Origin of the sequence: Estrella lausannensis, from assembly GCF_900000175.1 — a bacterium.
In the GTDB taxonomy this organism is placed as follows: Bacteria; Chlamydiota; Chlamydiia; order Chlamydiales; family Criblamydiaceae; genus Estrella; species Estrella lausannensis.
In genome coordinates this window covers 1-56,777 of the sequence record NZ_CWGJ01000010.1, presented here as the reverse complement: position 1 = coordinate 56,777, position 56,777 = coordinate 1, and the positions used below count along the sequence as shown (strand labels likewise).

Annotated in this window: 55 protein-coding genes (1 of these 55 running past the window's edge); 31 read left to right on the top strand and 24 right to left on the bottom strand. The window is 48.8% G+C overall.

The genetic code is table 11. The features are described 5' to 3' along the window. From ELAC_RS03070 to ELAC_RS03045, 6 genes are all read left to right on the top strand, one after another. Nucleotides 1-235 carry the final stretch of a hypothetical protein gene (locus ELAC_RS03070; protein WP_098037818.1) on the top strand. The gene continues 368 nt to the left of window position 1, outside the view, so 235 of the gene's 603 nt are visible here — the last part of the coding sequence; the start codon falls outside the window, past its left edge; it ends in the stop codon at nt 233-235. Between the two features lie 225 nt (nt 236-460). Next, on the top strand, nt 461-886 hold the full coding sequence (locus tag ELAC_RS03065) for a YidH family protein (RefSeq protein ID WP_098037817.1): 426 nt from the start codon (nt 461-463) through the stop codon (nt 884-886). A gap of 406 nt (nt 887-1,292) precedes the next feature. Next, complete coding sequence (locus ELAC_RS11595) at nt 1,293-1,856, top strand: hypothetical protein (RefSeq protein WP_143406422.1); 564 nt, start codon at nt 1,293-1,295, stop codon at nt 1,854-1,856. A gap of 551 nt (nt 1,857-2,407) precedes the next feature. After that, entirely contained in the window at nt 2,408-3,154 is a 747-nt protein-coding gene (locus tag ELAC_RS03060; protein ID WP_204250525.1) for an LOG family protein, read from the top strand. Further along, complete coding sequence (locus tag ELAC_RS03055; protein ID WP_098037815.1) at nt 3,144-4,529, top strand: MBL fold metallo-hydrolase RNA specificity domain-containing protein; 1,386 nt, start codon at nt 3,144-3,146, stop codon at nt 4,527-4,529. The genes ELAC_RS03060 and ELAC_RS03055 overlap by 11 nt, the downstream gene beginning before the upstream one ends. A gap of 331 nt (nt 4,530-4,860) precedes the next feature. Next, on the top strand, nt 4,861-5,388 hold the full coding sequence (locus tag ELAC_RS03045; protein WP_098037813.1) for a ku family containing domain-containing protein: 528 nt from the start codon (nt 4,861-4,863) through the stop codon (nt 5,386-5,388). A gap of 130 nt (nt 5,389-5,518) precedes the next feature. Here ELAC_RS03045 and ELAC_RS03040 read toward each other — a convergent pair whose 3' ends face one another. The 6 genes from ELAC_RS03040 to ELAC_RS03015 are packed head-to-tail and all read right to left on the bottom strand — an operon-like array spanning nt 5,519 to nt 12,136. Further along, complete coding sequence (locus tag ELAC_RS03040; RefSeq protein WP_098037812.1) at nt 5,519-7,006, bottom strand: BatD family protein; 1,488 nt, start codon at nt 7,004-7,006, stop codon at nt 5,519-5,521. Further along, nucleotides 7,000-8,742 carry a vWA domain-containing protein gene (locus ELAC_RS03035; protein ID WP_098037811.1) on the bottom strand — a complete coding sequence of 581 codons (1,743 nt, stop codon included), beginning with the start codon at nt 8,740-8,742 and terminating at the stop codon, nt 7,000-7,002. Before ELAC_RS03035 ends, ELAC_RS03040 begins: the two co-directional genes overlap by 7 nt. Further along, on the bottom strand, nt 8,732-9,748 hold the full coding sequence (locus tag ELAC_RS03030; RefSeq protein ID WP_098037810.1) for a vWA domain-containing protein: 1,017 nt from the start codon (nt 9,746-9,748) through the stop codon (nt 8,732-8,734). Before ELAC_RS03030 ends, ELAC_RS03035 begins: the two co-directional genes overlap by 11 nt. A gap of 1 nt (nt 9,749) precedes the next feature. Next, complete coding sequence (locus tag ELAC_RS03025; protein ID WP_098037809.1) at nt 9,750-10,220, bottom strand: DUF4381 domain-containing protein; 471 nt, start codon at nt 10,218-10,220, stop codon at nt 9,750-9,752. Further along, complete coding sequence (locus ELAC_RS03020; protein WP_098037808.1) at nt 10,217-11,128, bottom strand: DUF58 domain-containing protein; 912 nt, start codon at nt 11,126-11,128, stop codon at nt 10,217-10,219. Before ELAC_RS03020 ends, ELAC_RS03025 begins: the two co-directional genes overlap by 4 nt. Before the next feature lie 9 nt (nt 11,129-11,137). After that, the gene (locus ELAC_RS03015; protein ID WP_098037807.1) at nt 11,138-12,136 is read right to left on the bottom strand and encodes an AAA family ATPase; all 999 of its coding nucleotides are present in this window, start codon (nt 12,134-12,136) and stop codon (nt 11,138-11,140) included. Between the two features lie 271 nt (nt 12,137-12,407). Between ELAC_RS03015 and ELAC_RS03010 the strand changes: the two genes are divergently transcribed. Continuing rightward, nucleotides 12,408-12,788 carry a DoxX family protein gene (locus ELAC_RS03010; protein ID WP_098037806.1) on the top strand — a complete coding sequence of 127 codons (381 nt, stop codon included), beginning with the start codon at nt 12,408-12,410 and terminating at the stop codon, nt 12,786-12,788. Between the two features lie 20 nt (nt 12,789-12,808). Here ELAC_RS03010 and ELAC_RS03005 read toward each other — a convergent pair whose 3' ends face one another. Continuing rightward, nucleotides 12,809-13,240 carry a DUF2177 family protein gene (locus ELAC_RS03005; protein ID WP_098037805.1) on the bottom strand — a complete coding sequence of 144 codons (432 nt, stop codon included), beginning with the start codon at nt 13,238-13,240 and terminating at the stop codon, nt 12,809-12,811. Between the two features lie 202 nt (nt 13,241-13,442). On the opposite strand from ELAC_RS03005, the gene ELAC_RS03000 reads away from it, so the two are divergent. The 5 genes from ELAC_RS03000 to ELAC_RS02980 all read left to right on the top strand — a co-directional run bounded on the left by ELAC_RS03000 (nt 13,443) and on the right by ELAC_RS02980 (nt 18,376). After that, a complete protein-coding gene (locus tag ELAC_RS03000; protein WP_098037804.1) occupies nt 13,443-13,772 on the top strand; it encodes a BON domain-containing protein in 330 nt (109 codons plus the stop codon). Nucleotides 13,773-14,072: 300 nt separating this feature from the next. Further along, nucleotides 14,073-15,977, top strand: coding sequence for a RasGEF domain-containing protein (locus ELAC_RS02995; RefSeq protein ID WP_098037803.1), 1,905 nt, complete (start codon nt 14,073-14,075; stop codon nt 15,975-15,977). Between the two features lie 310 nt (nt 15,978-16,287). Then, complete coding sequence (locus tag ELAC_RS02990; protein WP_098037802.1) at nt 16,288-16,494, top strand: hypothetical protein; 207 nt, start codon at nt 16,288-16,290, stop codon at nt 16,492-16,494. Between the two features lie 311 nt (nt 16,495-16,805). After that, a complete protein-coding gene (locus ELAC_RS02985) occupies nt 16,806-17,759 on the top strand; it encodes a ring-cleaving dioxygenase (RefSeq protein WP_098037801.1) in 954 nt (317 codons plus the stop codon). Between the two features lie 2 nt (nt 17,760-17,761). Then, nucleotides 17,762-18,376: an alpha/beta hydrolase gene (locus ELAC_RS02980; RefSeq protein ID WP_098037800.1), complete on the top strand. Its 615-nt coding sequence runs from the start codon at nt 17,762-17,764 to the stop codon at nt 18,374-18,376. Between the two features lie 13 nt (nt 18,377-18,389). Here the strand turns inward: ELAC_RS02980 and ELAC_RS02975 are convergent, their stop codons facing one another. Both ELAC_RS02975 and ELAC_RS02970 read right to left on the bottom strand, forming a co-directional pair. Then, nucleotides 18,390-18,854: a hypothetical protein gene (locus ELAC_RS02975; RefSeq protein ID WP_098037799.1), complete on the bottom strand. Its 465-nt coding sequence runs from the start codon at nt 18,852-18,854 to the stop codon at nt 18,390-18,392. A gap of 55 nt (nt 18,855-18,909) precedes the next feature. Beyond that, a complete protein-coding gene (locus ELAC_RS02970; protein ID WP_158227793.1) occupies nt 18,910-20,295 on the bottom strand; it encodes a tetratricopeptide repeat protein in 1,386 nt (461 codons plus the stop codon). 281 nt (nt 20,296-20,576) lie between these two features. Here ELAC_RS02970 and ELAC_RS02965 point away from each other — a divergent pair, with 281 nt between their 5' ends. Next, nucleotides 20,577-22,118: a serine hydrolase domain-containing protein gene (locus ELAC_RS02965; RefSeq protein WP_098037797.1), complete on the top strand. Its 1,542-nt coding sequence runs from the start codon at nt 20,577-20,579 to the stop codon at nt 22,116-22,118. A 36-nt stretch (nt 22,119-22,154) separates the two neighbouring features. Here the strand turns inward: ELAC_RS02965 and ELAC_RS11820 are convergent, their stop codons facing one another. From ELAC_RS11820 to ELAC_RS02955, 3 genes are all read right to left on the bottom strand, one after another. Next, nucleotides 22,155-22,304 (bottom strand): hypothetical protein, encoded by a 150-nt coding sequence (locus tag ELAC_RS11820; protein ID WP_204250523.1) that lies wholly within the window; start codon nt 22,302-22,304, stop codon nt 22,155-22,157. 349 nt (nt 22,305-22,653) lie between these two features. Further along, nucleotides 22,654-23,898, bottom strand: coding sequence for an MFS transporter (locus tag ELAC_RS02960; protein WP_098037796.1), 1,245 nt, complete (start codon nt 23,896-23,898; stop codon nt 22,654-22,656). 279 nt (nt 23,899-24,177) lie between these two features. Further along, a complete protein-coding gene (locus tag ELAC_RS02955; protein ID WP_098037795.1) occupies nt 24,178-25,098 on the bottom strand; it encodes a hypothetical protein in 921 nt (306 codons plus the stop codon). A gap of 147 nt (nt 25,099-25,245) precedes the next feature. Here ELAC_RS02955 and ELAC_RS02950 point away from each other — a divergent pair, with 147 nt between their 5' ends. Next, nucleotides 25,246-26,124: a LysR family transcriptional regulator gene (locus ELAC_RS02950; protein ID WP_098037794.1), complete on the top strand. Its 879-nt coding sequence runs from the start codon at nt 25,246-25,248 to the stop codon at nt 26,122-26,124. Here the strand turns inward: ELAC_RS02950 and ELAC_RS02945 are convergent. Together ELAC_RS02945 and ELAC_RS02940 are read right to left on the bottom strand one after the other, a co-directional pair. Then, entirely contained in the window at nt 26,111-28,414 is a 2,304-nt protein-coding gene (locus tag ELAC_RS02945) for a hypothetical protein (protein ID WP_098037793.1), read from the bottom strand. The two genes, ELAC_RS02950 and ELAC_RS02945, sit on opposite strands and share 14 nt — an antisense overlap. A 232-nt stretch (nt 28,415-28,646) precedes the next feature. Then, the gene (locus ELAC_RS02940; protein ID WP_098037792.1) at nt 28,647-29,387 is read right to left on the bottom strand and encodes a class I SAM-dependent methyltransferase; all 741 of its coding nucleotides are present in this window, start codon (nt 29,385-29,387) and stop codon (nt 28,647-28,649) included. 276 nt (nt 29,388-29,663) lie between these two features. On the opposite strand from ELAC_RS02940, the gene ELAC_RS02935 reads away from it, so the two are divergent. Continuing rightward, nucleotides 29,664-31,127, top strand: a complete 1,464-nt coding sequence (locus ELAC_RS02935; RefSeq protein WP_098037791.1) for a DUF2779 domain-containing protein — start codon at nt 29,664-29,666, stop codon at nt 31,125-31,127. Between the two features lie 45 nt (nt 31,128-31,172). Here ELAC_RS02935 and ELAC_RS02930 read toward each other — a convergent pair whose 3' ends face one another. The 3 genes from ELAC_RS02930 to ELAC_RS11970 form a co-directional block, all read right to left on the bottom strand. After that, complete coding sequence (locus ELAC_RS02930) at nt 31,173-32,372, bottom strand: amino acid permease (protein ID WP_098037790.1); 1,200 nt, start codon at nt 32,370-32,372, stop codon at nt 31,173-31,175. Nucleotides 32,373-32,725: 353 nt separating this feature from the next. Further along, nucleotides 32,726-33,541: an MFS transporter gene (locus tag ELAC_RS02925; RefSeq protein ID WP_098037789.1), complete on the bottom strand. Its 816-nt coding sequence runs from the start codon at nt 33,539-33,541 to the stop codon at nt 32,726-32,728. Continuing rightward, nucleotides 33,438-33,968 (bottom strand): MFS transporter, encoded by a 531-nt coding sequence (locus ELAC_RS11970; protein ID WP_098037825.1) that lies wholly within the window; start codon nt 33,966-33,968, stop codon nt 33,438-33,440. The genes ELAC_RS02925 and ELAC_RS11970 overlap by 104 nt, the downstream gene beginning before the upstream one ends. A 259-nt stretch (nt 33,969-34,227) precedes the next feature. On the opposite strand from ELAC_RS11970, the gene ELAC_RS02915 reads away from it, so the two are divergent. The 6 genes from ELAC_RS02915 to ELAC_RS02890 all read left to right on the top strand — a co-directional run bounded on the left by ELAC_RS02915 (nt 34,228) and on the right by ELAC_RS02890 (nt 39,464). Next, entirely contained in the window at nt 34,228-34,788 is a 561-nt protein-coding gene (locus ELAC_RS02915; protein WP_098037788.1) for a hypothetical protein, read from the top strand. A gap of 127 nt (nt 34,789-34,915) precedes the next feature. Continuing rightward, nucleotides 34,916-35,467, top strand: a complete 552-nt coding sequence (locus tag ELAC_RS02910) for an OsmC family protein (protein WP_098037787.1) — start codon at nt 34,916-34,918, stop codon at nt 35,465-35,467. A 169-nt stretch (nt 35,468-35,636) separates the two neighbouring features. After that, nucleotides 35,637-36,815, top strand: coding sequence for a zinc metalloprotease (locus ELAC_RS02905; RefSeq protein ID WP_098037786.1), 1,179 nt, complete (start codon nt 35,637-35,639; stop codon nt 36,813-36,815). Nucleotides 36,816-37,191: 376 nt separating this feature from the next. Next, nucleotides 37,192-38,037: a hypothetical protein gene (locus tag ELAC_RS02900; RefSeq protein WP_098037785.1), complete on the top strand. Its 846-nt coding sequence runs from the start codon at nt 37,192-37,194 to the stop codon at nt 38,035-38,037. Further along, nucleotides 37,976-38,398: a hypothetical protein gene (locus tag ELAC_RS02895; RefSeq protein ID WP_143406421.1), complete on the top strand. Its 423-nt coding sequence runs from the start codon at nt 37,976-37,978 to the stop codon at nt 38,396-38,398. The genes ELAC_RS02900 and ELAC_RS02895 overlap by 62 nt, the downstream gene beginning before the upstream one ends. 187 nt (nt 38,399-38,585) lie before the next feature. Continuing rightward, a complete protein-coding gene (locus tag ELAC_RS02890; protein ID WP_143406420.1) occupies nt 38,586-39,464 on the top strand; it encodes a hypothetical protein in 879 nt (292 codons plus the stop codon). 94 nt (nt 39,465-39,558) lie between these two features. Here ELAC_RS02890 and ELAC_RS02885 read toward each other — a convergent pair whose 3' ends face one another. Further along, the gene (locus tag ELAC_RS02885) at nt 39,559-40,992 is read right to left on the bottom strand and encodes a hypothetical protein (RefSeq protein ID WP_098037782.1); all 1,434 of its coding nucleotides are present in this window, start codon (nt 40,990-40,992) and stop codon (nt 39,559-39,561) included. Between the two features lie 247 nt (nt 40,993-41,239). Here ELAC_RS02885 and ELAC_RS02880 point away from each other — a divergent pair, with 247 nt between their 5' ends. From ELAC_RS02880 to ELAC_RS02870, 3 genes are all read left to right on the top strand, one after another. Further along, nucleotides 41,240-42,907, top strand: a complete 1,668-nt coding sequence (locus tag ELAC_RS02880; protein ID WP_098037781.1) for a cation:proton antiporter — start codon at nt 41,240-41,242, stop codon at nt 42,905-42,907. Between the two features lie 113 nt (nt 42,908-43,020). Next, entirely contained in the window at nt 43,021-43,794 is a 774-nt protein-coding gene (locus ELAC_RS02875) for a penicillin-binding transpeptidase domain-containing protein (RefSeq protein WP_098037780.1), read from the top strand. A gap of 115 nt (nt 43,795-43,909) precedes the next feature. Beyond that, the gene (locus tag ELAC_RS02870) at nt 43,910-44,689 is read left to right on the top strand and encodes a leucine-rich repeat domain-containing protein (RefSeq protein WP_098037779.1); all 780 of its coding nucleotides are present in this window, start codon (nt 43,910-43,912) and stop codon (nt 44,687-44,689) included. Between the two features lie 24 nt (nt 44,690-44,713). Here the strand turns inward: ELAC_RS02870 and ELAC_RS02865 are convergent, their stop codons facing one another. Continuing rightward, the gene (locus ELAC_RS02865) at nt 44,714-45,211 is read right to left on the bottom strand and encodes a DUF6622 family protein (RefSeq protein ID WP_098037778.1); all 498 of its coding nucleotides are present in this window, start codon (nt 45,209-45,211) and stop codon (nt 44,714-44,716) included. Next, complete coding sequence (locus ELAC_RS02860) at nt 45,205-45,738, bottom strand: PadR family transcriptional regulator (protein ID WP_098037777.1); 534 nt, start codon at nt 45,736-45,738, stop codon at nt 45,205-45,207. Before ELAC_RS02860 ends, ELAC_RS02865 begins: the two co-directional genes overlap by 7 nt. 186 nt (nt 45,739-45,924) lie before the next feature. Between ELAC_RS02860 and ELAC_RS02855 the strand changes: the two genes are divergently transcribed. The 6 genes from ELAC_RS02855 (at nt 45,925) to ELAC_RS02825 (ending at nt 52,114) form a co-directional block, all read left to right on the top strand. Next, a complete protein-coding gene (locus tag ELAC_RS02855; RefSeq protein WP_098037776.1) occupies nt 45,925-46,488 on the top strand; it encodes a hypothetical protein in 564 nt (187 codons plus the stop codon). A gap of 8 nt (nt 46,489-46,496) precedes the next feature. Beyond that, on the top strand, nt 46,497-47,843 hold the full coding sequence (locus ELAC_RS02850; RefSeq protein WP_098037775.1) for a flotillin family protein: 1,347 nt from the start codon (nt 46,497-46,499) through the stop codon (nt 47,841-47,843). A gap of 317 nt (nt 47,844-48,160) precedes the next feature. Next, nucleotides 48,161-48,781, top strand: a complete 621-nt coding sequence (locus tag ELAC_RS02840; RefSeq protein ID WP_204250522.1) for a methylated-DNA--[protein]-cysteine S-methyltransferase — start codon at nt 48,161-48,163, stop codon at nt 48,779-48,781. A 7-nt stretch (nt 48,782-48,788) separates the two neighbouring features. Then, entirely contained in the window at nt 48,789-49,376 is a 588-nt protein-coding gene (locus tag ELAC_RS02835; RefSeq protein ID WP_098037772.1) for a class I SAM-dependent methyltransferase, read from the top strand. A 3-nt stretch (nt 49,377-49,379) separates the two neighbouring features. Continuing rightward, the gene (locus tag ELAC_RS02830) at nt 49,380-51,425 is read left to right on the top strand and encodes a RecQ family ATP-dependent DNA helicase (protein WP_098037771.1); all 2,046 of its coding nucleotides are present in this window, start codon (nt 49,380-49,382) and stop codon (nt 51,423-51,425) included. Between the two features lie 17 nt (nt 51,426-51,442). After that, a complete protein-coding gene (locus tag ELAC_RS02825) occupies nt 51,443-52,114 on the top strand; it encodes a chloramphenicol phosphotransferase CPT family protein (protein ID WP_158227792.1) in 672 nt (223 codons plus the stop codon). A gap of 5 nt (nt 52,115-52,119) precedes the next feature. On the opposite strand, the gene ELAC_RS02820 is transcribed toward ELAC_RS02825, so the two are convergent. From ELAC_RS02820 to ELAC_RS02810, 3 genes are read right to left on the bottom strand one after another with little or no spacing between them, the layout of a single operon-like run. Beyond that, a complete protein-coding gene (locus ELAC_RS02820; RefSeq protein ID WP_098037769.1) occupies nt 52,120-53,187 on the bottom strand; it encodes an NAD(P)/FAD-dependent oxidoreductase in 1,068 nt (355 codons plus the stop codon). Next, nucleotides 53,184-53,873, bottom strand: coding sequence for a methyltransferase domain-containing protein (locus tag ELAC_RS02815; protein WP_098037768.1), 690 nt, complete (start codon nt 53,871-53,873; stop codon nt 53,184-53,186). Before ELAC_RS02815 ends, ELAC_RS02820 begins: the two co-directional genes overlap by 4 nt. 4 nt (nt 53,874-53,877) lie before the next feature. Beyond that, nucleotides 53,878-54,942: a type III polyketide synthase gene (locus tag ELAC_RS02810; protein ID WP_098037767.1), complete on the bottom strand. Its 1,065-nt coding sequence runs from the start codon at nt 54,940-54,942 to the stop codon at nt 53,878-53,880. A gap of 134 nt (nt 54,943-55,076) precedes the next feature. Between ELAC_RS02810 and ELAC_RS02805 the strand changes: the two genes are divergently transcribed. Next, nucleotides 55,077-56,087 carry a GNAT family N-acetyltransferase gene (locus tag ELAC_RS02805; protein WP_098037766.1) on the top strand — a complete coding sequence of 337 codons (1,011 nt, stop codon included), beginning with the start codon at nt 55,077-55,079 and terminating at the stop codon, nt 56,085-56,087. Nucleotides 56,088-56,583: 496 nt separating this feature from the next. Here ELAC_RS02805 and ELAC_RS11720 read toward each other — a convergent pair. Beyond that, nucleotides 56,584-56,777: hypothetical protein (locus tag ELAC_RS11720; protein ID WP_158227791.1), on the bottom strand; the 194-nt coding region annotated here is incomplete at its 5' end.

The following is a 56,777-nucleotide window of genomic DNA, read 5'->3' as shown; positions in this document are numbered from 1 at the left end:
AGCGGGTGACGCAAGTGTTAGACTCGAGTCCGTCGAACTATCCGCTCCTTGGGATATGGGCGAAGAGCCCAGGGTACTCCCCGCCGGCTGGTTAAAGCATCTGGCAGAGCAAAACATCTCGGTGCTCTATAGCGGCACCGAAGTCACCATACCTAGAGGAGACAACTACTTTACCTATGAAGGAAAAGTAGCTGTAGGCTGGCATGGCACGTACAACCCACCCGGTGGGATGTAGAGTAAATTTGATTACTCACCAAGCGGTGTAATAACGTTCCTAGTTATTACACCTCCGGCAACAAGCTAGTCATCCTTTCATGATCCTTTTGAAGCCCATCCGGGCTATTCAGGTGATATCCTCTTATCAAAAAAACACTATCTGTTTATTTATAAAAACATCGGTGTAAGTTATAGCCGAAAGTGTCCCCCAATTTTGGTCTTGGCAAAGAGATAAGGATTGCAAATGAGCAGTGAAGAAGATCGGTCGGTCAAGAGCTCCCACGCCAGAGATCATATGGCGAATGAAAGAACCTTTCTTGCGTGGATCAGGACAAGTATTGGTATCATGGCGTTTGGCTTTGTCGTCGAAAAATTCGGCCTGTTTATCAATCAGATGGGTCTGTTGCTTGGAAACTCCAACTCGCCAATCCTCCGAGACGCCTCCCACTCACTTCAAAGACACTCCTCCGCTTTCGGGATATGTCTTGTAGCTCTCGGTGTGCTGATATGCCTGCTCGCCTTTGTCAAATACAAAAAAGTTGAGAAGCAAATCGAGACCAATACATTCCAAGCCTCCATCCTGCTGGATATCATGATTACACTTTCAGTCTTTCTGATCGGAATTTTCCTAATTATCTATCTAAACAGTCACGTCTTAGCTTCTGAGTAGCGACGGCCAGGACGCCTTGTCAATGATCGAGCAGCTGCGTTCAATGGGCTTGTAGCCACATTGACAATACGGTCGATACTAGAGCCCTCCAGCTCGTTCCAACTTCTCCCAATTCAAAAAGAGCGTATTCCGTGATCGGCGAAATTCGACCCGTTGCTCAAAAGATTTACACAAAAGAGTTCGTCAAATCGAGAGCCGAGAAACAAGGCTTTTAAATACCTTTTCAAGTGAGATAGTTAGTAAACCACAATTTTAAACTTTCAAACAAAAACACTAATAACTAAAACACAACCACCATTAAATTTCTTGAAATGAAATAAAATTGTTTATATACCGGAAATTGAGAAGGAACTCACCAACTTTCACAGGAAAGAACGGAGTGTTCAACAATCAGAAGGGGGTCAATATGAGTAAAGGATTCGCATTTATTGTAGCCCTAGTCCTCGGTGTATTGTCACATAACGCAGCGTCGGCTGCTAACGCAAACAATGGTAACACGCAACCGATGAGAAACATCAATGAAGTGAGTGCCGGCAGCAACGGTTACTACGACCCTGGGGAGGTCGATCCCAATTGCGAATACAGATCGGGGCCCTGTGTGTGTTATTGTCCAGTCACTACTTTTAAACCTCGCTACTACACAGTGAAACGATGCGTTAAGGAGCCTTACTGCGAATACAAGCGCTGCTGCCGCTACGTGCCCAAATATACAGAAAAAAGATGCTGCAGAATGGTGCCGGAATATTACACTCAAACCTACTGCCAATATGTACCTGAGTACTACACCGTTCCAGTGGAAAAATGCAGGAACAAAGTTGTGTGTGAACAAAAATGCTGCTACGTGCCTTGCACTTACATGAAGAAAACATGTCTAGATTGTCCGCCTGCTGATTGTGCAGCCAAAGTCTGCGGAAGTGCCACTTCCGACAGCAACGGAGGCTGCTCTAACGGCATGTGCGCAAGCAGATAAAATGGCATTTCTATGAAATAGTCGTTGAAGCCTTGTCCTTGCGGGGACAGGGCTTTTTTTTTATAGATCTGGGAAGTAATTGAGCTATTGAAAAGTTGCAGTGCCAGGCGCTTTCGATGCCTAAAAGGATATTACCCGTAGGTATTATAAGATGAACAACTGATCGGAAGATCAATGCCCTTTCCACGCAAATCTCCGCAGCGCTCCCAAAAGCTAGCGCGATTTTAACTATCCTTTGGCACCTCTTTACCTGTCCTACATCGGATACACTTAAGTTTACCCGCGGAATCGATGGTTCTAAGGGGGAAAGGAGTCTCTTAACATTCCTGATTTCTCACGTGCGGACGCTTCGAATATCGATTGCCGCAGTCAGCTCTTGGTATTCCTATCGAAGATAACTTCATCGCTGCTCGCTAAATCATCACCTACTAGATCCCTGAAAAACGGATAGGGTTGAAAATTCTTGTCTGATCCTTGCACATAAACCATAAAGAATCGTAAAGAGTACTGATTGCGGTGATGTTAACCAATAACAAGAAAAGGTTCCAATCATGGCGGAAGAATCCAATACAACGGCAAACATCGTTAAACTGTCCGATGAAGAGGCTGTCAAAGAGATCGTCATCAACTCAATCTTTAACTTATGGAAAACTGTCAACAACTTAACTCGCCTGCGCCCCAGCCGGCGCGAGCGCTACCGCGTAACCATATTTGGCTCTGCAAGAGCACAACCGGAGAGTTTTGCTTACGCGCAAGTTAAACAGCTGGCTAAAAGCCTCGCCGAGATGGATTGTGACATCGTGACGGGAGGCGGGCCGGGACTTATGCAAGCTGCTAATGAAGGAGCGACAGAAGGTGGACATTCAAAAGGATCTCAATCGATTGGAATCCGTGTCGATCTGCCCTTTGAGCAAACCGTCAATCCTTTTGTAGAGACCGGCCATCAGCATGAAACATTTTTTTCCAGGCTGCACCATTTCGCAATCGCTTCTGACGCCTTTGTCATTGTCCCCGGAGGTGTTGGAACTACACTGGAAGCGATGATGGTTTGGCAGCTCATCCAAGTCGGCCATATCAGGAAGGACACTCCCCTAATCTTTTTGGGAAAAATGTGGGACGGCCTACTAGATTGGAGCCGCACCCAATTTCTACAATGGAAACTGACCAATCCCGAAGACACTGACATTCCTTATTGCGTCCACACTCCGGAAGAGGCGATCGCCCTTTTGCAAAAAGACCACAAGAACTGGCTTAAAGAGCAAAGTCCCCATACAAAGAGATCAAATCATGAAAATTAAGATTGTCGGCGCCGCAGGCGGTGAAGTGACCGGTTCGTCCTACCTGATCGAGACGGCAAATGCCAAAGTGATGGTTGATGCGGGAATGTTTCAGGGAGGCAGAAACACGGAAGAGAAAAACAGGCTGCCTGAAGGGACCGATCCCAAAATCTTAGATGCCCTGCTGCTCACCCATGCTCACCTTGACCATACAGGAAGAATCCCCCTACTCCTTAAAAACGGTTTTAAAAACACCATTTACGCCACCGATGCTACCATTGACCTCGCTGAAATTGTTCTTAAGGATTCCGCCAAAATTCAGGAACAGGATGCCGCCCGTAAAAATCGCTACCACCCCGAGAGACATGTTGAACCTCTCTATACACCCAATGACACTCTCTCATTCCGCTCTCAGTGTCAAACAGTTGAGCTGCACCAACATATTCCAGTCGCCGATGGCATCACCGCGCGCTTTTTTGAAGCGGGTCATATGCTGGGATCCACCAGCATTGAGCTGACCGTCCACGAAAAGGGAAAAACCCATGTGGTCGTCTTTTCCGGCGATTTAGGCCCCATCGATCAACCCATACTCCGTCCGTTCGAGCAGCTACCGCACGCTGACCTTGTTTTCATGGAGTCAACCTATGGAAACAGAGACCACCGTCCCTACAACGAGACGATAAAGGAATTTGAAGAGATCATTCTTAAAGCGGTTGAGAGCAAGGGAAAGATTCTCATCCCCGCTTTTGCGATCGGTCGCACTCAGCAGATTCTCTACCACCTGGCGATCCTTTTCGTCCAAAAGAAGGTGCGCCACTTCCCGGTCTTTGTCGACAGCCCGATGGCGATCCGAGCAGGAAAAGTTTTTGCTGAACATCCCGACCTCTTCGATGAGGAGGCCACCGACTGGAAGCGCCAGGGACTGCTGCCCCTAGACCGCAATTGGTTTCAATTTTGCGTCTCGATGGAAGAGTCCAAGCAACTTAACTCCATCGAAGGGCCCTGCGTTATTTTGGCGGGAGCGGGAATGTGCAATGCCGGCCGTATTCAGCATCATCTGAAGTTCAACTTGCCGCATCAGGAAACGCAAGTTCTCATCGTAGGGTACCAAGGTTCTGGGTCACTTGGCCGGCAGCTCGTCGATGGGGCAACGCAAGTAAAAATTCATGGAGAAACCATCCCTGTTCGTGCTCAGATTCACACTTTGAACGGATTTTCCGCCCATGCCGGTCAAAGCGATCTATTGAAGTGGTTTAGCTCGCTGGGACAAATGAAGCCAAAAGTTGTTCTCACCCACGGTGAAAATCTTCAAAGAGAAACACTCGCAGACCAGATCGAGAAAAAATATGGTTTAAAGCCCCTCTTGCCCGAACTCAACGAAACTGTCGAGATTTAGTCTCCGCATCCTTGATGCGATTTATAACGAAAGGCTCTCTTGAGACGCTTTCGTTATTTGGAAGAAGAGGGTGTTCTTCTTCATGGGAAAGGATCGGGTGTGCCATAAAAAGAGATTCTGCGTCCTCCAAACGATGCTTTTTTTTGTTTTGCGTCAAATTGTGCGGTCGATGGCAAAACACCGCTTACAGCAATGTCTGAACATATTCACAAGCCTCACCAAAGTACAATATCTAATGCAGCCTGCCCACATGAAAAAGAAAATCGTTTCAAAATATAATTTTATTACTATAAAGAGAATTGAGTGATACTAAATTTGAAGGAAGGACGTTATGCCAGAAAAAAAGAAAAAAACAAGCGCTAAGAGTACCAAGAGTCAGGGAAAGTCAACCACTGTGGTTGCCAGCGTAAAGAAGAAAGCGGGAGTAAAATCCGCTAAGCAAACAACTGCTGCCGGAGCTGCGAAAGCAAAGCGTGCCGGAGCCGCTTCAAAGCCACCTGTAAAAGCCAAAGCAGCCCCTAAGCGTGGACAGGCCCACAAACCCACAGCCAAAGCCGCTTCGACTACGCGTTCAAAAGCTGTAAAAAAAGGATCGTCATCGGCCGCTTCCCGTACAGCCCCTTCGCGTCAAGCTGCCAAAAAGAGCAGCCCCGCAGCGAGAGCGAAAGCGCCTAAAAAAGCTGCGCCAAAGAGCGCCAAGCAGCGCGCTCCTGTTGCTAAAAAGGCAGCTGTAGCAAAAGGTTCCGCTAAGCGCTCCCTCCCCGCGAAAAAGAAAGTAGCGACGCAAGGCGCAAAAAAGCGCGCACCGGTTGCGAAAAAAGGAACGAAAGCCGGGGTCAAAAGCAAATCCGCGCGCTAGAGAAAAAAACGCACCACCTACAGTTGTGCTATACAAATGTCTCAAAATTTTGAATTTTGAGACATTTGGCTATCTAGTTGCCACCCTGTATTAAGATAAGAAAAGGCACATGAGGGTTAATCCCCAAAACCTACGTGGGATTAAGGTCAGGCAACTTTTCTTTTTTCTCCTTTTTCTTAGCAGAATCTAGAGGCATTTTCGTCGCACTTCGGGCGGCGGGCTTAGGAGTGACACCATCGGTTAGGCTGTGGATTTTCCGTTGCAGGATGATTATCCAAAGCAAGGCTGCGGCAAGTAAAAAAGACAGGGCTGCAATCGTGCCATAGAGCCAAAGCGTTGATTCAGAGGAAGCGGGCGCTGCTTCATTAGAAACAGGCGCTGATGGCGGAGGCGCAACTTCTTGTGGTTGGGAGGCACCCGGCAAAATGGTCACCTCACGCGCTGGAATTTTCGAAGTTCTCTTCTCCTTCTTAACACTGTCCCACCATTCGATAGAAATCTCGGGTAAAGTCCAGGTTCCGGCCTGCTGCGGAATCAGAGTGTATTGCTCTTTACGGGAGCTGTGGATCCCTCCCCTGGACACTTTTTCTTGCTCTTCAGGTTTATCGGCATAAACTTTAAAAGAGGTGCTGAGGTTTTGCAGCTCCGCAAGGTTGGGGAGTTGACTCGCTTTGAGGCCATCAGCTTCAATCACCAGCCCCCTAGAAAAGGGTTCGGCGACCCGTAGTTGCTGATCTTTCGGCCACAGCTCTTGAAGGGTGAGCGCTTTTGCGGGCAGCCAGGGCGACATTCCATTGACAGGAGGCTGAATCTCCAGCTTAATTTCGTCAGAGGTCATCGTGAAGGGGCTAAGTCGATCCAAGCCTTGCATCAGGGCAAAGGGATCGAGCTCATCGTCAAAATAGGATGCGGAACGCGCCTTTCTTTTTTGCGGGATTGCCCCCTGTATCACCATAGGCGGAATCGTGAGAGACCCGGATTTCAGGGGTGTGATCAGGTAGTTATACTCCACGACATTTAGCGCCACCCCGCCGATAATCTTCTCCAGCAGTTTAGGTTTCTCTACAAGCTCCACCATCGCATCGTCGACTTGCAAGGAGTAGGATTGAATATTGTAGAGCGGCAGCTTCGAAGTCAGTATCACTTTATAGACAAAGGGCTCATTTTTATAGGGAGAGGCGTGACTGACTTCGTTGATGACATTCAATCCGAGGCTCTCCTCAAGAGACTTTGGCGACGCCCCTTTTGACACGTTGATGGTAATCGGCTGCGTCGAAAGAGGACCGTCAGGGGTGTCTACCGTAAAGGCCGGGATCTGCAGGGCACCTTCCGATTTGGGGGTTAAGGAAAACTTCCAGGTAACATTGGATGAGGCCTTCCCGTTGATGATCGTGGTGGTGGTTCCTTTTTGCGGAGAGCTGATCGAAAAGTGCTGTTTAAGAGCAGAGAGAGACGGTGTGTCATTTGCAGAAGTGTCTTTGAGAGTCAGGATCAAAGAAAAACTCTCATGGAGGCGCACATCACTTGTGCTGACGCTGGCGGTAAACTCACCTGCAAAAACAGCAGCTATCATGCTGAAGAAAAATGCTGAGGTGAGAAAAAAGGTCTTCTTTACCATGGGTCAACTTCCTCTTTAGTGCCATTTCTCTTGGATTCAAGATAAAACTTCGTCTTCAAAAATGACTTAGGATCGCTTTTTATCTGATTGAGCCAAAGATCCGCATCCAGATCTTCTTGGGATCTCGGCTGTGGTTTCGCGGCTGTTTGTAGCTGATGATCCGCCTTGGAAGGTTGTTCTTGCTTTTCTGGCCGATCAGCTTCTTTCTGCTCGTTAGGGTTCTTGGAGGATTCCTTCTCACTGGAGGGTTTTTGGGAGGGTTCGTTCTCATTCTCTTGAGGCGAAGAATCCTGCTCATCCTCTTTCTGTTGTTGATCCTCGGGATTCGATTTGTCTTCGTTTTGATTTTGTTGCTGTTGCTCTTCAAGCATCTTTTTGATGAGATCCAGATTCTCTTTGGCCAGCTTGTGGTCCGGCCATTTCTCAAGCACATCCTCATATGCCTTAATCGCCTCTTGCAGCTTATTTTGTTTAGCAAGCGCATTGCCCAAATTATACGCTGCCATCGAGGCTACTTCGGGGCGTGTAGACTGGCCAAACATCTCCTCGGCAGACTGATAATCGCCCATGCGGTAATAGGCAACTCCCCTTCTGTAGGGATCTTCAAAAGTATCCGCCGCTGTCTGGTAATCCCCCTTTTCATAAGCCTGAGAAGCTTTCTGTTCCTCGTTATAAAAAAAGCTTGGCAGGGATGCCTGAGCGGAAGAGGGTGCCGCGGTAAACAGCAGAAGAGAGAACAGGCAGCCTCTTCGAAACCAAAAAAGAAAAAGAGGGAGGACTGGCAAGAGAAAGAGATAGAACCGCTCATCCCAAAGCGTTCTTGTCTTTTGCACCTCTTTTTGGAGGTTGGCGCGTTTCTTTAAATCCTCGAAGATGAGAGCCGCCTCTTGCGAGTGATCAGCGTCAAAATAGCGGCCATTACCCATTTTGCTGATCTCACGGAACTTCTCCTTCTCCAGCTTCGACAAGATGGCTGCGCCGTCTTTTTTAAGAACAGCGCCCTGCCGGTTTTTAAGGGGCGCCCCTTCCGGAGAGCCGACCCCCATGGTATGAAGGACGATCCCTTTATCTGCCAAAGTTTTTGCTGTGTGAATGGCACTCGCATCGCCAAAACCGCCATCGCTGATCACGACAATGGCCTTGTTAGTGCCCGGCTCGTTTTCGAGCATGGTGCCGGCCATCTCAAGGGCCGGCGTCAGTTTACTTCCCTGCACGAAGACAAGATCGGTATCTAGCGAGGGAAGAAGATGACGGATCGTTTCTTTATCGTCGGTCATCGGCGCGATCATGTGCGGATCTGCAGCAAAGGCGATGAGACCGACCTTCACTCCCTTGGACATGCTCAGCAGGTCCTCGATTTTTTGCTTTGCTCTCCCCAGACGCGATGGCAAGACATCTTGCACATTCATCGACTCGGAAAGATCAAGAAGGATCGCAAGGCTTTGGTCGCGGCTAAAGGTATCAATCTCCCGAAAGCTCCAACGAGGGCCTGCCAGAGCAAGCACTAGCAAGCACCAGGCGATCGACCAGATTAAGACCTGTCTCCTGGATTTTTCCCTCTTCAGCCCTTTTTGCAGAAGAAGATAGGGAATCAGATGCTTGTCGATCAACTTCTCAAGCTGATGCAGAGGCTGCTGCCTTCGGTAGTAAAGAAAATAGAGACCGCCAACGAGCGGAATCGCTAGCAGCAGAGCGAGCCAAAGGGGGTGCGAGAAGTGCAGTTGACTAAGATCCATAGACCTCCCTCCTATGTAAGAGCTGAGACAGGGTGAGAGAGAGCAGAAGAAGAAGAGATAAGGCTAAGGGATATTGATAAAGAGGCTCACGGATCAGAAACGTCGTTTCATTCGCTTCGCTCTTTTCAAGCTCATTGATCTTGGCATAAATTTCAGACAGCATCTTCTTGTTTGTCGCTGAAAAATACTCGCCTCCCGTCTCTTTGGCAATTTCTTTAAGCAGCTCCTCATCCATCGCCACCTCTCCCATCGAGTATCCGCCAAGCTGATTAGGAAAAGGCACTAGTCCCTTGCTGCCGATGCCGACGGTGTAGACGCGGATACCATACTGCTTGGCCAGTTTGGCAGCTTCAAGAGGCGGTATGCTGCTGGCGTTATCCTCGCCATCGGTCAACAAGACGAGGACGCGCGATCCCTCCGGGCGCTCGCGAAGGGTTCTGACCCCTAGCCCGATTGCATCGCCGATCGCTGTCGCATTGCCCGCCATACCGGGAAAGGCGTCATTGAGCATCCGGCTTACCGAAGCGGCATCCAGGGTCAGCGGCACGTGCAGATAGGCGCTCTGTCCGAAGAGAATCAACCCCAATCGATCCCCCTGCCGCTCTTTAACAAAATTGCCCACAACCTCTTTCGTCACATCCAGGCGATTAATCGCCTTTACCGGCGTTGAAAAATCCAGCGCCTGCATGGAACCGGAGATGTCGACTGCCAACATGAGATCGTAGCCCTTATTTTTGGATTGGCGAAACTGGTCTACATTTTCCGGCTGCATCAGGGCAAGGATCAGCATAGCCCACGAGAGCGACAGCAGGATAAAAAAAAGGGATTTACTCTTTGGTGCCACGGCAGGCGAGGAAGGATAGACATTTCTCAGCCGCTGCAGGGCAGGAAAGCGGATCTCGGCGGCTTCATCCTCGGCTTCTTTAGGCGGCGCCGGAAAGAGCCAGCGGATCAGCAGCGGCAGCGGAAATAGGAGAGCAAACCAGGGAGAGGCAAAATGGAACATATCAACACACCCATTGTCTGGCAGCGTAAATCAACTCTTTGATCTCAGGTAGAGGAAGCGTGCTTTCTGCCGGAGCATAGGGGCTTTCCACCAGCAGCTTTCCTTTCCGACTCCAATCAAACTGCTTAGGATCATGCTTTTGCAACCACTCAAGCCAAGCGTCGCCGACAAGTCCGGCGCACTCCTTACGGGGAAATGAGCAAAAAGCGATGCGGCGTAAATACTGCGATAGTAACACCACCGTTTCCCTGGAAGTTTCGGGTGAGAGATTTTTCTCAAGGGCCTGCAACTTATGAAAAGCGTCCCTTTTCCAGCTGCGTAAATAGTCAAAGCGCCTCTTCAAAAACCAGAGAGTAACCAGAAGGAGAAGTATTCCACAGTTAATCAAAACCCACCAACCGATAGCAAGCGGCCAGGCGCTGACCGCATCAAGTCCTTCAATATCGTGCAGCTGATCCATTAGGGGTGTCATTTCTTCCTCTTCGCGATTTTTTTTAAGCTTAAAGGGAGTTCACGCGGGATATCGGACTCTGTCGAAAACGCAATCAGCGGGATTTTAAATCGTTTGGTGATGGTGTCTAAAGCTTGGCGATTTTCATCCCAGAGAGCTGCATAGCTCTTGCGTCCTTTGATGCTGTCGGTGTTGACATACATCTTCTCCCCTCCCTGCCCGCAAAAAGCGATGACTCCGGCCGAAGCTAAAGCCTTGTCTGCTATATCATTGATGGAAATAAAGACAATGTCGCAGGTTTTACAAAGCCGGCTTAATCCCGAATCGGTCTGAAAAGAGGGCGAAAGGTCCATAAAATCGCTGATCAAGTAGATCAAAGACCCTGGGTGGGCCGCTCTTGCTATATGCTGCAAGGCAGACTCCAAAGGAATCTGATGCTGCTCCGCCGGCGGCTCGGTAAGAGTCTTAAGCATCATACAGAGCGCTTTTTGTGAGCGCTTGGAGGAAAAGTAGTGCAGCCCTCCTTGCACATCGCCAAAAAAACAGGCGCTGACGCGATCCTGATGGGCAAGAGCTCGCCATCCAAGAAGAGAAGCGCATTTTGCTGCCTGAATTGATTTGAAGGTGTTCCTTGTACCAAAGCGCATAGTGGCGTTCATATCCACGGAGATGATCGTATGGCGCTCTTTCTCTTCCCTAAACAGCTTTAAATGGGGCGATCCTGTGCGTGCCGTCACTCTCCAGTCGATATTGCGGATATCGTCTCCAGGCACATATTCCCGGACGGAATCAAAATCCAGGCCGTTGCCCCTAAAGGGAGAGTGGTGGTTGCCCGCGGTGGTCGAACTCACTTTGCGGCGGGACAGCTCCATCTTGTCCAGCTTACGGTCTTTATAAGAGATCAGTTCGTCAAAATCGGGATACAGCATGGTCACCCCCTAAGGAATAGCCACCACATCCAGGAGTTTTTGAATCATCGTATTGCGCGAAATGCCGTCGGCTTCCGATTCAAAGGAGGGATAGATGCGATGCCTTAATACCGGAAATGCCACCTCATGAATATGTGAGGGAGTCACATACTCGTCCCCTCTCAGCCAGGCCAAGGCTTTGGCGCAACGGATAAGGGCAATCGTCGCCCGGGGAGACACTCCATGAACAATCCATTTGGCCAGTTCCCTGTCATATTTCTCCGGCGTGCGGGTGGCGGAGGCGAGTGAGACGACATATTTCTTTAAGCTGTCGGAGATGTAGTGACGGGATACGGCCTGACGGGCGGCTAACACCTCTTCCTCTGTCGTCAGCGGAAGGGGCGATTCTTTGGTGTGCTGCTGGCGCTTCTCATCCAGCTCAACGATTTGCAGCTCCTCATCATGAGTGGGATATTTCACTTCAAGGTGCATCATGAATCTGTCGAGCTGCGCTTCAGGCAGGTTATAGGTCCCCTCCTGTTCGATAGGGTTTTGCGTAGCGATCACCATGTACAGTTCAGGCAACGCATAGCTTTTGTGGCCTACGGTGACTTGCTTCTCTTCCATCGCCTCAAGGAGAGCGGACTGCACTTTGGCAGGGGCGCGGTTGATCTCGTCGGCAAGCAAGATGTTGTTAAAGAGAGGCCCCTTGCGGAAGACAAAGTCGCTTTTTTCGTGGACATAGATCTCAGTTCCGATCAGGTCGGACGGCAGTAGATCGGGTGTGAACTGAATGCGGTGAAAATCGCCTTTAATACCATCGGCAATAGCTTTTGCGGAGCGTGTCTTGGCAAGGCCCGGCATTCCCTCAAGAAGCGCATGCCCATCCGTTAAAAGGCACACCAGCATCTGCTCGATTATCTGATGCTGGCCGATGATTTTGCTTTGGATGGACTCTAAAAGATTGGAGAGCGGATGGCGCGCCGCTTTTTTAAAGGTTTCTCTTTCTTCTGCTTGAACAGATCGCATAGTTCACCTCTACAGGATAAAAAACGTGCTTGAGCTTCAATTGAAGCGGTATTATAGCAAGCGAATAAAATTTGATAACCAAAATTTTCGAATCATAAAAAATCTTTTGGAGTGTCGCCTAAGAGCCTTACAATCAGAAATCCTTCTAAAGACAGCGCCATGAGCCACGAGAAGTTGAATGAGGGGAAATCTATTTCTCTTGAAATGAAATGATCCGGAGTCTAGCTTCGGCTAAAAAGACATAAATATTTTTTTAAGCGAGAAATCCACCATGCAGTGCGTCACCCTATTTCTTCAGCTAATTGTAGCCTTCGGTTTACTGAATGTTTGGATCCTAAGACGGAACCAAGAAACACCCTACAGAGGGTCTGATGGCAAATCATTGAAGGAGGAATTCGCGGCGTATGGACTTCCCGCGTGGGCCTTTTATGCTGTGGGATTAATCAAGATTAGCGCCGCTCTCTTGCTTATTTTAGGATTGTGGCTACCTTACCTCGTGTTTCCTGCTGCCGCTGTGGTTTCCCTTTTGATGATGGGCGCCATAGCCATGCATTTAAAAGTCAAAGACCCCTATATGAAATCCATGCCGGCATTCATCATGCTCGTTTGCAGCATCGGCATCTGCATGGATTCTCTCCAGTGGTACCTTTAAGTCAAAGCCAGCAACAGGATTTACCAAAAAATCCTAGTCGTAAAGGTCGCTATCACACTGAGTAATCCCGCTAATACACTTCCCCAGGCGATATCAACAACGGTAACGATCCACGGCCAATTTTTGAGTGTGGCAAGATTACTCAGGTCATAGGTTCCATATGTAACCATGCCAAAAAGCGCCCCCAGCATGAGCACCTCCAGGTATCCCGTGTTGTGTTTTAACGCAGGCGCAACAACCAAGGCAGAGAGAGCGACTCCATACAGAACATAAAAAAGGAGGGCCGGCAAAAGAGATACCGACTCTTTAAGCAAGCTACCTATCTGGTGAGCGTAAAACCGCTTAAACATGACCGCAAGCCATATTCCATCTATAACAAGCATGGAAATCATGATGATAAAAAAAGAAAACAGGTACACTTTCAGCTCTATAGTTTCATTTTTAATATTCATGTCCTAACATTCATTTGCTCCCTCTTTTTTAACAACTATTTTATTTGTACCGAAAGTATCTCAGAATTTTGAAGCGATTGAGTTCATTTTAAATCCGAAAAAGGTTTACACATATTGCTCCCCTTACTATGACTGTGATATACCAAATTTTGAGACACCTTCGGTGTAATACCGAAATTTTCAGCAAGCCGGGAAGTAAAACATGTTCAGGTTCTTAACGATAGCTCTCTTTCTCACCTTTGCCTCCCCGGCATTCGCAGGGACTGCCAAAGCCACCGATCAAGAAATCACAAGACGCGTCAATGATAGATTGCGTACCGGATGGTTTTCTCAAGGGATGCATCGTGTATCGATCCAGGTTAAAAATGGTGAAGTCACCCTGACCGGTTCTATTAAAACAGACGAAGACAGAGCCCGCCTCGAAAAAGAGGTCCTCGAGACACAAGGTGTCGCCAATGTCATCAACAAGCTGCGCGTCCAGCAAAAGCCGCAGGCAAAACCCAAGGAGAAGAATTCCGCGCCTTCAGAATAGAAGGAACCCAGAAGGTAGGTATATTAGCTGCCGCGGGAAAGCCACTTCACAAATGATCATCAAAAAGTATAGCACACACGAAACACCTTCTTGAGAAAGGTATAAGGGCTATCGCGATATACCCAATTTCAGATCCTTTCGGCATAGGCAAAGAACACGCCCTTCTCAATTTCGCTCCACAAAACATAGGCACTCTCACGGGAATATATATACCGCTTAACAGAGAGCCAATATACTGAATAAAACCGTACTAAGTTACTTTCAGCAAAGAGTCTTGTTAAGGAGAATAAGGGAGGAAACATGACAGTTCAAGCGATCAAGGCGCCCATCATTTTGGAAGAGGGTTGGCATAGCCTCCTTGATCAAAAAGCGATTTCTTCCCACTCCTTCATCACCCAGTTCTTTAAAGACTATATGCTACGAGTCGACGCGCTCTCGGACGGTCAGAAAAAGACAGCTTTCAAAATGAGTCGATGGCAAGTTCAGGCTATCAGGCAAATCTTGCGCGACTACTACATGCGCTTTCAGATCGAGCACAATGCCGATCTCCTTTCCAAAACCCTCTCCATCGCGAGAATCATAGAACCTGAAGACAATCTGTTTAGCGATATCGACACCATCTTGCAAACCCCGTTTGATCCCGCCTGGTCTATCCTTCATCATCTGATCGATTTCACGCTCATGACGTCAGAATCCAATCACTACATGGCGATTATGACAACGTGCCCGGACGGTAACTTGCGAAAATGCGGCGGACTCGTCAATCAGGAAAAGCTGCTCAGGTACCGATTCGTTCATCATGTCCTCTTGCACGACATTAAAAAAGCGGCTGAGACTAAATTGCCGCTTTTTAAGGCACTTGCCGCGTCTAGATCAACTTTCATGGAGATGTTGAACCCCAACTCAAACACCTATCGCAGCAAGGTCTATTATTACACGCTGCTTAAATGCAACGAAAAACTGCGGCAGTCTCTCAGCAGAAACATCTGCTTTTCCCTCCTAGACCGAAACGGCAACACTTCAATGCATGCCGCAGACGAGATGGCACATGATCTGACCTCTGAGGATGACAACGTCGTTTCTAAAAGCTTAAGCACCCTCAGAAAATTGAAAAGGAAGAGCGACAAAAGTCTGTTTTCCCTACTGCAGAAAGACGAAAGTGCCCCCTTGCAGCCAGCTCTTACCACCCTGAGTAGACCCGACACCCCGGAAAAGGAGTTCGAAAAGCAATTTTATGAAACCGGGCAGTTCACCGCCCTTTCTCACAGCCACCGCGTCAACTTTTTAAAACAATACCTGTCCTACCTGAAAGAAAGGCCCATGGCACCGCAAGACCTCTTTTTCAAGCTTTCTGAGGTTGCCCAGTCTCTATTTCAGAACTCTACCGTCGTCGACTGCTTTAAAATTGAAGTCGAGATACTGGCAATGCCCCTGTATTCCGCTGTCAACCAGCTTCACGAAGGAAAAAAGTCAAAACTCCTCACCAACGCATGGAAAACGCTATTCGAAACAGGCGGCTCCGAATCGTGCCGAAAAGCGATCCTATCCGATCTCAATACCGAGTGTGTGAGGTTGATGCGAAAAACTGAGGCAAGCGATCTATGTGCTAACGTTGTTAAGTATCTTGCCGAAAGTGCGACCGCTACATCAAACTCCTCAGAGGATACTAGCAGTTCTGAGACGGCTTCCACATCGGCTATAAAGAGCAAGGAACCCCCCCCCTTTACGATAACCGATTTATTCAATAGCCTCGCTTCGCTAGTCGGCCACAGTGTGGTGATGGCAGACAGCAAATCGCAGATGCTCGCAAATTATGAAACATGCATCAAGCTCGCATACGAGGCACTAGAGGCGCCTTATGTGAATTTACTTGTCGCCCAGGCAATTTACGCCGGCATAAACACCGTCGGTGTTGCGAGCCTAAAGCTCGAAGATAAAATTGGAAGAAAGGAGAGATTGAATCTGCGCGCGATCGAGCAAATCTTTGACCCCAACAATAATTACAAAAACTATCGAGCATTTTGCAAAGAGAGCAAATACCCGGTCATTCCCTATTTAGGCCTTATCTCACATGAACTCACTATGGCGTGCGAAGTGAAAAGAAATCAGGAGCAGGTAGAGGTTGTCAAAGCCCTCGTGGGATCTTTCGACAAAAGCCGTCATCTCTTAAAGGCGGTTCTCCCCATAAGACGGTTCTCCCCATAAGACCGCCTCTGACAGACTGCGCTTCCGATCTAATGAAAGCCCAGCCTGGCAAGCCCATTCCCTGCCCACCGGTAAAAATAGAGCTCATCGAGGAGCAGGCTTGGAAAGCCGGAGAATGGGACTCGTTACCGGAGGATGATAGGCTATATTTCTACTCAAAGTGGAAGTGGCGTAAATAGCGATTGTTCCGAATTTTAAGACACTTTCCATGTTTTAGGAATGCTTGACAAATGAATCATTATCTCTTATGTAGATGATTTAAAAATTTATATTTAAAAACCATCAACTAGCAATACAAGTTGGAGAGCGTATGTTTTCATTAAAAAATTGGTATATCTTCTTGGCCGGTGCAGCCTTTTTTCACACGGTCAGCCATGCACTCCTTCCTTATTACTTCGATCTTCCCTTGCATCTAAAAAATTTCTCACTCACCTATGAGATGAATCAATACATCTTGGCCGGCAGCGGCGCCCTTACAATCCTATTGCTCTTCCTGGCTGCCAAAACAAAAAGATAACCGCACTTTGAAGAGTGTCTAAGAGGGCCATCAAGAAATAAAAGGACCCTTGGAGATAGGTTTCTAAGAAGATGCCCTTATCCAATTGTTGCCCTCACCTACGTGCCCGAGCTGGCAGAATTTTGCAGGCGAGGCTAAATTACATGGTCATCTTAAAACCTTTCGCTCCTTTGCCAGGACAGATTGAAGCTACTCACCACATAAAAAACCTTGGCTTATCTAAGGCTAGAAGGTACTCCTCCCCCATCGATTGGTAAAGAAATGAAGAATGGATTAGAAGAGGATCTGTTCACAAGTCATCAAGGGGCGCTATGCATCAGCTAGTCACAGGAATCCACCATATTACAGCATTAGCCTCGGACGCACAGAAGAACGTCGATTTTTATGCGGGCATCCTGGGCTTAAGGCTTGTGAAAAAGACTGTCAACTTCGACGCTCCCGACGTCTACCATCTTTACTATGGCAACGAAAAGGGGGAACCGGGAACCATCATGACCTTCTTCCCGTCCCCCGAAATTCCGCGGGGAAGGAAGGGCAAAGGACAGCTGACGGCAACCTCGTTTTCCATCCCTGAAAGTGCTATCGACTACTGGATCCGGCGACTGGATAAGTTTCACATTCGCCACGAAAGTCCAAAGCCGCGATTTAACGAGATCGTTATCGTCTTTGAAGACTATGACGGGCTTGGCCTGGAGCTTGTGGCAAATAACGAAGACAGAAGAGCCGGCTTCACCTATGGCAATGTGCCCACCGAGTTTGCCATCCGGGGATTTTACGGCATAACTCTGTCCGAGGAGTGCCACGAAAAAACAGCCGAATTACTCATGCGGCAGATGGATCACGTATTAATCGCTGAAAAAGATAATCGCTTCCGCTACTCAGCTAGTGGCAAGCCGGGGGATTTTGTAGACATTCTTTGCACACCGGAGGCGTTTAGAGGAGTGAGCGGCTTCGGTACGGTGCATCATGTTGCCTTCGCGACGCCAAATGATGAGACAGAGATGAAAGCGCGGCAAATACTGATTGAGCAAGGCCTTAACGTCACCCCTGTGCTCGACAGAGAATATTTTCACTCGATCTATTTCAGAGAGCCGGGGGGCACTCTCTTTGAGATAGCCACTCTTCCACCCGGATTTACTGTGGATGAACCACTCGAAAAACTTGGCTCTTCACTGCAATTACCTCCCTGGCAGGAACCGAACAGGAGCTCCATAGAAAAAGCCCTTTCTCCCATTCAAATCGAAATAGCAAGGTTTGCTGATTGAAGATGATCAAAAACGTATTGCACCGAGGACCTCCCGCTTCCGATGCCTCCGGAGCATTGATACTGCTGCATGGAAGAGGCGGAACAGCCCGAGGTATTCTGAGCCTCTCCGAACTGCTATGCGGTGATGACTATTATATCGCCGCTCCACAGGCTGTCGGTAACGTGTGGTACCCGCACAGCTTCTTAGAGGATGAGACGTTCAACGAACCCTATCTCTCCCAATCCATAAGCGGCATACAGGAGTTGATCGAAGAGACGGCCTCCCACATGCTCAAAAATAGGATCTTCATCGCCGGCTTTTCGCAAGGGGCATGCCTAGCCCTAGAGGTGACTGCCAGATCCGCTACGCTCTATGGCGGCATCATCGCCTTCACAGGAGGATTGATCGGTAAAGAGGTGAGAGAAAATAGATACCGAGGAGATTTTAAAGGAACAAAGGTATTTATCAGCAATGGCGATCACGACTCCCACATCCCTTTGAGGAGGTCGCAGGAGTCAAAAACACTGATGGAAAAGCTGGGAGCGCTTGTCACTTTGAAGATCTATGAGGGAAGAGATCACACAATTGTCGAAGATGAAATCAAGAGCGTGAAAGAGACCTTCTTTTCCCCCTAATCGCTACCCTGGGCTAAGTCTGTTTACCCCTCAAATCGCCAATCGCCAAGATTCCGAGAGCCAGCAGAGTTCCCACTTTGACTACCTCTACGAAAATATAGTAGAAGTGCCCATAAGATTGGGGAAGGCTAAGACCCTGCGAAAGCGCGTCCGCTCTGGCGTTCAAGACAGGGAGTAGATAAAAAGTCTGAATCAACAAGATAGCGATGGGTATGCCGACCAAAACCGATCGCTTGCCTCCTGCCCCCCGATAAAAGGTAATGAAGGCGATGACACCCGCAAATACCCACTCCACTTTATTCAGCGCTGCAAAGACGACCTTGCCAATGGCCAGTCCTACAGGCAACGTCATATTCGGCGTCCTGAACTTCACCCACGCTTCCATAAAGCTGATCGAGCACACAAACCCGATCCATAAAAAAATAGCCATAACTAATAAGGGATAGCCGATCTTTTGAGAGAAATTGTCTGTTTTCATGAGTACCTAAAAGGGTTTTCGCCAACAATAGCACCTTCGTATTAATATTGCATCTCTATCCGGGAACTTCTTTTTTCACAGTCATTGATAACCGACAGTAGATCCAAAATGCCTGCTCATGACCACATTTAGAAGCCATCTTGAGTTGGAAGAGCGCCTCGTTTTTATCCTGCACACCCCCCTCGCCTTTCCAAAGCATCTTTGCAAGGCGATGGCGGGCTTCAAGATGCGATCGTAAAGCTGCCTGACGAAAGTGCTCCCGGGCAAGAGCGCGGTCCCTCTCGACTCCCCTTCCCGAATAGAAAGCACATCCAAGGAGGTACCGCACATGAGGGTCTTGTTTGTCCTTGAGATAAATAGCTTCCCTGCTGTCCTCTAAAAGCTCATGTTCCCTTAGGAGTACAGCATTAAGCTCGCAGATGACCAGCTTCAGCCTCATGTGCCAGTCAAGGCTGTGCTGATGGGCAGGAGTGTCCGGGACTCCCAATTCATCCGCGTTCAAATTCGTCAGTCGAATTAAAGAGATTTTGCAATTTTGATCAGAGGCCAGCCGATATAGCTTTTTGGCTAAACTTATATTAGGTTCGACGCCGTCTCCTTCTTCAAAATGGAGGGCAAGTTGATAAAGGGCTGGTAAATGCCCTGCCGCTGCCGCCATGGTGCAGTATTCAAAAAAGGCACGTTGATAAGAGAGGCCGCTTCCGTATGTCAAACATGCCGTTGCATAGTCATATTGATCCTGAGGCCCACCCAAGGCCGCCAGACACTTCAAATGATCAAGCCCCTTCATCCTCTCCGCGAACGAGCTCTTTTTTGTAAGCAATATTACCGAAAGGCAGCGCTTGGCAAAGGCGCAACCTTTGTCGGAAGCCAAGGAAAACAAGCGAATTGATTTCTCAAGATCTTTAGTAACAATTCTCCCTTCATAGTAGAGGATACCAAGAGCCGAATACCCCTCCCTAATATTTAGGGTTTCTGCGCAAGAAGTGAAGATGTCGAGGATTTTTTGCGCTTTGGTGCTGCTGTTGCTATTTAGGAGACAGATGCCGTAATTATAGAGGGCTCTTCCGTGTCCATTTTGTGCGGCCCATTTGAATTGGCGGCGCGCTGCTGTTTTGTCAAGCGGACCTCCCTCCCCTCTTAGCAACATCACCCCCAGACTGTTGCGGGCTTCATCACTCCCCAAATCCGCCGCCATTTGAAAATAGCGGAAAGCTTTCTTTTTATCCTCGGCAGCATCTTTTCCAAAATAGTAGATTCTTGCCAATGCCAGTGCAGAAGGGAGATCTCCCCTTCCCGCTTCCATTTCCAAAAGCCCCAGTTTTGCTATTCGCTCTCTTTGTCTCTTATTTTCCTTTGGAGAAAGCCTCTCAGAACTATCCTCGAGAGCCCCGTTGTGCACCGAAGATTTACAAGAGTGTGGCGATTGAAGTGGCTGCATAGCCGAATACATGGCATACCCCGATATTCCCTGATGGACTTAGAATTTATACAGAAAGTATCTCAAAATTTGGCATGGGGGCTTTCTCAAAGCCCCCTGACGGAAAGATTACAAATCACCTAATATTAAAAACATGAGGTGACTTAAAGCCTTCAATCCCGAGGTTTTTTCAAAGTCCCCATGCCAAATTTTGAGATACTTTCGGTATACTCCAATTCAAAGACCCTTTAGATATTGTATCACTCCAAAGAGGAATTTACAAACTTCAGGACATCCAATTTATGAAAGCTCTCATTCTGACTTTAGGGCTCCTCGCAGGCAGTCTCACTTTGACAGACGAAGATCAAACAGCCAAACGGAGAGGCGTGGAGCAGGGTCTTCGTCAGAAAGTACTCATTACCGGCCATCCTGCTGAAAAAATGGATCTCGTCAAAAGAATGGAATACTACAAAGTCCCCGGCGTCAGCATTGCTGTGATCAATGAGGGTAAAATTGAATGGACCCAAGGGTACGGAAGATTTGGGGTGGAGCCGGACAGCCCTCTTGTCACGACACAAACTCTGTTTCAAGCCGGTTCCATCAGCAAGCCGCTCACTGCGTTTGGCGCGCTTCTGCTCGTTGAACAGGGAAAACTCTCGCTTGACGACGATGTAAACCGCTACCTAAAAAAATGGCAGGTGCCAGAAAATGAGTTCACAAGTACCGAGAAGGTGACATTGAGGCGTCTGCTCTCGCATACGGCAGGCACTAACGTCAGCGGATTTCCCGGCTATTCCATTAAAGATCAGCTCCCCACGACTTTAGAGGTGTTGGAAGGCAAGAAACCGCTCGTCAACACAGAGCCGGTCACCGTCATCGCAAAGCCCGGATCTGCCTTAAGATACTCCGGAGGCGGAACGACGATCGTCCAACTCTTAATCGAGGAGATCACAGGAGAAAAGTTTGAGCTCTGGATGCAGACCCATGTTTTAAGGCCTTTAGGAATGGTAGAGAGCACCTTCAAACAGCCTTTGCCCTTAGCTGACGCCCGTTACGCCGCTTACGGCCACCATCTGGGCGGCGTCAAAGTCGAAGGAAACTGGCACCTCTATCCGGAGATGGGGGCCGCCGGACTGTGGACAACCTCCAGAGATTTAGCTCGCTTTGTGACCTATATTCAAACGGTGCTTAATGGAAGGCCGGGCCCCCTTTTGAGTGAATCCACTATCACCACAATGCTTCAGCGGCAAAGGGCGGGAGGTCAAGAAACGGATGCCGGACTCGGATTTTTCCTCCAAAATTACGGAAAAGATCTGATTTTTGCCCATGGCGGCCAAGACGCAGGGTTCATCGCGCGCCTTTATGCCTACGCCTATCAGGGCAAGGGAGTTGTCATCTTGATGAATAACGATGCGGGCTGGCCGCTGATGGAAGAGATTACAAACAGCATCGCCGATAGCTACCAATGGCCGAACAATGAACCGATCGAGAAAAAGACGACTCCCCTAGACTTCCTGCGGCTGAACGAACTCACGGGAAAATACACAAGCAAAGAAGGGACTATCGAGATTAAAACGCTAGGTACCGAGCTCTATATCGATATGAACAACGGCGTCGCACCGCTGAGGTTACGCCATTTTGGCAACTGCGTATTCTTTATCCAGGAAGATGATGTAAACGTTGATTTTCACGGATGCGAAGGGCAGCCCCAGATCTTGACGATCACCGACCCCAAGGGGAATAAAACGGTCTACAATAAAATATGCATTCGAAGAGGGGGCTTCGGCAGCTTCTCGCCAAGGCTCTTGCCTCTATACCAAAATTGTCTCAAAATTTGGGTATAATCAGAAACTGCCGAAAGATAAAACCGCTCCCGAAAGTTATTTTCCGATCAGAATGAAAATTCCTGATGCTAGAGCCAATAAAGGGAAAATAATTGGAGGGAGGGCTATCGCCGCCAAACCAACAATCCCCACGAGAATTAAATAGATCGCAAGTAGCAAGAATCCAATATTTCTTGTAATAGTCATGACTTTATACTCCTTTGCATAGCCTAAGCCTTATCTCACCCTATTAACAAATATTTTATTTGTAAAGCCTGATACTAATTTTTTATATATAAGGTAATTGCGACCGTGAATCGTTAAAAAAAACAGCGCAAAGAATTCCGTTTAGTTTGGGAGAAACTATCCTAAAGTAGCAGAACACCCCTACGAGACTCCCCTTGCTTGAGTGCGATGGTCTTGCCCCGGAAGAATCTGAGAGACTTCGTCAGCCTTAGGAGCTTTTTTCCGCTTCGTTCTGAAGGATCCGAGAATTGGAGCAGAAATCAACGACAAGCCAGGGTTATAAAGTTATCGCCCTGGCTTGATTTGAAGTTTAGCGCGTGGAAGCCGGCTCTTTGATCGCCTTGGAGCTGCCCGTCTTATCGAAAAGATAGAGCAGAGTAAAGCCCGCCGTACCGACGGCCAGCGTGATCGGAACCACAACCGTGCCATAGATCAGAGCATTGGAGACAGAAGGTCCGCCCATCGCGTTGACGATGCCGCCAATGGCCGTATGAAACCCGTAGCCAAAAATCATGATAATCATGTTGGCAACGGCGGTTGTCAAACCGGCCACCTGTTCCCTGACGTAGGTCGAGGCCTGATAGATCGCAAGGATCTGATAGGCCGAGCAAACACCCACCACGATGAAGTTGAAAGATACCCCCCACGATGGCAACTGCCACATCAGAAGCGCCGCAAAACAAGCAGCCATGGCAGCTCCGGCACCCATGATAGTGACCTGATAACTTCCTACTTTCTCGGCGATCCAGCTTAAGAAAGGCGCTCCAAAACACATCCCCACAAACATCATCGAGGGCAGCCCTGCTGCGATCGTCCCCTCATAGCCATAGACAGTCTTCAAGAAGACAGTACCCCAGACATCGGCAAAACCTTCCAGAGGCCCTACCATCATTCCGGCAAACAGGCACGACCAGACAACGCGGCCGTTAGTCAAAACCTCCTTGATATCGGAGGTCACAGGTCTTTCCGATGATTCCTTGATGTCAGGAACTACAAAATAGGTCAGTGCCGCGAGCAACAGTCCGCCAATAGCCAGGGACTGCACCACCAACTGATACCCAAAATGCTCTCGCATATAGCTGATCGGGCCCCCGCCATAGATCGCGCCAATCAACCCGATCATCACCGACAAGCTCAGCATCCTGGGAAAGGTGCGCTCGTCGAATGTAATGCGGATGATTTTAAAAACCCCTAATATGGCAGCCGAGGAGCCGAGGCCGATCAGGAAGCGTCCGGCAATCGGATACATCCAGTGCTCGGCAAACAGAAGAGGCGTCAGTCCCACTACAGTGCACAGGATGCACAAGGTCATAATCTTCTTCGGACCGTAGCGGTCCAACATGATGCCGATTGGCAGGTGGAGCAGCGAATAGCCGATGTAGTAAACCCCGGAAAACTGCCCGAAGGCTGCAGCGCCGATCCCGAACTGCTCCATGATGTCATTCAACATGATGTTCGGCATCACCCTTAAAATGTATTGGTATGCGTAAAATACGGAAGCGATAATCCATACTCCCCACGCAAAAGTGCGTGAGTTGGAAGCAGAAAATTTCATGACACGATCCTCTAAACGATTTGAATCTTCAGGCCCATTCGACCCAGGTTAACAACGAAAAAAAATTATATGGATAGATGAATATGTTACTGTGCCTGTGGGCACAGAAGGAGGAGGGGAAGGAGAGCAAGAGGGAGCGCAAAAGCTTTAGCTTCAGCATCGAAAGAGCCGATAGATGTTTTGCGATCTTTTGTTTTCATGTTCATTATGCTAACACATCAGGACTTAAAAAGCAAGGCATTTTGCCATGCGGGCTTTAAGCCCGCATGAGTGCCGTCACTATCGGATCAGGGCTGCCTCCCCCGGCATCTCACTGGGGTTAAACAGACCATTGACCTGTAGCAAACGAGCGTCGTGAAAGTCTTCTTTTGTCAAAGGTTTCGTCTGCTCGTTGATTTTAGCTGGATTGAGAGAGGCAAATCCCTTGTTGATTTGTTCGATCAGCTGAGGGTCTTGCTTTGCCAAGATCGCGTCCAGGGCCTCGCAAAGATGATTTTTCACCTCATAGCTCAAGGAAGGGAGCAAAGCCATGCTATGAATGTCAAAAGGTATAAACCGATATGGCATCAGCACGGTGCCGGATTTCCACTCGGGATGTAGTCCTGCTGCCATACCAATCGATATGACGATGTGAGCACCTTCAAAAGCCGAAGGCAGAACGCCGAAACGCAATTCCAAGATGACTTGATGCTCCAAAAAAGTCAGGGACTCACCCCGCTCTGTCAGCGCAGTCTCATCGGCTTTCAGCTCCATCAGCTCAAGCAATTTCCTCAAAAGATTGAGGTGGGCCTGGCCTGTAGAGTTGCGGTGAACTTGCACCACCACCCGAGCCGACTCTTCCCTCCCGCAGGCCGCTAACCTATGCCCTTCGGTGATGTAATATTTCAAAGTGAGCGCGGTGGCAAGAGCGGCTTTATGCTCGTTGAAAGCTAAAATATTGGTCTCTTTCAAGGGATAACTGTTTTTTTTAGTAATTTCCTTAAGCTCCACCCCATCAAAAAACGGCCTGTCCAGGACAAAGCAGAGATTTGCCCAGATCTGCCCCTCCCGAAGATGCCGCTTGGGGATCAATCCGGCTTCAATATTGAGCGCGTCGCCATAGTGCCAAACTTCAGCGAGCGGCATTGGAAGCACCTCCCCTTGAACAGATGTAAGTCCTGCAGAGAAAAAAATAGCGATGAGGATGCGATATAGTGTCATGTTTGACTCCTTTGGTTTCGAAACATGATTATTCGCCAGTTGACGTTAATAAGAAAAATGAATGATTATTATAATTTGCATAAGTATTACTAATAGATGAAATGTGTCTCCACATTCTGATACGCTTTTGGAATCTCGAGAAACTTAATGGCCACCTTCAACCTGCAGCACCTGAAATATTTTTACGATACCATGCGGCTCGGAGGCGTGTCACACGCAGCCCGTGAAAACCACGTCAGTCAATCTGCTGTCAGCCAGGGGATAGCCAAGCTCGAGATCTCGTTTGGTAAAGCACTGTTAATCCACCGGAAAAACCGGATTCAGCTGACAGAGGACGGACACACGGTGTTTGCCGAGGCAGCGTCCGTTCTTAAATCGGCCGAGCGTCTCGAACAGCTTATCTCACATCCCACTGAAGAGTATTCCGGCCAAGTCACTGTCGCCTGTACCCATTCCCTTGCCCAATCGCTTCTGGTCGGCCTGTGTCATCGCCTCAACCAGGAGGCACCTAAAGCAACTCTCAAACTGCGATTTGGCCACGTAGCTTTGGTCAAGCAATGGCTGAAGGAAGGGTCGGTGGATTTCGGAATCGTCCTCGATAACGAGGATCTCTCCGCTTTTGAAACAGAGCTCCTCTATCAGGGACATTTTGAGCTTTTTCGGGATAAGGACCACACCTTGCCGAACACTTTGACGGAGGCGGTCTTCACTGAACCGAGGACTGAGGTTAACATCTTGAAGAAGGCGTATCGGGAAAGATATGGCAGGGAACTTAAAACGATCATGGAAATATCGAGCTGGGATATGATCTACACGCTTTTACGCGGCAGTTCGCTCGTCGGGTTTATTCCAGACTACCTGCTTTTACATCCTGAAAGAAGAGGGAACCTCAAGGTGTGCGACTACAAACTGCCCCGCATTCCATATCAGTTGCTGCTCGTGAAAGAAAGATTAATTCCCCTCTCGCGCGCTGCATCCCTTTTCTTCAAAATGATCAAGGAAGGGCTACTGCTTAGTGGAATTTAGAGCTGTAAAGATCATTTAAGTACTTTGCCGCAGCCTTCTTGTTCCTGAACTCGCCCCAGCCTTCTTCGGGCTCCGGCATGGTGATGTGCCACTTGTCAGCGGCAGCCTTCAGAAGCTGAAGAGTACTCTGATAATCCTTTGTCAAAACGGAAGAGTAGGGAAGAGCATTCTCTCCAATGGCCCGCAACTTGGCCATGATCGTCTTATCCCCTTTGGGGAATTTGTGAATCAGATCCTTGAGCGTCCACACCATCTTCGGTTCCTTGGCGATAATCCCTGCCGATTTAATGTATTTTTCGTCCGTATTGCCAACCACGGTCAGAAACCCGGCCATCGTCGCCGACTGGGCGATTTGATCATTGGAAAGTTTGGGAAATATCCTAGCCAGCCTTTTTCTTTGCAGTTTTGCTGCACTTCCAGCGACCACCTTCTTTTGCTCGATAGCCCAAAAGTTAGCCAACTGAACACCTGTCCCCAAGAGATAGATGAAATGCGCCAGCTGGGCGTCATCAAGTTTATCGATTGTCTTTCCAATCTCGCTCGGATCCATCGTCGCTTTCAAGGTTGAGGCGAATTCTTCGACATCAACCGGAGGCTCCTCTGCTTTTAAAAGCGCTGCTTCGGCTGCCACTTTAACATTCACCCGGGCAACCACTTCCGCGAGAATCGTCATTTTTTCTTGCTTCTGATAGAAGCTGCTCTTTTCTTGTTTCAGCAGGTGATAGAGGTTGGAGAGGTCCTCATCGCAAGAGCATGAATCTGCCAGCATCTTCAGGTTTTTTAAATTCAGACCCACAGCAGCGGGAGGACAGCGTGCTATCACTTTCAGGAAAGCGGAAGAGGCAAGCGATTGATCGAACTGCTCATCGGAGAGTGCATTAAACATTTGCGTGAGTCGTAGCGTTGGATCGTTCGCAGCATTATTCACAACGGATTCAAAGACCCATAGTTTATCTATGTTCTTACCACCGAGATTTTGTACAAGAAAGGGAATTTCCACTCTTTTGGCATGTTTAGCCATGGTCGTTAGAAACGCCCGCCTCTTCATGTATTCAGCTTCAGGATTTGCGATAAGCCCTTCCATGAATTTTAGAATCTCCTCTTTGCGCGCATCCGATATCACTGGTTGAGCAAGAGTCTCTTTTGCCTTCTCCACAACCGCTTTTTTATACTCTTCGATATTGTGATGAATCTTCTTCAGAAGCTGCTGAGGAGGGGTTTTTGTTGCAGGGATAAAACGAGGAGGAATTTTCTGCTTCATTGCCATCAGCTGCTTTTCACATGCCGGATGGAACAAAGGTGTCTTTGCAAATGCCGAGAGGAGCGCATAAAACTCATAGATGGCGTCTTTATCTTTCAAATTTCCCCGAAGATCCAAATTGGCAGGAACAACCGCTCTCGCAAAGATATTCTGCAGTATGTTATTGATCGCCTTGCCTTCCAAGTCATTTCCGGTTTGGAAGAGCTGCATCGCTATATTTGCTATTTCCGACCCCGCGCACACTTCAGCGAATACTTCAGGAAAATTCTCAACAAGGCTGGCCATTTTATCCGGCATTGCTTTGAACAGATCCATGATATCCGTATCGTTCTGCCGCGATAGCCAATCCATCACCTCGGCCCTTGCCATGTTCATCTGGGTCGGAGCGGTGATTTTTTTGCCAAGCTTTGACCAGGCAATGATCATATTTTGAGTCTCTAGAGGGATATTCGGGAGCGACTCACTGTTTTTGGCTGCAATTAAAGGAGGGGCGGCCTTCTCTCTCCTCTTGACCTCTTGAAAGGCGCTTTCAAGCTCAATCTCATCATCTGCGTTCTTAACCTTTGTCTCTTTCGGGAGAGGGATATGAATCGGTTCCTCAGAAGCTGTTTTCCCTCTCGCGAACACTTTAGGGGGATTGCCGCTCTCTTCCGCCTCTTTAGCGGGCCCTTTCTCGCGTGTTTCGTTTTTTTCCAGGGGCTCTCCCTTTTCAATGCTCACCCTGGATTGCTGGAAATTTCTTATATCGGAGGTGGGGTGATGGGGAATGGCCTCCATTTTACCGGGCAGGCTCTTTTTCTCCGCACTCAATGTCTTGTGAAATAGTTCCGATGATTTGGTGGGGGCCTGGATATGCGCAATAGTCTTATCATAGAAAAACAGCCGACAAATCAGGTGGACGATCCCTAAGGTAAGCACACCTAAGGCAATGGTTCCAATCAGCGCCTTCAGGTGGTCTTCTTTGGATAACCCCTGATCATCAGGATGGAACGCATAATATTTGAAAAAATTAACTGGGTTCAGTGCCATAGTCACCTCGCTCCCTTCTCTATTTATAGTAAATAAAATAATTAAAGTCACAAAATTAAATGATAATTTAATATAAATTACAACATCTATTTAAGGTGAAATTTATTTTTTATATAAATGAAGATATTGAAAAAATATCATCACAGGAGAAATGGATCCAAGACGTGGGGTTTTTCTAAGAAATCAATGGGGGGGGCGCTTTTTTAAAATGAATGCCAGGGCAGGGTAAATGTCACTCAAAAACTCCCATCAAAAGATAGATTGGCCACCGGATTTTTCGCGTAGGAGCTCCCCGCCACTCTCTTTCTAAATCAGGGGCAATCAGATCGACAGGGTTGACCCCGTTTTTATCCACATAAGTCTGCACTGCCGACCAGGTTCTGGCAAAGTATGAGATAAAATGCTCAAGAGTCCAGTCCAACTCGATAGAAAGCGAAGGCGCATCACGGCGCTTGAGAGGAAATGGAATCGTCCGGTACTCCTCATCAATCAAAGCGCGGCGACCATCCCAGTAGGAGCCAAGCAGGTCGTGGTAGAGATGGTCCACTACCCTGTCAATTTCAGGAGTGACCCGCGCCACGCCATAACTCCATGCCGCGAAAAACCCCTCCGGTTTAAGCACCCTTTCAAGTTCGGGATAAAACGCATCAAAATCAAACCAATGCAGCGCTTGCGCAACCGTCACGAGATCAAAGCAGTGGTCTGGAAAGGGAGTCTTCTCCGCAGGACACACCTGGTAGGTGATGTTCGGGCGCTGATCAGCGTGCTCTATTTGCTTTCTACTCATGTCAGTGGCAATGACACTCTGAAATTTAGCTGCCAATTCAACGGCTGCCTGGCCATTTCCCGTAGCACAGTCCCAAGCCTGATCAAAATTTCGCACGTGGCTGAAGATGCAGTCATAGAGCGCTCTTGGATAACCGGGACGATATTTCGCATATTCAGCCGCCTGCTTAGAAAAAAGATCTTTCATTCAAACCCTCTCACCTTTGAGACTGTCCGCAAACTCAAACAAGTATACCGAAAGTATCTCAAAACTTGGGATTTTGAGACACTTTCGGTATATGCTTTGCTCTGAGTTTCCTCATAGCACTCGATAAAATTTTCTGACTATCGGACTGTTTTTTTAGCTTTATTCAATTTACAACACCTCTCTTAAACCCTTGATTTTCAAACTACAAAAAGGTGTAATTTAAAACCGAACCAAAACTGTCAAAACAATAATTGCCAATGAATCCAGCGAGCCCCCATGTCAACGCACCCACTCACTAAATCCACCTATGTCCAGGGGAAGCGGTGCTTAAAAGCGCTGTTCCTAAAAGAGCGTCATCCTGAGCCTCCCCTTTCCCGATCGGATATAAAAACAATCCGCGATGGCATGAGTGTGGGCGAGCATGCCCGCAGTCTCTATCCCGAGGGCATACTCATCACTGCAAAGGAGATGGAGATGGCTCTCTTGCAGACTAAAAAAGAGATGGAAGCCGGCGCTTTGGTGCTTTTTGAAGCAGCATTTTTCCACGAAGGGGTTTTCATCCGCACAGACATCCTGAAAAGAGAGACTTCAGACGGTCCCTGGAGCCTCTATGAGGTTAAATCGGGCACTGCATCCGATCCGGATGTTCTTAAGGAATACAGCCGCGATATAGCCATTCAGTTCTGGGTGCTAAAGGGCTGCGGCCTTGTTATAGACGGCACCTTCTTGATGCACCTGAACAACAAATGCGTCTACCCCAACCTTAGCGATCTTTTTTGCATCAAGAATATGCGAGAAGAGGTGAACGCGCTTTTGGAAGAGATTCCAAGCGACCTGGAGACAATGCGGAGTGTGCTCAGGCAAGGTTTAGAGCCGAGGCTTGACATCGGCCCCCACTGCTTGAAGCCAACACCCTGCCCTTTTAAGGCCTACTGCTGGAAAGAGGTGCCGAAGCCGGGCATCTTTGATATACCCAACTGCCGGAAACGCTGGGAATTTTACCGGCAAGGTAAAGTGGGCGTTAACGACCTGTCCGAAAAAGACTACAGGAATAAGACCCAAAAACGTGCCCTCCGTTGCTATCAAACCAATGAACTCTTCCTGGACCAATACAAGCTTCAGAAAGCCTTCAGCAAATGGAAATGGCCTTTAACCTACTTCGATATCGAAGCGATCAGCTACCCCATACCTCGCTACAGCAAAACAATCCCCTGGCAATATCTACCCTTTCAATTTAGCTGCCACATTCAGGAAGAGGCGGGAGAGATTCGCCACATCGAGTTTTTGCATCAAAGCGCCGAAGACCCAAGGCCCTCTTTTATCGAGCACATGATCCGGGCTTTCCCTGAAAAAGGATCGATTGTCGTTTACTATAAACCATTCGAAATCGGACGCCTAAAAGAGCTCGGTCGCGACTTTCCTGAATACGCCTCGATAATGCAGGGATATATCAAGCGGATTGTCGACCTTAAGGAAGTGATCGAAGAGAGCGTTTACCACCCTCTGTTCCTTGGCAGTTTCAGCATCAAAAAGGTAGCTCCCGCTCTTCTTGGAAGTGAATCGAGCTATAGTGCACTCGGCGTGAAGGACGGAATGGACGCGATGGTGAGCTTTCTTGAAATGCTGGAATCGCCAATTGATGCGGCAAGAATACGCCACGATCTTTTAGAGTACTGCAAACAAGACACCTACCTGATGGTCAAGCTCCATCGCTATCTACTGGATAGGGTACATCCTTAAAGTGAATTATCCCGCGCTTTCTTCGAAGCACGGGGAGGGTATTTGTTACATCATACTGTAGAGTTCCGAGGCGATAACAACCAAAGCTGCGACGACAGAAATGACGATCAGCAGCCTGCCTTTCAGCTCCTGGTAATGAAGTTTTTTTGCCTTAAGCTGCGTAAAAAGATAGACTGGCAAAAGCACGGCTATCACCGCCAAGATCATCCCGGCAAATCCAAGAACTGAGATGAACGCATCGGGCACAAAGATCACCGCCAGAAAGGCCGGAGCTACAGTGGCAAAGGAAGCGATCATCGTGCGGAGACCCTGGGGCCCTTTGGCCGGCAACATCGATTTGATGGAGTCGACAAGTCCCACGCCCACGCCTATCACCGAAGTGAAAATCGCAAGAAGGGATATCCCCCACACCAAAAGCTGAACGGACTGCCAGCGATTAATTTCGCTGAGCGCCAAGATCAGCTCGCCAACTTGCGCATCGCCGGCAACCATTTCGGCATAAAAAGCCGGATTATCGTTATAGACAGCTCCTAAAATGCTCGATGTCCAAAGGATGTAGACAAGCGCCGGCGTCAGACTCCCGAAGAAAAACACCTGTTTCAACACCTTGGCATTCTTGTTGCAGTAGTTCGTCAACGTATGGAATATCACCTGAAAGCCGAACGAAGTGAAAACCACAGGTAAGATAACTGCCAAGGACGAGCTCTCCCACTCCCCTGTCGGAAAGAGGGGCAAGTTGCTCCAGTCGATCGTAACGGCCAGACCCACGATCAGGATAGCCACCACGCCAAGCAGAGTGATAAACAGCATGCGATTGCAGTAGTCGATGAGATGTATCGGAAGGGTCAGGGCGACAGCTGCCACCAAAGCGAAAACGGAGGCGACGCTTTCGAGCGAAACACGCCAGGCCATCTTAGCTACCAAATACTCTTGGACAATCGAAGAGCCGCCATAGATGAAGACAGCGAGCAGCGAGTACGAGAGCAGCTTTAGCGAAATGATACCCGTCCATTCAGCGATGGGCCCCGAGAACTTTCTTCCCAGCTCGCCCAGGGCAAGACCCTTTCCTGCCTGTAGATTAAGCTCTAAATTGATCAGCGAGGTGTAGTACATCAGAAGCCACATGAGCAGCATCAGCACAATACTCGGCACCAAGCCAAGCTTTGCCAAAACAAGCGGAAGCGCGATCATTCCGCTCCCAATGCAAGTCCCCGCCACCAGTAATATCGGACCTGTGCGTTTCATTTTCATTTCTCCTTACTATTAAAGCAATACGTAGCGTGGTTTACACCGAAACTATCTCAAAAATTGGCACGAGAGCTTTGTCTTTGCTAAGAGCCAATTTTTGAGACACTTTCGGTTTATATTCTATCGGCCAATCTGCCCGGCGGAGTGGTTCATTTTGCGGTGTTTTTAGAGGCAAAAAAAAACCCGCCATCGGGCGGGTTTTATAACTTTTGGCTTGATTTACAAGCGTCAGTCAATCTCCCGCCTCATAGGGTTTGTAAAAAAGAAAAAAAAGGCGGCAAATCGGGCTTTACGCATGAATCAACCTGTGAATTTTAAAGCACTATTCTATCAGTAACAATAATTTTTGTCTAATAGGCAGGGGCGCGGCGCGCATAATAGAGCATCGCAAGCCCTGTCATCATAGCAGCAAGACCGAGTACCAACTTCGGTGAAATGAGTAAGAGAACGCCCCCGAGCAGACAGATCAGCGCCTCCCCCAAAACACGCAATGCAATCTGCACTCCGAGCACCTCCCCCTGAATTGCGTCGCTGACAGAATCTGAAATCTTGACGGTCAGCAAGGTCACTGCCAGTCCGATGACAATTCCCATCGATCCATAGAGAAGAAACATCACAAAGGGCGACTCCGCCAGAATGATCCCCACCAATAGAGCACCGACAGCAGTCGTCGAGAAGATGACAGCTTTCTGACGGTCAAACTGCCTGGACACATAACCTGCCAGCCATCCGTTGCCCACTGCCAGGGAGACGCAGAGAAAGGCATTATAAATAATCAGGTCAGATGGAGCCAGTGTCCATTTTTCCGTCAGGTAGACAGGCGCGAACTGATAGAAGATATCGACAGCCAAACTGAAGGAGGTGGAAACAAACAGCAAAAATTTCAAACGCTGGTTGGTAAAAAGGACCGATAGCCTTTTGTAGAGGTTGAAGCGCTGCCACACGCTCCTTGCCGCCACAGGTTCAGCAAGAGCGTCCTCCCTCAGGAAAAGGAGGGAAGCGCCCGACAGAAGAACAAACAAGACACTGATCCCATAAAAAGGGGTGGATAGCGTCAGCCCCTCATAAAGATTGCTGTCGATTAAGATCCCTCCAAAAAAGGGGCCGATTAAAAAGGCAATCGACGCAGACGCGTTGATCTTCCCAAAGGTGGAGTGCTTCGGCATCGACTTGACTTTCGGGTTTTATGGAAGGAAACATTGCCATCGCCCGGGCGATGGCAATGTTTCCTTCCATAAAACCCGAAAGAAGCCGGCTGAGGATGAGTAGTTCGACCAGATGCCATTTGAGGGCAAAAGCCGTCAGCAAGTTAAAAAAGGCATTCAGGAAAAGGGTTCCCGCTAAGAGCCGCTTTCGTCCATAATCATCCGAAAGCGCCCCCAAAATCGGAGAGCCGATAAACTGCCCCAGAGGATAGGCCGCCAGCGTCATTCCCAAAAGAAGCGAGGGCGCTATGGTGTAGTCGGAAACAATCGAATAGGCAGGGTTAAGAAAAAGAGCAGGAAAGATCAAATAGGGCATGGAAATGCCCAAAAAACCCATAAAAACGATGAACAGAACTGTCCAAAACTGTCTTTTGTCCTTGTCCGGCATATACCTCCCCCGAAAAACAGCGCCATTAAGCTCGAATATTATAGGGCAATTCCCCCGCCGATTCAAGGTTTCTGCCGCCTCGCCTCCTTCGTTTGATCTTTAAGAGCCCTCTAATGAGTAAAAATAAATTTTCAACAAAACAAGGCGGGCCGCGCCGTGCAGCCGAAGCAGTCCATTCAGCGCAGGGAGTGATTGACGAGAATAAGAGCTCTACCCTATAGGGTAGGTATGGTTCTTAAAAAATGGCCAAAGGAAAATTATGAAAAAATTCGCATCGGCACTTCTTGCCATCGCCTGCTTGACCGGTTCTTCCTATGCTGACATAGGCTTCTACCTGGGCCCCTTCTCTCTTGAACTGGGCGGAAGAGGCGACGCTCCCACATTTGCCATCGACGCAAGAGATACCTATCCGATCTGCAGAGCCATCGATGAACAAAACCTCCTGAACCTGATTGTCAGGGTGCGAGAAAAAGTCAGTGACAAAGAGTTCAAGATTACAGTCAAAAAGATCACCCTCGAGCCTTACCTCTTCGGCAGAAACAACCGTCGTCAACACCTGCTCAAAGGCAAAATAACAAACGAAGCGGTCGTCAAGGAAGTCACCGTCAAATATGGCGAGGAAGCGGACAATGCCGAAGGCAGAGCGCTGCCCGGCACATTCAAAATCCAAAACGAAGGCAGCATCAGCACCGTGAATGTCGATCAGATTCTGGAAATCTCAATACTCCCCGATACGCACTTCGATATTCCAAAAGACTATGACAAAGACGCTTACAACGACGTAGTCGATGTAATTTGCGAAATCGACGCAAACGCTTAGACACTTAATAAAGCCCTCCCTTGCAACCTGTTTAAGCCAAGCTGCAAGCGAGGGCTTTTTGCTGTCTATTGAAGATAATCAGAAACCAGGAGTATTGGTTGAAGTGGTAGCTTACAAAGGAGGCTATATGGCAGTCAAAGAAAGAATCAATGGCGTCGATACAACCACTTTAAGAGAAATCTCAGAGGAAGTCCGCAAACACCCGGCAGCTGCGCGCTGCGAGTTCAGAGCGTCAAACACTTGGATGGAAGGGGGGCACAACCAAACCCGGATTCAAGGATATTATGCGGCCGGCCACGAGCAAAAAACCCGTCCGAAACCTTTCACCATGGAAGCGGATGAACCCCCAGCTCTCTTGGGCACTGACAAGGCCCCCAATCCGGTGGAGTACTTGCTCGGCGCACTGGCGTCTTGCATGACAACTTCCATCGTCTATCACCTCAGCATGAAGGGGTATCGCATCCATGCTATTTCATCGGAAATGAAAGGAGAGATCGACCTGCAGGGGTTCCTTGGAATTAACCACTCAATCCCTAAGGGATACAAGAAAATCGAAGCTTCTTTCAAAATTAAAACCGATGCACCTAAGGCAACGATCGAAGAGGCCTACAAATTCTCACCCACCTACTCCATGCTCTCAAAAGGCACACCCATCGAAGTGAAGCTCCACTTAAGCTAATGCGCATCACCTGCGCCCGGCCATCCCCGGCCGGGCATTGTGTATCGAAAGAGGCTCAGCACCTGAAACAATTCAAGTATAATGATAACAAACACTAATTCATTTACTAAAAGCAAATGAAGCTATAAACTTGTTTTCAATTAAGACAAATTAATTGAAAAAGAGACACATGCCACAAATCACATACGCATCCAGCTTGCACGAAGCAATCCAGAACACCCCCGACTGGAAACTGGTTCCCCATTTCAAGAGTTTAGGCCGGGAGATCGTCAAAGATGGAATCAACTATCAAATCTTCAATAAAAAGGAGAGATTCTGTCCTCTTCTCAAACGCATCGGATTGATAGCTCTTACAATTCTCTTTGTGGGGATACCCCTTCTTTGCTCGAAGAAAATGCGTACTCTCTTTTTCAAAGGGAAGGAAACTATACGCTCTGCGGTCCCTGTTGAACTTCTCAAGCCCACGGCAGAAGCCGACATCAGGACACTCACCGGCACGGCCGGCCGTCCATCAACCCTCGTGCCCTACTACAGGGAAATTGACCGGATCCGAGAGGCAGATACGCTGTCGCCACCCAACAACTGGAAAAAGGGGCTCGGTTCAAATGAAATCGAGCAGACGCTGGAAGAGTTTAACACCGATTTGGTGGCATTACAAAATGCCGAACGAACAACCATCAGCATTATTCTTTTCGGCGACATCACCGAAAAAGAAAAAAAGATCATCCGCATTGTAAGACAGTATCTCAAAATGGTGCATGGAATGCACACTTCCATCCAGAATACATCCCTAGCTCTTCCGAGCGACGACCTGAGGGAAAAGTTCGGTCATACGCAATACGCTCTCTCTCCCATGCACTTCAAACTTAGAGAACAAATCTCACAAAACAGCTACGCACTTGGCTTCACCAACCAAGATATCTACCCCGGTTCGAGCTATGCTTCAGTCAACTTCCTCTATGGTGAGGCGCTACCAAGCATGGCCACCGGGGTGTTTTCAACCTATAGGCTGGCAGACGATGGTAAAGTCAAGGCTCTCATCCGGCTAATGAAATTGGCCTCGCATGAATTTGCCCACATGAGGGGCTTAAACCACTGCACAGATTATGTGTGCGGTGTGCAGGGAATTAACAATTTGGAAGAGATGGATAAGTCTTCCCTTCTTTTTTGTGCCCAGGATATGGCCAAAATTTGTCTCGTCAACAATTGGAGCATCAAAAAAGGCTATCAGAGGCAGCTCCAGTTTTTCAAACAGTTCTCGCAAAAACATTCCCTGCCGTGCGATTTTACAAACGAGATCGCCCTCCTCGAGCGGAAAATTCGGAAACTAGAAATATCGGGTTCATAAACACGGCCCTCCCCTGCTAGCTTTCCAGAGAGACTATCCACAAACAAAGCATCCTGATTTTAAGTTTATGGATAGTCTCTAAGCAGCGGATCCGGAGGGTGCTTAGCCGTAAAATCCCGTGAAATAACGAATCATTGCGCAGATAGGCATCAACTCACTGTTTTAATCCTTAAAGCCCGAACAAAAAAACACTTGATGAATCAAGCGTTGATAGAGGGCTGTTAACAAGTGTGGGCCGTATTTTTTTCATTTAAAACCATTCCTTACACTATCTAAAACAGCTTCTGTTAAGACGGCTTAACCTTCTTTTAATTTCAGGTTAATACCGCCCCTCTATGCTCATTGCTTCTTCAAACTAAAAAAAAGGAAAACAGTCATGAGCACCATCGTTCCCATCATCGGCAAGGCAGCAGTTACCATCGGCATCCAGGTAGCGAAAAAGGGCATCGACTATGCTTCAAAAGCCTACGGCGGTTATGCCGGCGTCTCCGTCCTTAACAACATCGTAGAGAATTCCCAAAATCAAGGTGAGCAGATCGCCGGTAAAGTGGGCCGCACTTTCGGCAAGTTTCTCGGCAAAGCCGTAGCAGGGCACGCTGTTCCCGTCATCTCACAGCAAGTCAAAGTCATCGGCGAGACTATTCAGCAAGCGGGCGTACAAGTCCTCGACATCGCACTTCAAAACGAAGAGACGAAGGAGCCTACCGAAAAAAAACCTTCGAAAACGCTCTCGACAGCTCTGGAAGTAGGCAAGATCGCAGCGACAGTCGTTGGAACCGCCGCGATCGCCTCAGGTATTGCTCCCTTCGCCGGCATCGGCATTGCGTATGCTGCGGTGGATGCCCTTCCTAAAATTATCAAAGCCGCACTATCGGAGACAAAAGAAGAAAAGGTGCACGATTTAGGCGATATTTTAAGCTCTGCCGCTAAAAAGGTGTGTATCGAAACCGCAGGAGTTGTCATCGGCAACGTCGTTCGCTACGATCAAGTTAAAGGCGCTTATAACGCCCGCGTCGCTGAAGGCGCGCTTGCCGGTAAAAAAATCGGTAACTACCTACCAGGCTTCATGAAAGGGACAGCCGAAAAGGTGGGCGCTTTCTTTGGCACGGTCGATGCCGGAAGACATGCGATGAGCATGGACGTCATCCAGAAGGCCAACGATGCGGCAGCGACTGCCGGTGGGGCCCCCCCCTGCCGAAGAAGTGGTCAAAGGCGGCCTTAAAATGACGGACGCTTTTGTCTCTGCGCAGGTTGAGAAACAGGAAAACAACACGCTTGGCACACTAAAGAAAGCCGCTTGGATCTCCGCCGGGCTTGCCGGAGGTGTTGCTTTAACGGTGATAGCTCCCGAGATCGCGCCCGTGATCGCCGCCACCTCGCTACTGTCCGTATCCGACAAAATCGTCACCTGGGCAAAAAATAAATTTTCTACCCAGGAAGCTCCGGTTGAAACAGAAGAACCTACCGCTACCGAGGAAAAGCCGTTTGAAAAAGAGATTCTCGAGGCCAAAGAGTCTTTAATCAGCCAAGTGAAAATCGATTTCGAAAAACTAGATCTTAGCGAGGCTGCTCCAGCAGCTTAAACGCTAGCAGGCCGGCAGACTAAAGCCGGCCTCTTCTTTTCACCCTTATACCGCAGCATCTAAATTGGGCATGGGAGCTTTCAAAAACCAAATTTCGGGACACTTTCGGTGTAATTTAAAAAGTAATTTACTTTTCTTTCCTCCTTTGACTAGGATCCAGATCAAACTGAACCCGTGGAGGGAGACGATGCAGCCCGATGTACAATTCAATCCCCATGCTGACAGATCCGCGTACCCAACGGCCTTTCCCGGTTCTCATCCAATCAATCAGTGGAATGGACACTACGCCCACGTGGCTCCCGCTGAAAACACCCAATGGCATGGAGCTCCATTTTTCCGGGGGATGGCGACCATCACATTGGCAGACCGCACGGTCATCTCCATACCGCCGGAGATGGTGGCACAAGTTAAAAAAGACTTAACAGCAAGCGTCCAACGCATCCAGGAGAACAACATCGTCGTCGCGACTACAGCCCTGCAATCAGCACTCCTGGCCATTCTAGATTTTGAATCGGCGTTTAAAACATTTCTCAGTAAAGGCGATGACACGACACTGCTCTCCAATCTCCAGGCCTGCATCGATGAAATCACACAGGCCAATGCCCAGCAAACGGCGTTTTTAAACCACCCGCTCTCCTGGCTTGTCACTGATGAAAAAAAAGAAATTCTAGATATGCGCGAGCTTTTCGAGCACTGCATTAAAGTGATCCAGAAATTTGTCCCCTGCCTTAGAGGAAGAAACGGTTATAGTTCGCATGAGATTATCTCCCAGACACTGGGCTGGACAGGATGGCAGCAGCAAGCCAGGCAGATCGGGCTGCACAACAGATCCATCGAAGGCCTTCTCGATAAATTTCAGATGGAGGGACAAACCGGAGAGACATTTACAGCCATAGGCTGCTTCTCATCAAGCGTGGACTATATCCTGAACTGCTATCAGAAAAAGAGCTATCCCGCGGTGCAAAACATCGCCTATATCTACGAAAACTCCAAGATCAAACACCACTTCATCGCCCTAAACGAAGTGGACTTCCCGGATGCAAAGAGGTGGAATTTTACACTTTAGGCGCAAATGGGTGAATGAAGGGCATACAATGCAGCTTTTCGTATACTTTTAACAGCTTCACCCCAGAGTGCAGCGACCTTTAAGATGCCTATCCTCATTCAATCACATCGCCCCTGAACGAAGTTGGAATATGCTTACGATCAAGATGCTTACACCCTCTGATAGTTAACAATTTAAGACCATCTACATGCACAAGGTATTTGAGTGCATCGGATTCTAGCTGCTTGCAATAACTAATCACCAGGCTCTGCAGTTTCGGCACTTGTTCAAGACACTTCAGAATATCGGAATCAAGCTGCTTGCAAAAGCCGATGTCCAGACTCTCAAGCCCCTTGACGTGGACAAGATGCTTCAGCGCATCCGGCTCAAGGCTATCACAAAACCCGATCTCTAAAATCAGAAGCCCCGGCAGGTGGACAAGATGCTTCAGAGCATCCGGTTCTAAACTGTCGCAAAAGCGAATGTTTAGTCGCTGAAGACCCTTTATATGCACAAGATGCTTCAGCATATCACTCTCAAGTTGCTTGCACCCGCTCACAACGAGACCTTGAAGGTCTTTGACGTTTTCAAGGTGCTTCAAAGCGTCGCTTTCAAGCTGGTCGCAGCTAGTCGCAACAAGGTTCTGCAAGGCCTTAACATGCACAAGATGCTTCAGTGAATCCGGTGCTAGTTGAGTGCAAAAACCGATGTTTAGACTCCGAAGTCCTGGCACATGCACAAGATGTTTCAATCCCCCCCTCTCCAGCTGCTTGCAACGTGCCATACAAAGCTGCTGAAGCCCCTTGACATGGACAAGATGCTTCAGGGAATCAGGTCTCAAATTGCAGCAGTTATCCATGTCTAAACTCTGCAGCTCCGGTACATGCTCAAGATACTTCAGCGCATCAACGCTGACGGCAGTGTGCGAGATTCCCAAATGGTAAAGATGGGGGAAATTTGTAGTTACTCGTTTTAGGCAGGCATTATCGAAATCATAGAATCCGGTGAAGTCTGCATGACGGAGAAGGGAGCTATGGGGGTGCGACATAAGCCAATCTATCGCCTGTGAGGCAGTGCAATTCTCTCCCATTACTACCCTTAGGGGTAACGATTGACTGTTGATCAATTCGATTTGAGCTTTCAGACAAGGGTTGTTCCAATGGGTTGTAACAGCTCGAAGGTGAGCAAGATTCTGGCACGAGAGCTCCCTTAAAATTTGAAAATGAACATCTGCGAGTAAAACTCTCATCGGATCGACGGAGGAGGAGTGGGCGGCTATGATCTTCTGGCAGTACGAAGTGATGACCATCAAGTCGCAATCGTGCGCGCTGACGCCGCTTTCGATCGCTTTTGAAACAACTCCGGTTAAATCATTCAACAAAGACAGAGGTGGGGTGTTATCTTCTCGGCTGCAGTCCCTAATATGGGCTGCAATCATCGCTATCTTTTTTTGGATCTCCTCCTGCCCGCTGCCGGGCTTTTTGTCCCCTGGAATGGACGACTCGATCTGTCGAAGAGTGGGGAGAGCGGCGGGTGCTGCAGGCGTCATATTAGAACTCCTTTTCTAAAAAAAAGATATATTATAGATAAATAAATCTATTTATTAAAGCAGTAACTAGTTAATTACTCCCCGCTAGTCAAAGTGAAGCTGAACGCATTCGTGTGATACGGAAGGTGTGCTGAAATTTTGGGGTTTTGGCAGTCTCTAGTCTGAATTGAATTCGCTTTACTTACTGCCTCGTGATCAGTAGTGTAACCCACACCCGACTTTTATCACCCTCTTGGTAGCGGCCGATATGCACTCAAATCTTCAAATCGTTCTGATCCTGACAATTGGATTTGCTCTGGCAAGCTTACTCGCCTTTATAGCCCAGCGCTTTCGCTTTCCCGCAATCTTAGGCTACATGCTCGCCGGCTACATCATCGGCCCCTATTCTCCCGGATTTGTGGCTGATGTGGAGATCTCTGAACAGCTGGCAGAGATCTGCGTGATCCTCATGCTGTTCGGCGTCGGCCTCCATTTCAGAATCGAAGATCTGATAGGGGTCAAGAATATCGCGATACCGGGAGCTGTCGCACAGACGTTTTTTGCGGCTGTCACAGGTTTCTTAATCGTTCGGGGAATGGGCTGGTCACCAGAAGCCGCCTTAATCATCGGCTTGTCGATTGGGGTGGCAAGTACTGTCGTCTTGGTCAGAATCCTAACGGACAACGAGATACTTAATACCAGCAAAGGACATATTGCCGTAGGTTGGCTGGTTGTGGAAGATATCTTTACCGTCATCTTTTTAATTTTACTCCCCACCTTCGCTGCCTTCTCATCGGGAGAAAACATTTCCCTCATGAGCTTTTCCGGCTCGCTCCTCATCTTGACAGGCAAGTTTCTAATCCTCGGTCTTTTCATGTTTAAGTGGGGGCATAAGATCGTAGCGTATATTTTAACGAATATAGCAAGGTTAAAATCCCAAGAGCTCTTCACACTGACGATTCTTGCCCTCGTATTTGTCATCGCGACAGGTTCAACAGCGCTATTTGGTACATCCATCGCTCTCGGAGCGTTCATCGCAGGAATGGTGATTGGTAAAACCAGTGTCCGTCATCAGGCGGCAGCAAACGCGCTACCCTTGAAAGATATTTTCGCGGTGATATTTTTCCTGTCGGTCGGAATGCTTTTCAACCCCAACCCCATCATCGCAAACTATCCTTTGTTCCTAGGTGTGCTTGCGGTGATCCTGATTGTGAAACCTCTCGTAGCCTTCATCATCACCGTCTTGCTCGGCCATTCGCTGAATGTCGCCCTCACCCTCTCGGTTGCTCTGGCACAGATCGGAGAATTTTCTTTTATCCTGGCGGAAGAGGCGATGAATTTGAAGCTCCTGCCGGACGATGGCTTCGACATCTTAGTTGCCTGCGCGCTGGTATCAATCTCTTTAAACCCGCTTCTCTTTCAATCCATCGGATGGATCGAAAAGAAAATGGCTCCCCTCCCACTTTTCCGGCGCGGAAGACGCAATGTTGTGAAGGGGCAAGAGGGTTATCAGTTTCCCACGCCCACGGTCATCATCGTCGGCTTTGGGCAGATTGGCAAAGAAGTATCCGTATTCTTAAAGGAAATGGGAATTTTCCCCCTGATTATCGAGCAGAACATCGACACAGTCATGCGCATGGAAGCACAAGACACCATCTTTTTCGGAGACGCCGCCGAGTCCAATATCTTAAAAGATATCCACATCGAACAAGCCAGCCACCTGCTGATTACCGTGCCCGATACTGCCAAAACAGTCAAAATCATCCATACAGCCCGGAGCGTAAATCCAGACATCGAAATTATCTGCCGTTCGCAGTCTATTATCGATGAAGATAAGATCAAAGAACTCAGGGCTAAAAGCATCTGCACCGAAAGCGTGGCGATGAACTCCTTCCTGATCCTTGTGCGCCAGCTTTTTCACCCAGCCAAGAAATAATAAGCAGGCTCCATTTCAAATTACGGTAATATCGTCATCTATTTCCTTGCCTGCGATCTTTTCTTTCCATTACAATCCATCCCCATTCACAAGTCCTCCAAAGGAGTTTTTTCATGAATCGCACGCTGTCGAAACTACTCGCCTTGTTTTTATGCACACTCATTAACACCCCCCTTTTCACCCTCGAGGAAAATTTCATTGTACTCAACGCCTTAACTGACCAGGTGATTGAGGAGAGGGGCCCTCATGTCAATGACAGGATCACTCCCTGTTCCACCTTCAAGATCACACTGGCGCTGATGGGTTATGACTCCGGCATTCTAACCGATGAAAACAACCCTGTCTGGCACTACAAAGAGGGTTACGATGATTTCCTGGAAGCATGGAAAGCTCCGCAGACTCCCGCATCCTGGATGAAATTTTCCTGCCTTTGGTACTCAAGAATTATCGCTGAAACCCTTGGTGAAGAAAGATTCCGGCACTACCTCGACCTATTCGATTACGGCAACCGGGATACCTCCGGCGGGCTTCCGGCTCCCTGCTGGATCAACTCCTCTCTTAAAATTTCCCCAAAAGAGCAGGCTCTCTTCATCCAGAAAATGGTCTTGGGAAAACTGCCCGTCTCTCAGGAGGCTTTCAATAAGACAAAGGCAATCTTATTTCAGGGCATCACGCAAGATGGCAGCAGACTCTACGGCAAGACAGGCTGGACAGGCTCTCGAAAGGACGAGAGTGGTAACGCCTATGAAATCGGCTGGTTCGTAGGTTGGGTGGAGAAAGGCCAAGACGTTTTTCCCTTCGCTTACTACATCCGCGACAGTAAGATCGAGCTCACACAAAGAATTCCGAGAGCAAAGCAGTTGCTACAAGAGACAACGGATGAATAATCCTAAAGTAAAAGAGGCCCTGGCAGGGCCTCTTTTACAATAAATCCCACGTTATTACCACTTTAAATCTGAAACTGATTTCATTATAATATCGGAAAACCAATCCCGATTTGTTATGACACCTTTTTCCACCTACCTCCCTTCTCCCTCGGCAAAGCACATGAGAATTGCCTGCGAGGATGTGGCCGCCTCCTGCTGCCGATTCCTCGACCTTAAGAGTTTGGTCGCAATGCGGCAGCTTTCACCGACGCTTCGCCGTTTTGTGAATAGACTGCTGATCGAAAAAATCAATAATGAAGAGATCGGTCTTTATGATCTCCGCATCAGAAAATTCGAGGATTTAACAAACTACTTCGGCAGTGTTTATTCGAAAATTCGCCACCTTAATTTTCGGGGACATGAGAAAGTTGTCAATTTCACCTTTCTCGATTCGTTTAAAACACTCGTTTCCCTAGACATTTCCTGGCATAGTAATGCAAAGAAGATCACTCTAAGACGCTCGCACCCTCATTTGACAACCATCACCTCGATTGCCTGCTGCAAGCTTAACAGCCTGCACTTTTTGAAATATTGCCCCAACATCACTCACTTGGATATCAGCGGCTGCAACAATGTCACTAATTTGAGGTCGCTGCGTTATAGCGAGAAGTTGATTTCGATCAAGCTTTTGGGATGTTCAGCGATTAAAGACTTTTCACCCCTCTCTCTTTGCAAAGATCTCATTGAATTAGATCTCTCCGGCTGCCGCCAAATTGGGAATTTTAAGTTTCTTACCAGTTGCCTCAAATTGAGAGCGATCCACATTGAAACTTTTTTGGTGTCACCTGAACTGCTTGCCCTGGCTCAGCAGATGAAGCTTGTGATCAATCCCCCCGAACCCGGGGACGAAAAATAAATTAAGAGAGAACCAGCGCACTCTTTAAGCCGATGGTGCGCGGCTTCTAAAGCGCATCAGACACCCGATTGCCCTGCCTAAAAAGATGCCCAAAATCAAGGCGGAGAAAAGCTCGAGGGACAGAAGGAGATTGGAACCTTCAGGTTGAGGAATCACACTACTCACGATACCGACTGCGAATTTAGCGGAAAAAATCGAGAGGGAAAGAATCAGCGGCATCCAGCTCCCGGGCATCATCACCGTTTTCTTTTCGTGGATAAACTCCACGTTTAGTTTCTGCATGTAGGCGTAGCCGATTGAAAACCCCGATCCCAAGGCCGTTAGCCACAGCAGCAGGAAAGAGCCCTCCACTCCAAATCGACCTAAAAATGTAGAGAGGGACCAGACGAAAAATCCTAGGGGAAGCGCTAAAAGTGTCTTTACCGGCAGGTTATGCGGCTTACTCGATTTGACCCCACCCCATATTAAAAATGCCAGCAGCGGCCACACAAATAAGGGGGTCTTCACAAGGATCGTCAGCACTGTCGTCTCCTCTCAATTTGCTGTGTTAGAAGTGCGATGTCGAGCTCTACGTGTGCAAGACCTATTCGGAGTGTCTCCAGCCAATAGGGCTTATGCGGCAGCTCTTTGATCAACATCTTCTCAGTCTCCTCAAAGAGCTTGAGCGCAGCTCGCATTTTAGCCAGTTTTTCTTCCCGGTGCTTCTGCATTTCTGCTTCTGTTTTGTCATCGGTAAAGAAGAGTTTTAGCAAAAACTCTTCCCGGTGAATATCAGGTTCAGGCTCTCTTTTAAACCACCCCAAAAAGGCCTCTCTCCCCTGAGCGGTGATCGTGAAAATTTCTTTCCTTCGCCTGCCGACGAAAGCTTCTTCCACACTGACGAGCCCCTCCTCCGCCAAAATTTTTAGCGTAGGGTAGATGGACGCATCGGACTCTTGCCAAAAGTGGCTTGTCGCCTCGCGGATGAGTCTCCCCAGCTGATAGCCGGACAGCGACTCGGTCAGCAAAAAGCCAAGCAGTACATATTTGGTCTTTTTTTCCTTCGCCACAGAATTCCCAAGATACCTAATGATTAGGTATCTTAACTAAACCACGATTAAAGCTCAACCCTAGAATTAACCAGCTAACTTTATTTTAAAATCATCGACTCAACACTGCTTTTATGTAAAAAACCTAATTAACATTGATCTTTACAAGAAATTAACATACAATTGTTTAAAAACAAAAAAAGCACTATGTCCGATAGAATTCAACAGTTGAACTTACTCACGAGTGGCGACACCCTCTTTCTAGTCGCGGCCTTCATCGGCACCGGACTGTTCTTCATCCAGCTCCTTTTTAACGCCTTTGGCGGCGGCCACTCCGATGACAGCAACGGAGAGTTCGACACCCTTCAATTCAAGTGGCTTTCCAAGCAGGCCGTCACAGGGTTTTTAATGATGTTTGGCTGGATGGGGTTGACCGCAACCCATGAATTTGAATTTTCGCTGCCGAGCGCCCTAGGTATCGCTCTCTCGGGCGGCGCCCTGCTGCTGATCATCACCGGCTCTCTTTTTAAAGGGGCGAGTAAACTTCACAGTCCCGGGTCGCAGTTTCGCATTGAAGACACCCTTGGAAAAAAGGGACTTCTTTACCAACGCATCAAAGACGGCAATAGCGGCAAGGTCACGGTGATTCTCAACCAGATGACCTATGAGATCGATGCCCTGTCTGAGACAGGAGAGGACATCCCCTCCTTCACACCCGTTAAAATCACTAAAATTAATGACGACAAAACAGTGGTCGTCGCAAAAACTTGAGGTAACGCATGGAAATAACCTACTTCGGCACCACCCTGACACTCTTCGTTCTATTCATTGCGTCCATGTTATATTTTTTGGCCAAGCTCTACGAGCGTTGTCCGTCAAACAAGATCCTGGTGGTCTATGGCCGCATGGGCGGAAGTAAAACGGTGCAGTGCTACCATGGCGGCGGAACCTTTGTGTGGCCGCTGATTCAAGGCTCGGCCTTTTTAGACTTAACGCCAAGAAACATCCATATCCCTCTAAGGGGAGCGCTTTCGCATCAAAATATCCGTGTCAACGTTCCCAGCACCTTTACCGTTGCTGTGGGCGTCACACCGGAAATCATGAACAACGCCGCCGTACGTCTCCTCGACTTAGACCACAAAGGGATCGAATCGATGGCCACCGAAATTATCGTTGGACAACTCCGCTTGACCGTCGCCTCCCTGCGGATTGAAGAGATCAACCAAGACAGGGAACGCTTCTTAGAGGCGATCAAGAAAAACATCGAACCGGAACTCCACAAAATAGGCCTGACTCTGCTCAACGTCAACATTACAGACATCACGGACGAATCGGAGTACATCGAAAGCATCGGTAAGAAGGCCTCTGCCACTGCCGTCAACCAGGCAAAAGTCGATGTCGCCGAGCAGGAGAAGCAGGGGGATATCGGAAAGGCCTTGGCGGAGAAAGACAGGCGCGTATCGGTTGCTTCCTTCAACGCGGAAGCTGTACGCGGAGAGAATGAATCAAAAGCTGAGATTGCCTTGACGAACGCCACCTTGGCAGAGCAAGAAGCGGAAGCGACAAGAAGAAGCCAAGTTGCCAAACAGCATGCCGAAGTCGAAATTCAAATAGCGCGCGCGCTCGCTCAGGCAAAGCTCCTTGAGACAGAAGAGGTCGTTCCTGAAGAGATCAAAAAGAAAAAGATCCAGATCGAGGCAGAAGCGGAAGCTCAGTGCAAGGTCTTAATCGCAAAAGGCGAAGCGGAAGCCATAATGGCTATACGCCAGGCGGAAGCCGAAGGTATCCAAATGCTGCTCGATGCCAAGGCAAAGGGCTATAAGCAGCTGATCGAAGCTTGCGGCGACAATGCCGAGAGCGCCTCGACCATGCTCCTGATCGAAAAGCTGGAAGAGATCGTAAAACTTCAGGCCGAAGCGATTAAAAACATTAAAATCGATAAGATTACCGTGTGGGACAGCGGTGATAAAAACGGCGGCAGTTCGACCTCGAACTTCATCAGCCAATTTGTCAAATCGCTCCCGGCACTTCACGACGTCGCCTCCATGGCAGGTTTGAAGCTCCCGCAATATCTCGGGAAGGTTACCGAGGGCAGCCATGACAAAGCAGTAGACGACTTGAAATAAAAAGAAGATCCTCCCGCCAATGGGGGCGAATCCTCTTATCAACATAAACGAAGGCAACTCCCCGGCTCTGTTCTACATGAAGCGAATCAGCCGGGGGGATCTTAAGCCCCTTTTTTCAGGGCTTCCGACTAACGAGACTCTTCACGAAGTGAATTTCCGCCCAGCCTCTGCATTTCGCTTGCGATCTTTCAATTCGATTCAAATCTCATTTCTAGTCGAGCATGGTTTATCTCAGAGGTGATTGCAACCGACCGAACTTTCCTATACGATACACCGAACGTGTCTCAAAATTTGTTATAGCTAAACTTAAAAAATCTATGAAAAGTAAAAGACTAGCAGCACAAGACCTGAAAAACAGCGCTCCTTCGAGAGAAGAATTTGAGGAGATGCTGAAGCTTTGGGAAAAAAAGCACGAGCAGAAAAGCAAGGCTAAAGCTCTCAACTACACCTGGATTGAGAGTCCGCTCGGTTCAATTTTGGCAATCGCCGACGAAAAAGCGCTATATCTTCTCGAATTTCTCGACTGCCGGGGTCTCGGCTGGGAGGTCGAACGGCTACTGATAAATTACAATGCCCACTTAGCGCCCGGCCTCTCAGACCCCTTGCGCCTAATTGAGAGAGAGCTGCCCCTCTACTTCAAAGGCAAGTTACGCGAGTTTACTACCCCCGTCAACCCGACAGGCACACTTTTTCAAAAGCGGGTGTGGGGAGAACTGATGAAAATCCCCTATGGGGAGACGCGCTCCTATGCGGAAATTGCAAAGGCTCTTGGCAAACCGACCGCCTTCCGCGCCGTCGCCGGCGCCAATGGCGCCAATCAACTTGCGATCATCATCCCCTGTCACCGCGTGATTAACACGGGCGGTGCTCTCGGGGGATACAGCGGCGGCCTGCCAAAAAAAGAGTGGCTGCTCCACCTGGAAGGCAGGGGCGCTTAGGTCAGTTATGTCCATCGACAAGATCAACGCCGAGTTTTACAACAACAACGAAGAAGCATTCGATAAGATTCCTTTCGATCCGCTGTTGCCTGAGATCTTGAAGAGGCACTTCCTTGGAAGAAGGGTGTTGGAGATCGGATCCGGCGGCGGAGCCTTAGCCCTTTGGCTAAAAGAGAATTGCAACTGCTCCTTGGTCCTTTGCGAACCGGCGGAGAAACTCGCTCTCAAAGCGCGCTCCAAAGGGTTAGATGTTCACACCTCCTCGATTCAAAATTTTCAATCGGACGAAAAATTTGATTCTGCCCTCGCTATCTCCTCGCTGATCCACGTTCCCAAAGAGGAGCTTCCGGCTGTAATCCACAAGATTCATGGCCTGCTTGAGGACAAGGGACTTTTCGTCGTCAGCTTCATCGAAGGAACAGGTGATGGATTTGAAGATCCCACCAAGGCAGGCAGAGACCGCTACTTTGCCCTTTATACAGAAGCGGAATTGGCGCCTCTTTTCTCTCCCCATTTCAATGAGCTGGAAACTCACCGCATCTTTAACAAAAAAATGAACCGTCACTTCCTTTTGAAAGTATTTAAGAGAAATTAACCTATGGAAATTACGCGCGAAAAACTCCTTAGCACACTCCGTTCCCAGTTTAAAATGGATTCGTTTCGCCCGGGACAGGCAGAAGCGATAGAGACCCTCTTTGAAAGAGGGCGCCTGCTGTGCATCCAGCCCACAGGCTATGGAAAATCGCTGTTATACCAGCTTCCATCCTGCTTAGTGGGTGGCCTAACGCTTGTTGTATCCCCCCTCTTAGCGCTGATGCGCGATCAAGTTGATCAACTGACAGAACGATTTAATATCGAAGCTGCTTCCATTAACAGCGACCAGACAGAGGAAGAGAACGCCAAAGCCAGGGAAATGGCCTCTAAAGGCTTGATTCAGATTCTCTTTGCCGCCCCTGAGCAGCTGGATCATATCGACCGCTTTCAGTATCTCCTCTCTTTACCTATTCAGTTACTTGTCATCGATGAAGCCCATTGCATCTCAACCTGGGGGCATGATTTTCGTCCGAGCTACCGCCGCATCCTCGATTTTTGCCTGGCGCTCGCTGAAGTCAATCCCCAATTGAAAGTGCTGGCGCTGACAGCGACCGCCAACGAAAGAGTCGAGCAAGACATCATGCGGCAGCTCTCCACCACCACAGCACCTCTTGCCATATTCCGAGAAAAGATGGACAGGCCCAACATCCATTTGTCGGTTGTATCAGTCCAAGGAATGGCAGCAAAACTCAGCCTCTGCAAAGCCCTGCTTGAAAAACAGCAGGGAAGCGGCCTCATCTATGCCGCGACGCGGGAAAACGCTGAGATGATCGCCGAGTTTCTTAAAGAACAAGGCGTGTCCATCGCCGCCTATCATGCCGGCCTGGCATCCGAGGAAAAACGATCTTTGCAAAAAGCGTTTGCCCTAAGCGAGTACCGCGCGATCGCCGCTACGACAGCCCTCGGGATGGGCATCGACAAAAAGGACTTGCGCTTCATCATCCATTTCGACATTCCCGGATCAATCACAGCCTACTATCAGGAGGTCGGCCGCGCCGGCAGGGATGGTGAAAGAGCGGAAGGGATCCTTCTCTACGATAAGGCCGATCGCGCCGTGCAGGACTATTTTATCGATTCGGCCCTCCCTTCCGAAGAGGATTTTGAGCGGGTGTTGGAGGCTGTATCCAAAGCGGAGACACCTCTCAATCTGACCGGGATCAAAAGGGCAACAGGCCTGCATCCCACACGGGTAACGCTCGTTATTGCCGAATTGATCGAACAGATTTTTTTGAGCAAGACAAGTGTTAAAGGCACCCAGGTCTACCGCAAAGTGGACTCCTGTGGCAGTCTCGACTTAAGCCGCTATCAAACGCAGCACCGGGTCAAAACGGAGGAGTTGAATAAGATCTTGGGCTACGCCGAGGGCAATCAATGCCGGATGGAAGTCTTAAGGGAAGCGCTCGGAGACTTAGAGGCGAGCGCATGCGGCCGCTGCGACGTTTGTCTTAAGGTTAAATTCGACATCACTGCCGACAAAGAGGCTGCAAACCGCTGGCTTAGGCAAAGGACGCTGCCCATTGCAGAAATGCGGGTACACAAAACTTCTCAAGGGTTCAGCCTCTTCGACGGCAAGATGCGCCCCCCGGAATTTATCCGTTTCATGCGGGAGCGGGCTATAAGGGAAGATGTCGACGAAGAGATTCTCAACCTCATGAAAGCGAAAATCAAGAGCCTGGCTCTTCCCGTCACATCCATCATCGCGATTCCTTCCAGGACATGGATGGGAAGGCTCCCCTTTGCCAAAGCTCTTTCTGAACAGCTGCAAATCCCCCTACTGGAAGAGGTTCTTCATTTTGAGAGTTTGCCGGAGAAAAGACAGGGAGATCTTCTCAATAACGACCAACGCGCAGCCAACGTGCATGAAAAAATGAGAGCTCTCAGCACAGACCTTGTGCCGCACGGGGCGATTCTTCTCCTCGATGACTATGTCGGCTCGGGATCGACAATCAAAGAAGCGGCGCGCGCTTTAAGAAAAAGCCTAAAAAATCCAATCATCCCTGTCACTGTGGCAGCCGTCAAATGGCGCCTTGGACAAACAGGATTTATATAAATTTGAAAGGAAGAGCTATGGTTATCCAGTATTTCCTCGATTTTCTTTGCCTTTTTTCTCACCCGGTTGTTGGAGGAGATATTCTACCCAAAACAGAAAAGGCTCTTTATCAGATTATCTACATCAATGGCCCTTCGAGCTCAGGCAAAAGCACGCTGATTAAACAACTGCAGCACACATTAAAGGACCCCTATCTTCATGTAGGGATTGACCAGCTCATCAACATGATGCCGGAAAAAGTGAACGACTGGACAGGGGGCGAGGCGTCTCATGGATTTAGCTGGAAGGCTGCCACAGACATCGATGGTAAGCCTATGCAGCTTCTTCAGATAGGCCCTTTTGCCAAAAAAGTGAGCGAGACGCTCAAACAGATCGTTCAGCTGATGGCTGAGAGCGGCTACTTCATCATCATTGACGACATCGCCTTCGGCAAAGAGGGTGTGGATGCCTGGCGAGAGGCACTACGAGGTTACCAGGTGATCTACATTGGGATTCATACTCCCCTGCCTGTGCTTGAAGAGAGAGAGCGCGCACGAGGCGACCGGATGATCGGGTCTGCCAGAGCGCAATTTTTATCTGTGCATAGAGGCGTCAGCTATGATCTAGAGTTTGACACGAGCAAGGTGTCGGTTAATCAAATCGTAAAGAGTATCGGCCAAAAAGTATACCCGAGCGTTCACACTCAATGATTGGGCTAGCTGCGAGTCATCCTATACAGTCTCTCTCCAGCTCCCGGTATCATCCGGACCAAAGGTGCAGCCATCGGGAGAAGAAGCGGATTTAAGAAGAGGCGGTGCAAAAGCTTCCCTTTAAAAATTCTTCGTCTGTACCGCTCATTCCAGCGCTGGTCGTAGGATTTGGCATCCCCTTCCAGGGCGCAATCGGCAGCCAGAACGCCGGACGAGAGCGCCATCGACAGCCCGCCACCGGCAGCGGGTGGTATTACTCCTTTGGCATCGCCAACAAAATAAGCAGACGGCCAGGGAGACTGCGGACGAATCCCAAACTCCGGAACCGGCCCGACCATCCACTCTTTAAACAACAGCTTTCCCGATTTTAGAGCTCTTTGCAGCGGCAAGGCGCGGCTGCTCTCAAAAAACTGGTGGAATGTCTCGCGGGGATTCAGCGCCTCTTGGCTTAAGCAGGAAATGAGCCCTGCTACATTCACGGTACCGGGAGCCACAGAGGCCATGCCAAAATAGGCCCCTTTCATCAGGTACATCGTAAGCTGCTCCCCGCAGTCGATCCCTTCAAAGTGAGCCTTGGCACCCACATAACAAAAGGCGGGCTGCGAAGAAGTGGTGTAAGATCCAGGCAAACGCCCCGTGCTGACAATTAGTGTCTTGGCCTCAAAGACAACTCCCGAATCGAGTTGAACTCGATAGGGCTCCTCGGCCCCTTGAGGCCCCTCTACGCCAAGGACTTTAACGCCGCAAACAACCTCCGCTCCCCTTTCAATGGCCCTCCTGGCCAGGGCATCATCGAGCAGGTAACGCGAAAGGCCGCCTGCACACTCTTTAAGCGGGATATATAAATCAGAACGCGGAGACACAAGACACACCGAAGAGATCGCGGCCGCCGGTTCAATGTCCCATTGTTTCAAGAGCGGCAAAGCCTCCGGAGAGATGAATTCGCCGCACATCTTATGCGCCGGAAAGGAGCGTTCTTCAAGCAAGACAGCCCGGACTCCCCTGTCGATCAACCGATTCAGAGCGGACAGGCCCGCAACGCCTCCACCGATAATCAAACAATCTGCTTTCATTGCTTCACCAGCGTTAATGTCCAGCGGAATGGGAAGTTCCAGCTGAGCTTGTATTGCCCCTCTTGAAATCCAGCCTTTTTAAGAAGACGGATCCAATCCCCTCTTTTGAAAGAGCGTCTTATGGATAGTCTGCCATCGTGCCATATCAGCCGGCTGGGAAAGAGAAGCGGTGCCACTACCGAAAAGGCCACATACGCCAAGAGGTGCCTTTGCAAATCATTGATGACCACAAGCGAAGAAGCGATTCTGTAGCTCTCTTTCAAAAAGTCGATCAACTCCTCGTCATCCATATGATGGGTAACCAGCATCGTTGTGACCACATCGAACGCTCCTTCCCTGTAAGGCAGGGACTTTGTCTTTTGCAACTCGAAGGACAAGTTACTTTGGCCTTGGGGCATCATGGCACGAGCGTAGGCAACTGCTTCAGGATTGATATCCACCCCCAAAACGCTGGCATTCGGAAACCAGCGGCTTAACCTTCTAGACAGTCCTCCGCCCCCCATACCTACCTCAAGAATGGAGCGGGGGTTCGATCCTTTAAGCGCCTTTCTGACTGCCCGGTAGCCGCCAAGCAATTGGTTGATCCGGCTCAAATGCTTTAAACAAAGCGCGTACTCCTCTTGTGTGTAATAAAGAGGCCCCAGATCTAAAATTTCCTGTTCGTTCGAGCGTTCTCGCTGCCACATGACCCTACTCCCTCTTCAGTAGCAAACCCTCGATGGAGAGTCCGGGGCCGAAGCCGAGACCAAGAACCCAGGGCGAGTCGCTCTTTTTCTTCAACACTTCATCCAACACAAAAAGAAAGGTCGGACTCGACATGTTACCATACTGCCTGAGAACACTCCAGGAAGCTTCCAGCTGGCTCTCGTTCAACGAGCAGGCTTTAGCCACAGTTTCCACAATCGCCCTGCCGCCCGGATGCACGGCGAATGTGCACTCGTGAAAATCGGTATGGGGTGCTGCCAATTTTTTAGAAAAGGGCACGATATATTCTCCGATCGCCTCGGGGACCTTCGGGCTGAGCTCCATTTTAAAACCGGTGTCGCCAACGCTCCATGTCATCAGGTCCAGCGAACCCGGAAGCGCCAGCGAGGCTTGCCCCTTGAGAGACAAAAGGGGCTTTTCATTCGATGTCGCCAAAGCTCCAACGACCACTGCCGCAGCGCCATCACCAAAGAGGGAATTGGCAACCAATGTCTCTTTCGTACTCGCATGCTGAAAATGGAGGGAACAAAGCTCGGTGCATACCAGCAAGACGCGGTTTTTAGGATTTTCTAGCGCTAGCGCTTTTGCGACCGCGAGACCCTTGAACGCTCCAAAACAGCCCATGAAATTGATTCCCAGACGCTCCACGCTCCTCGAAAGGCCGAGGCGGTCTACGAGCAGAAATTCTATACCGGGAGCGATGCAACCTGTGCAAGAGACAGAGATCACATGGGTGATCGCCTCAACATTTCCACCCCAAGATTCCACCGCTGCCCTAGAAACATCTTCTGCAAGGGCAGGCGCTACGCTCTGATAAAGCAAGGAACGGGCAGATGTTTCTTGACCGACTGAGGGAAAGGAATCGGGATTGAACATGTCCGCAACGACAGAATGCCGCTTTTCTATAGAAGTTCCTCTGACGACCTTCTTAAGAAAATGCGCCTCCTCGGGAGAGAGAGAAAGATGGTTTTGGAGACGCTGGACAAATGTCTCCCGGTTCAGCGATGCCTCAGGCACCTTGGTTGCCAATGAAAGGATTGAGACGGTCATATGGAGTCACTCTCTTAATTAAAGAATGTGAATTAAAATGGCGAATAGAGACAATTAAATAAAGATGTCATTTAGAGTCTGTTTATGGAGAGTTCTCTGCGTGCCAAAACAAAATTTCAAAATACTTTCGGTATATGTTGATTGCTGAGACGGCCCGTCTGACCATCCGCTGGTTCCGGGAGGATGACCGAGCAGCCTTTAAATCCCTTGTACAAGATCCCGAGGTGATGCGCTTTTCTTTGAAAGGGCCGGCAAATGATGCCGATGTGGATGTGCTTTTTGCAAAGCTGCGCCAGGATTATCAAGAGCATGGTTTCGGACTTTTCGCACTGGAGGAAAAGTCATCCAAGGCAGTGATCGGCTTTGCCGGCATCAAGCAATGGGAGATCGACGGCGAGATCCACAAAGAGCTCGGGTACCGCCTTTTGCCAAAATACTGGGGCAAAGGTCTTGCCTTTGAGGCTACGAGGTGCATTTCCGATTGGGCATTTAAGACACTCGACCTAAATTGCCTGATCGCCCTCATCGAGCCGGAAAACCTCCGCAGCATAAAGCTGGCAAAGAGGTTAGGGATGAAGAGAGTCAAAAGCTCTCTTTTCTTGGGGGTTTACACCGACATCTATCTGCTGACAAAAAAATATGCCTACAAAGACTACTCTCGGCACTTCCCCAATCTCTTCACCCAAGAAAAAGATCGTCTCCTGGCAGTTTTACCACACAAGACGCTGGTTGAACATGTGGGCAGTACGGCAGTTCCTGATCTGGGAGGCAAAGGCATCATCGACCTGGCCGTTTGCTGTCCTATCGATGATCTGAAAAATGCCGAGAAGGCGATCGAAGACCTCGGCTACGCCTTCAACTTATCAGGCAGCAGTGGCGAGAGGCGCTTTTTTAAAGCCTATCTGAAAGACTTGCGGGGCCCGTACAACCTCTATCATCTCCATCTGCTGCCGGAGGGCTGCCCAGAGTGGGATGAACTCATTGATTTCCGCAATTATTTGCGAGACCACCCTGCTGAAAGGGCTCTTTATGCCTCCATTAAAAAACAGGCAGCTCTCCGCTATCCGGAAGAGGGAGAAAAATACCGAGAAGCCAAAAAGCCGCTCATCGACAGGATCAAAAAAGAGATCCGGCTTGGCCATTAACGGTTTGCCCCTGCTGGAAATCCCCCGAGAAGTGATACATCAATAGCTGCAAAACCGCACGTCACGGAGTGGTTTTACGGAACCGGACTTGCAAATACCTACCGTTTTTTTAGATGATTATCTGTGCGGCATTAAGGTTTTAAGTTTTTGGCTAGCTTTCGACAAACACCACCCCTTCGCTCTTTTCACCACCTCAGCCATCAAAAAGCCGGATGATGAGCTATACCGAAAGTATCTCAAAACTTGGGATTTTGGCTTTGAGAAAGTCTCAGGATTGAATGATCGTAAGCCGCCCCATTTCTTTAATATTAGGTGACTTCTAATATTAGGTGGCTTACGATCATTCAATCGCGAGAGCTTTCTCTTTGCCAAAAAACAAATTTTGAGACACTTTCGGTATAAGGAGGGTGCTGCCGTCACCCTCGACCTCTTGATCGGCGATCCTTAGGCCTGAAATGCATCGAAATCTCTGCCCTCACCTAGGTGTAGGGGATTGCTAATCGATCCGAGCACTCTTAATGATATAAACGCCACTCTTTTGAAGTCCTCCACTACCATCGGAGTATTCATAAGGGGCTGGCCCTCCAAGAGCCATAAGATCTTTGCCATAGGGATGCCCTCCACCTTGCGAAGTCAATGGAATGCCTAAATCTTGTGCGATCTGTTTTGCCAGGGCGTTAAGAGCTGCTT

What these genes read in the sequence shown, in the direction of transcription:
- ELAC_RS02940 (WP_098037792.1), bottom strand. Translation starts at nt 29,387, where the DNA reads ATGAAAGATCTTTTTTCTAAGCAGGCGGCTGAATATGCGAAATATCGT.
- ELAC_RS02810 (WP_098037767.1), bottom strand. Translation starts at nt 54,942, where the DNA reads ATGACCGTCTCAATCCTTTCATTGGCAACCAAGGTGCCTGAGGCATCG.
- ELAC_RS02975 (WP_098037799.1), bottom strand. Translation starts at nt 18,854, where the DNA reads ATGAAAACAGACAATTTCTCTCAAAAGATCGGCTATCCCTTATTAGTT.
- ELAC_RS02915 (WP_098037788.1), top strand. Translation starts at nt 34,228, where the DNA reads ATGAAAAAATTCGCATCGGCACTTCTTGCCATCGCCTGCTTGACCGGT.
- ELAC_RS03025 (WP_098037809.1), bottom strand. Translation starts at nt 10,220, where the DNA reads ATGACACCCCTAATGGATCAGCTGCACGATATTGAAGGACTTGATGCG.
- ELAC_RS03065 (WP_098037817.1), top strand. Translation starts at nt 461, where the DNA reads ATGAGCAGTGAAGAAGATCGGTCGGTCAAGAGCTCCCACGCCAGAGAT.
- ELAC_RS02890 (WP_143406420.1), top strand. Translation starts at nt 38,586, where the DNA reads ATGCAGCCCGATGTACAATTCAATCCCCATGCTGACAGATCCGCGTAC.
- ELAC_RS02955 (WP_098037795.1), bottom strand. Translation starts at nt 25,098, where the DNA reads ATGACACTATATCGCATCCTCATCGCTATTTTTTTCTCTGCAGGACTT.
- ELAC_RS02805 (WP_098037766.1), top strand. Translation starts at nt 55,077, where the DNA reads ATGTTGATTGCTGAGACGGCCCGTCTGACCATCCGCTGGTTCCGGGAG.
- ELAC_RS02835 (WP_098037772.1), top strand. Translation starts at nt 48,789, where the DNA reads ATGTCCATCGACAAGATCAACGCCGAGTTTTACAACAACAACGAAGAA.
- ELAC_RS03040 (WP_098037812.1), bottom strand. Translation starts at nt 7,006, where the DNA reads ATGGTAAAGAAGACCTTTTTTCTCACCTCAGCATTTTTCTTCAGCATG.
- ELAC_RS03035 (WP_098037811.1), bottom strand. Translation starts at nt 8,742, where the DNA reads ATGGATCTTAGTCAACTGCACTTCTCGCACCCCCTTTGGCTCGCTCTG.
- ELAC_RS02895 (WP_143406421.1), top strand. Translation starts at nt 37,976, where the DNA reads ATGCGGCAGCGACTGCCGGTGGGGCCCCCCCCTGCCGAAGAAGTGGTC.
- ELAC_RS02980 (WP_098037800.1), top strand. Translation starts at nt 17,762, where the DNA reads ATGATCAAAAACGTATTGCACCGAGGACCTCCCGCTTCCGATGCCTCC.
- ELAC_RS03045 (WP_098037813.1), top strand. Translation starts at nt 4,861, where the DNA reads ATGCCAGAAAAAAAGAAAAAAACAAGCGCTAAGAGTACCAAGAGTCAG.
- ELAC_RS02855 (WP_098037776.1), top strand. Translation starts at nt 45,925, where the DNA reads ATGTCCGATAGAATTCAACAGTTGAACTTACTCACGAGTGGCGACACC.
- ELAC_RS02840 (WP_204250522.1), top strand. Translation starts at nt 48,161, where the DNA reads ATGAAAAGTAAAAGACTAGCAGCACAAGACCTGAAAAACAGCGCTCCT.
- ELAC_RS02950 (WP_098037794.1), top strand. Translation starts at nt 25,246, where the DNA reads ATGGCCACCTTCAACCTGCAGCACCTGAAATATTTTTACGATACCATG.
- ELAC_RS02985 (WP_098037801.1), top strand. Translation starts at nt 16,806, where the DNA reads ATGCATCAGCTAGTCACAGGAATCCACCATATTACAGCATTAGCCTCG.
- ELAC_RS02925 (WP_098037789.1), bottom strand. Translation starts at nt 33,541, where the DNA reads ATGCCGAAGCACTCCACCTTTGGGAAGATCAACGCGTCTGCGTCGATT.
- ELAC_RS02990 (WP_098037802.1), top strand. Translation starts at nt 16,288, where the DNA reads ATGTTTTCATTAAAAAATTGGTATATCTTCTTGGCCGGTGCAGCCTTT.
- ELAC_RS11970 (WP_098037825.1), bottom strand. Translation starts at nt 33,968, where the DNA reads ATGCCGGACAAGGACAAAAGACAGTTTTGGACAGTTCTGTTCATCGTT.
- ELAC_RS02960 (WP_098037796.1), bottom strand. Translation starts at nt 23,898, where the DNA reads ATGAAATTTTCTGCTTCCAACTCACGCACTTTTGCGTGGGGAGTATGG.
- ELAC_RS03020 (WP_098037808.1), bottom strand. Translation starts at nt 11,128, where the DNA reads ATGCTGTATCCCGATTTTGACGAACTGATCTCTTATAAAGACCGTAAG.
- ELAC_RS02910 (WP_098037787.1), top strand. Translation starts at nt 34,916, where the DNA reads ATGGCAGTCAAAGAAAGAATCAATGGCGTCGATACAACCACTTTAAGA.
- ELAC_RS02930 (WP_098037790.1), bottom strand. Translation starts at nt 32,372, where the DNA reads ATGAAACGCACAGGTCCGATATTACTGGTGGCGGGGACTTGCATTGGG.
- ELAC_RS02965 (WP_098037797.1), top strand. Translation starts at nt 20,577, where the DNA reads ATGAAAGCTCTCATTCTGACTTTAGGGCTCCTCGCAGGCAGTCTCACT.
- ELAC_RS02900 (WP_098037785.1), top strand. Translation starts at nt 37,192, where the DNA reads ATGAGCACCATCGTTCCCATCATCGGCAAGGCAGCAGTTACCATCGGC.
- ELAC_RS11820 (WP_204250523.1), bottom strand. Translation starts at nt 22,304, where the DNA reads ATGACTATTACAAGAAATATTGGATTCTTGCTACTTGCGATCTATTTA.
- ELAC_RS02945 (WP_098037793.1), bottom strand. Translation starts at nt 28,414, where the DNA reads ATGGCACTGAACCCAGTTAATTTTTTCAAATATTATGCGTTCCATCCT.
- ELAC_RS02825 (WP_158227792.1), top strand. Translation starts at nt 51,443, where the DNA reads ATGGTTATCCAGTATTTCCTCGATTTTCTTTGCCTTTTTTCTCACCCG.
- ELAC_RS02905 (WP_098037786.1), top strand. Translation starts at nt 35,637, where the DNA reads ATGCCACAAATCACATACGCATCCAGCTTGCACGAAGCAATCCAGAAC.
- ELAC_RS02880 (WP_098037781.1), top strand. Translation starts at nt 41,240, where the DNA reads ATGCACTCAAATCTTCAAATCGTTCTGATCCTGACAATTGGATTTGCT.
- ELAC_RS02970 (WP_158227793.1), bottom strand. Translation starts at nt 20,295, where the DNA reads ATGCAGCCACTTCAATCGCCACACTCTTGTAAATCTTCGGTGCACAAC.
- ELAC_RS02850 (WP_098037775.1), top strand. Translation starts at nt 46,497, where the DNA reads ATGGAAATAACCTACTTCGGCACCACCCTGACACTCTTCGTTCTATTC.
- ELAC_RS03060 (WP_204250525.1), top strand. Translation starts at nt 2,408, where the DNA reads ATGGCGGAAGAATCCAATACAACGGCAAACATCGTTAAACTGTCCGAT.
- ELAC_RS03055 (WP_098037815.1), top strand. Translation starts at nt 3,144, where the DNA reads ATGAAAATTAAGATTGTCGGCGCCGCAGGCGGTGAAGTGACCGGTTCG.
- ELAC_RS02995 (WP_098037803.1), top strand. Translation starts at nt 14,073, where the DNA reads ATGACAGTTCAAGCGATCAAGGCGCCCATCATTTTGGAAGAGGGTTGG.
- ELAC_RS03030 (WP_098037810.1), bottom strand. Translation starts at nt 9,748, where the DNA reads ATGTTCCATTTTGCCTCTCCCTGGTTTGCTCTCCTATTTCCGCTGCCG.
- ELAC_RS02875 (WP_098037780.1), top strand. Translation starts at nt 43,021, where the DNA reads ATGAATCGCACGCTGTCGAAACTACTCGCCTTGTTTTTATGCACACTC.
- ELAC_RS03005 (WP_098037805.1), bottom strand. Translation starts at nt 13,240, where the DNA reads ATGAATATTAAAAATGAAACTATAGAGCTGAAAGTGTACCTGTTTTCT.
- ELAC_RS02830 (WP_098037771.1), top strand. Translation starts at nt 49,380, where the DNA reads ATGGAAATTACGCGCGAAAAACTCCTTAGCACACTCCGTTCCCAGTTT.
- ELAC_RS03000 (WP_098037804.1), top strand. Translation starts at nt 13,443, where the DNA reads ATGTTCAGGTTCTTAACGATAGCTCTCTTTCTCACCTTTGCCTCCCCG.
- ELAC_RS03010 (WP_098037806.1), top strand. Translation starts at nt 12,408, where the DNA reads ATGCAGTGCGTCACCCTATTTCTTCAGCTAATTGTAGCCTTCGGTTTA.
- ELAC_RS02815 (WP_098037768.1), bottom strand. Translation starts at nt 53,873, where the DNA reads ATGTGGCAGCGAGAACGCTCGAACGAACAGGAAATTTTAGATCTGGGG.
- ELAC_RS02935 (WP_098037791.1), top strand. Translation starts at nt 29,664, where the DNA reads ATGTCAACGCACCCACTCACTAAATCCACCTATGTCCAGGGGAAGCGG.
- ELAC_RS11595 (WP_143406422.1), top strand. Translation starts at nt 1,293, where the DNA reads ATGAGTAAAGGATTCGCATTTATTGTAGCCCTAGTCCTCGGTGTATTG.
- ELAC_RS02820 (WP_098037769.1), bottom strand. Translation starts at nt 53,187, where the DNA reads ATGAAAGCAGATTGTTTGATTATCGGTGGAGGCGTTGCGGGCCTGTCC.
- ELAC_RS02870 (WP_098037779.1), top strand. Translation starts at nt 43,910, where the DNA reads ATGACACCTTTTTCCACCTACCTCCCTTCTCCCTCGGCAAAGCACATG.
- ELAC_RS02885 (WP_098037782.1), bottom strand. Translation starts at nt 40,992, where the DNA reads ATGACGCCTGCAGCACCCGCCGCTCTCCCCACTCTTCGACAGATCGAG.
- ELAC_RS03015 (WP_098037807.1), bottom strand. Translation starts at nt 12,136, where the DNA reads ATGCGATCTGTTCAAGCAGAAGAAAGAGAAACCTTTAAAAAAGCGGCG.